The following is a 55522-nucleotide window of genomic DNA, read 5'->3' as shown; positions in this document are numbered from 1 at the left end:
CTTCACGATCGGCGACTCCTCCTCCGCCAGCAGGGGGTCGGCGGTGTCGAGCATCTTTATCCACATCTGCCCGTACAGCGCGGGCGGAAGCGTGAACGGCAGGTCCCCGTCGTGGGCGTTGAACAGCAGCAGGAACGAGTCGTCCTTGACCTGCCGTCCGCGCCGGTCGGGCTCCCCGATCGCGTCGCCGTTCAGGAACACGTCGAGCGCCTTGTTGAACCCGGCCGACCAGTCGCTGTCCGACATCTCCGTCCCGCCGGGGGTGAACCAGACGAGGTCCGGCAGGTCCTCGGGCCGGGAGGCCGCGCGGGCGCGCGTGCTCCTCTGGTCGCCGCGGAAGAAGCGTCTCCGGCGGAACACCGGGTGCTCGGTGCGCAGCGCAGAGAGGCGGCGGACGAAGTCGAGCAGGAAGCCGCGCTCGTCGAAGCCGTGGTGGTCGGCGGGGTCGGTTGGTCGGGGCCGGCGCGTGTCGTCGCGCAGGCCCGTCCAGTCGACCCACGACAGCTCGGTGTCCTGGCAGTAGGCGTTGTTGTTGCCGCCCTGCGTCCGGCCTATCTCGTCGCCGTGCAGCAGCATCGGGACGCCCTGCGACAGGAACAGCGTGGTCAGGAAGTTGCGCTTCTGCCGCTCGCGGAGCGCGATCACGTCGAGGTCGTCCGTCGGGCCCTCGTGGCCGCAGTTCCACGACCGGTCGTCGTTCGTGCCGTCCCGGTTGCCCTCGCCGTTGGCCTCGTTGTGCTTGCCGTCGTAGGAGACGAGGTCGTGCAGCGTGAACCCGTCGTGGCACGTCACGAAGTTGATCGAGGCGATGGGGCGGCGGCCGTCGTCGGCGTACAGGTCGGACGAGCCGGTCAGCCTGGACGCGAAGTCGGGCATGGCGCCCGGCTGCCCGCGCCAGTAGTCCCGCGTCGTGTCGCGGTACTGGCCGTTCCACTCCGTCCACAGCGGCGGGAAGTTGCCGACCTGGTAACCGCCCTCCCCGATGTCCCACGGCTCGGCGATCAGCTTGACCTGGGAGACGACCGGGTCCTGCTGGACGAGGTCGAAGAACGCCGCCAGCCGGTCCACCGCGTGCAGCTCCCGCGCCAGCGTCGCGGCCAGGTCGAAGCGGAACCCGTCCACGTGCATCTCGGTCACCCAGTACCGCAGCGAGTCCATGATCATCTGCAGGACGTGCGGGCTGCGCATCAGCAGGCTGTTGCCGGTGCCCGTCGTGTCCATGTAGTAGCCGGGGTCGTCGTCGGCGAGCCGGTAGTACGAGGCGTTGTCGATGCCCCGGAGCGACAGCGTCGGCCCGAGGTGGTTGCCCTCGGCGGTGTGGTTGTAGACCACGTCCAGGATCACCTCGATCCCGGCCTCGTGCAGCGCCTTCACCATCGCCTTGAACTCCAGCACCTGCTCGCCCCGCTGCCCGGACGAGGAGTACTCGTTGTGCGGCGCGAAGAACCCGATGGTGTTGTAGCCCCAGTAGTTGCGCAGCCCGCGGCTCGTCAGCGCGTCGTCGTGGACGAACTGGTGGACCGGCATCAGCTCCACCGCCGTCACGCCGATCGAGCGGAGGTGATCGGTGATCACCGGATGGCCGAGGCCCGCGTAGGTGCCGCGCAGCGCCGGCGGGATCTCCGGGTGCCGGGCGGTGAGGCCCTTGACGTGCGCCTCGTAGATCACCGTCTCGTGGTAGGGGATGCGGGGCGGGCGGTCGTCGCCCCAGTCGAAGTACGGGCTGACGACCACCGACCGCATCGTGTGGCCCGCCGAGTCGGCGTCGTTGCGCGACCACGGGTCGCCGAAGTCGTAGCCGAAGCACGACTCGTTCCAGTCGATCTCGCCCTCGACGGCCTGCGCGTACGGGTCGAGCAGCAGCTTCGCCGGGTTGCAGCGCAGGCCGCGGCGCGGATCGTACGGCCCGTGCACCCGGAACCCGTAGCGGCGCCCCGGCATGACGCCCGGCAGGTAGCCGTGCCAGACGAAGGCGTCCACCTCCGGCAGCGGGAACCGCGTCTCCTCGCCGTCGCCCGCCGGCCCGTCGAACAGGCACAGCTCGACGCGCTCGGCCACCTCGGAGAACACGGCGAAGTTCGTGCCCGCCCCGTCGAACCGCGCGCCGAGGGGGTAGGCGTCCCCCGGCCAAACCTGCGCCACGTCCCGCCTCCCGTCCCTGCGGCACCGGGACCCGGCGGCATGCGCCGGGGCCGCACGCGGGAAGCCCTTCCCGCTGAGGGGTGGATCACACCGAATCGGACCCCTCTGGCAACAACGGACACGGCTGGGCTATCTTAGGGGAGCCTTACCTTATTGAGGGCGCCCTTACCTGCGCGGGTCGGGGCGCCCGTCCAGGATCAGCCGCACGGAAGGTATCCCTCCCGCATGTACGTCTGCATCTGCAACGCCGTCACCGAGGACGACGTCCTCGGCTGTATGGCGGACGGCTGCACGACCGCCAAGGCCGTCAAGGCGGCCTGCGGGTTCAAGCCGAACTGCGGCTCCTGCACCAAGCGCATCCACCAGATGGTCAGCGAGTACCGGACGGCCGGCGAGCTCGCCGACGCCCTCACGGGCGGGCCGCTCGGCCTCTCCGCCGTCCTCGGGCCCTCCGCAGCCGAGATCGGCGTCCCCGCGGACGCCGTCACCGAGACCGCCGAAGGAGGCGCCGCGCCGCCCACCGCCGCCTGAACCGTCGACCCCGTACGGACGGAACGGACAAGTTCGTGCGGGGGTCAGTGCTGACCAGAAACAGCCCGGCATGCGAGCATGGGCGGCATGGATGGCGACAAGGACATCATCGCGCTGCTGAACGACCAGCTCACCGCGGAGCTGACGGCGATCAACCAGTACTTCCTGCATTCCAAGATGCAGGAGAACTGGGGCTTCACCCGGATCGCCAAGCACACCCGCGACGAGTCGTTCGACGAGATGCGGCACGCGGAGCGGCTCACCGACCGGATCCTGTTCCTGGAAGGGCTCCCGAACTACCAGAAGCTCGGCACCCTGCGCATCGGCCAGACCATCGTCGAGCAGCTGGAGGCCGACCTCGCGATCGAGATGGAGGCCGTCGAGCGGCTGCGTCCCGGCATCGAGCTGATGCGCTCGCGCGGCGACGTCACCTCCGCCCGCATCTTCGAGGACATCCTCGCCGACGAGGAAGAGCACATCGACTACCTGGAGACCGAGCTGAGCCTCGTCCAGGCCCTCGGCGAGCAGAACTACCTGCAGCGGCTCACCGGCTCCCCCGGCGACGACGGCCCGAGCCCGGTCTGACCGCTACGGCGCCTCCGCGGGCGCCGGGCCGCCGCTCCTGCGCAGCACGTACGGCTGGATGATCCCGAGACCGCGGACCGGGCGCCGCACGATCCGCGTCACCTCGTAGCCCGGCACGTCCTCCAGCCGCGCCGCCAGCTCCCCGTCGATCACGACCGCGCCCGGCCGGGCCAGCGACGTCAGCCGGGCCGCGAGGTTGACCGTGGTGCCGAACACGTCGCCCATCAGCGGCAGGACGGGCCCGTACGCGACGCCGACCCGCACGTCCGGGACCTCCGTCTCGTCCTGGATCGCCGCCGCCACCGTCAGCGCGATCTCCGCGCCGACCTCCGGCGTCTCCGCGCTGAACAGCACCTCGTCGCCGAGCGTCTTGACCAGCCGGCCGCCGCAGGAGGCGATGATGTCGGCCGCGGTCTCCTCGAACCACTCCACGACGCGGGCCAGCTCGATCTCCTCCAGCTCCCGGCTGACCTGGGTGAACGAGACCATGTCGGCGAACCCGACCGTGGTCATCGGGCGCCCCGCCGGATCGCCGTTCTCCCGGGTCGCCGCCGCCGCCAGCGCCCGCGTCCCCGCCGCGGCGAGCTGCCGCCGCCACGCGTGCACGACCAGCGGCTCGAACTCGCCGATGTGCTTCTCGGCGATGTCCACCACCGTGTCCACCGCCTCCGCGGACGGCGCCTCGTGCAGATCGTGCGTCAGCATGCTCCGCAGCAGGTTGACCTGCCATTCGGCGAGCCGGGTCATCGTCTGGCCGAAGGCCCGGACCAGCCGGACCACGCCCTCCTCGTCCAGGATCCCGTCGTCGACGAGCCGGCGGAGGCGGTCGAGCGCCGCGACGTCGCCCTCGGTGTAGGCGATCGTGTCGTCCGGCATGGACGGGTAGCCGAACGCCCGCCAGATCCGGCCCGCGAACTCCCGGGTGACCCCCGACAGCCGGACCGCGTCCACGCGGTTGTACCGCAGCTCGCCTCCGAGCAGGAGCTCTTCGATCTCCTTCGGATCCGGCAATCCGGCCGCCATCATCCGCCCCTCAGTCCGCCGCCGCCATGGGCCGCGGCGGCGGCGTCGTGGATCGGTACCCGCCCATATCGTCGCAGATCAGAAACCGGATCACCGCCCGGATCATCGATCCCCGCCCCGCGATCACCGGACGTGCACCACATCTCCGGCGCTGACCGCGCTGTCCCCGGCCGTCCCGGAGACCACGAGACGGCCCGCCCCGTCCACGTCCCGCGCCGTCCCGGCCAGCCGCTCGCCGCCGGGCAGCTCCACCCCGACGCGCCGGCCGAGCGTCGCGCACAGATCCTTGTAGGCGGTACGCAGCCCGCTGGTCTCCGGATCACCGCCGAGCGCCGTCCACTCCCGGTACCAGGTCGCGTACTCCCGCAGGATCGCGCGCAGCAGCGGCGCCCGGTCGCTCAGCGGCGCCCCCTCGATCGCCAGGGACGTCGCCGTCGGGACGGGCAGCTCGTCCGTCCGCAGCCCCACGTTCAGCCCCACGCCGACGACCAGCCCGTCCTCGACCTTCTCCACGAGGATCCCGGCCAGCTTCCGGTCGCCGACGATCACGTCGTTCGGCCACTTCAGCCGCGCGTCCACCGCCATGTCGCCGCCGTCGCCGAGGAACCCCTCCCCCGTCTGCGACCAGGCGGTCATCCGGCGGACGGCGGTCGCGACGGCGACACCGGTCAGCAGCGATGCCCACCCGAGCATCGGCACCGGCACCCGCGGCCGCAGCAGCATCGAGAACGCCAGCCCCGACCGCGCCGGCGCCGACCATACCCGCCCGAGCCGCCCGCGGCCCGCCGTCTGCAGCTCGGTGACCAGCACGGTCCCCTCCGGCGCCCCCTCCCGCGCCCGCACGGCGAGGTCGGCGTTCGTGGACCCCGTCTCCGCCACGACACGGACCTCCCGCCACAGCCCGCCCTCGCGCACGAGCGCACGCTGCAGCGCCGCCTCGTGCAGCGGCGGCCGATCGAGATCCCCATACGGTGAGTCGGTCACGTACCCATCCAACCCCACCGCGGGTTCGATCTTGGGACCGCGTCCGGCGCCGCGGCCCCCGCTCGTTAGGGTGCCGTTCATGGATGGTGTGACGCTGCGGCGCGACGGACACGTCGCGGAGATCGTGCTGGACCGGCCCGAGGCCCTCAACGCCCTGTCGACGGCGATGGCGCGCCGCCTCGCCGCCGTCTGCGCCGAGGTTGCGGCCGACCCGGCGGTGCGCGCGGTGGTGCTCGCCGCTGCCGGGGAGAAGGCGTTCTGCGTCGGCGCCGACCTCAAGGAACGCAACGCCATGACCGACGACGAGATCCTCGCGCAGCGCCCCGTCTTCCGCGCGGCCTTCGGCGGCGTCCTCGGCCTGCCGCAACCCGTCATCGCCGCCGTCCACGGCTACGCGCTCGGCGGCGGCTGCGAGTTCGCCCTGTCCGCCGACCTGATCGTCGCCGACGAGACCGCCGCTTTCGGCCTCCCCGAGGTGAGCGTCGGCCTCGTCCCCGGCGGCGGCGGCACCCAGCTCGCCCTCCGCCGCCTCGGCCCGGGCAAGGCCGCCGACCTCGTCTTCACCGGCCGCCGCCTCGCCGTCGACGAAGCCCTCGACCACGGCCTGGCCGACCGCAAGGTCCCGGCCGGAACCGCCCGCGACGAGGCCCTGGCCATCGCCGCGACCATCGCCCAGAACTCCCCGACCGCCGTCCGCGCCGCCAAGCGCGCCATGCGCCTCGGCGCCGGCGTCGCCCTGGACGCCGCCCTCGACCTCGAAGAGAACGCCTGGCGCACGGTCGCCTTCTCCCCCGACCGCCGCGAAGGCATCGCCGCCTTCAACGAGAAGCGCAAGCCTGTCTGGCCCGGTTGATCCAGGGGGGCGACCCCCTGGAACCCCCGTCACGAGCCGGTCGATCCTCACGCCACGGTGCGGCTCGTCGTGACCGTGCGAGTCGGCGACGTGTCGCTGCGGTCGCCCGGCTCGACGGGCATGCGCCCTCCGCTCGCTGCGCTCGCTCCACGCGCCTGCCCGTGACCCCGGCTGAGGTCGGGTCCGAGAGGGGGCCTTCGGACCCGGCCACGTGCGTTTTAGTCGAGGGGTTTCGCCATGTGGACGACGCAGCGGCCGCCGATGTCCTCGCGGCCTGTCTCGCGGTAGCCGAGGCGTTCGTAGAGGGCGATGTTCTTGGTCATCAGCTCGTTGGTGTAGAGGCGCAGGCTCGGGAGGGACAGCGTGCGGGCTTGGTCCTCCGCGAAGGCGAGCAGGGTGCGGCCGATGCCCCGGCCGTGGTGGGCGGGGGCGACGGCGACGTTCTCCACCAGGAGCATGGCGTCCTCGGGGATGAGGACGATGAGGCCGTCCGGCCCGTCACCGGTCACGAAGACCCGGCCGGCGTCGATGAGGGCCCCGTAGTCGGCGTCCATGGGGAGCGGGCGGGTGCCGATGATCTCGGCCCAGGGGGCGTAGGCCGCCTCGACGATCTCCTCGATGCGGGGGCGGTCGGGTCCTGCGGCTGTTCTGATCATGGTCACCCCGTGTTCTGGAGGCCGGCGGCCACTCCGTTGACCGAGAGGAGGAGCAGGGCTTCGAGGTGGGCGCGTTCGTCCTCGTCGTCCACGCCCGCGCGGAGGGCCTTCAGGGCGCGGAGCTGGAGGTGGGAGAGGGCGTCCACGTAGGGGTTGCGGAGCTCGACGGCGCGGGAGAGGACGCGGCGGTTCTCCAGGAGGCGGTCGTGGCCGGTGACCGCCAGGACGAGGCGGTGCGTGCGGTCGTACTCGGCGAGGACGGCGGCGGAGAGCTCGGGCCGCTCGCCGAGGGCCAGGTAGCGCTCGGCGATCGCGCGGTCGGACTTGGCGAGGCTCATCTCGGCGTTGTCGAGGAGGGTGTTGAACAGCGGCCACGCCTCGTAGGCCTCGCGCAGCCCGTTGAGGTCGCGGCCGTCGTCGGAGACGGCGGCGAGGCCGCTGCCGAGGCCGTACCAGCCGGGCAGGTTGACCCGGGTCTGCGTCCAGGCGAACACCCAGGGGATGGCGCGCAGGTCCTCCAGGCCACGGGCCGCCCTGCGGCGGGCCGGGCGGGAGCCGATGCGCAGCTCGGAGATCTCCTCCAGGGGGCTGACGCGGGCGAACCAGGCGGCGAAGCCGTCGGTCTCGACCAGGCTCCGGAAGGCGCCCTCGGCGGCCTCGCCGATCCTGTCGGCGAGGGGGCGGAAGCGGGCGGCGGCCTCGCGGGCGCGGTCCTGGACGGGGTCGGTCGAGGCCAGCAGGACGGCGCTGGTGACCTGCTCGACGTGCCGCCGGGCGATCTCGGCGTGGCCGTACCGGGCGAAGATGACCTCGCCCTGCTCGGTGACCTTGAAGCGGCCCGCGACCGAGCCGGGCGCCTGCGCGAGGATCGCGCGGTTGGCGGGGCCGCCGCCGCGCCCGAGGGAGCCGCCGCGCCCGTGGAACATGGTCAGCGTGATGTCGTGCCGGGCCGCCCACGCGGCGAGGGCCTCCTGCGTGTCGTACAGGCGCAGGGTCGCGCTCGTCGGGCCGAGCTGCTTGGCGGAGTCGGAGTAGCCGAGCATGACCTCCAGGCGGCGGCCGGTCTCCTCCAGCCGGCGCTGGACGGCCGGGATCTCCAGCATCCCGTCCAGGACGGACGGGGCGCGCTCCAGGTCCTCGCCGGTCTCGAACAGCGGGATCACGTCGAGGACGGGCGCGCCGTCGCCGAGGGACGCGGCGAGCTCGTGCACGTTGGCGATGTCGGCGGCGGACCGGGTGAACGACACGATGTAGCGGTGGCAGGCCCGGACGCCGAAACGGTTCTGGATCCAGGCGACGGTGCGGAGGGTGTCCAGGATCTCGTCGGTTATTTCGGAGTGGTCGTTGTTGAGTTCGGCCAGGGCCTTCTCGTGCAGTTCGGAGTGCTGGCGGATCTCCAGCTCGGCCAGGTGGAACCCGAACGTCTCGACCTGCCAGACGAGCTGCTGGACGCGCCCGTACGCCTGCCGGACCGCGCCCGCGCCCGCGAGGGAGTCCTGGACGGTGCGCAGGTCGGCGAGCAGCTCGTCCGGGGACGCGTAGGCCAGGTCGGCGTCGCGCTCGCGGGTCGCGGCGATGCGGGCCGCCGCGTAGAGGAGGAGCTGGCGGTGCTCCTCGCCGGGCGACCGCTCGGCGATCTCGCGGAGGCGGGACGGGTGCGCGGTGCGGGCGGCGGCCAGCGCGTTCAGCAGGTCCTTCGACGGGGGCGTGGTCGACTCGTGGACGGTCAGCTCCCGGCCGACGCGGGCGCAGGCGTTCTCCAGGGCGCGCAGGACGTGGTCCGCCTGGATCATGACGGCGTCCCGGGTGACCTGGGCGGTGACGTAGGGGTTGCCGTCGCGGTCGCCGCCGATCCAGCTGCCGAACCGCAGGTAGGGGCGGGCCCTCGGCGGGCGGGTCCCGGTGCGCTCGCCGTCCAGGGCGCGGTCCAGGGCCCGGTAGACGGCCGGGACGACACGGAAGATCGTCTCGTCGAACGCGGCCATCGCGGTGCGGACCTCGTCCAGCGGGTCGATCTGGGTGCCGCGGCGCAGCGCCGTCCGCCACAGCAGGTCGATCTCCTCGCGGAGGCTGCGCTCGATCTCCTCGCGCTCGGACGCGCCGGGCCCCGCGTTCAGCCGGGCCAGCAGGTCGCTGATCCGCTGGATGGCGGTGACGACGGCGCGGCGGCGCGCCTCGGTCGGGTGCGCGGTGAAGACGGGGCGGAACTCCAGGCCCTCGACGATCGCGTCGAGCCGCCCGTCGCCGGACGCGCGGATCTCCTCGATCGCGGCGGCGGCCGAGCCGGGCACGGTGCCGCCGGTGTCGCGCTCCCGCAGCGTCCGGATGCGGTGGTGCTCCTCGGCGAGGTTCGTCAGGTGGAAGTAGACGGTGAACGCGCGGGCGACCTGCCCGGCGCGTTCCAGCGACCAGCCGTCGACCAGGGCGGCGACCTCCTCGATGCCCGTCTCGCCGCGGCGGGCCGCGATCACCGCGTGGCGGAGCCGCTCGACGTCGTCCAGCAGTCCGGTGCCGCCGTACTCCACGAGGGAGTCGCCGAGCATGGCGCCGAGCAGCCGCACGTCGCGGCGCAGCGGCTCGGGCATCTCCTGCCGAAAGGTGTCACGCGTCTTCGTAGCCACCCGCCCAAGCGTAACGAGAGGCGGGGAAAGGGCGTCCATCCCGGTCATCGGCACCCGGTCGCGACCGCCCGATCAGCGTGCGGTTACCCTGGCCCGCATGGCGATGGAAGCCCCTGAACCCCCCGTCGGCTACGACGTCCACACCACGGCGGGAAAGATCGCGGACCTGGAGCGCCGCCGCTACGAAGCGGTGCACGCCGGTTCGGCGCGGGCCGTGGAGAAGCAGCACGCCAAGGGCAAGATGACCGCCCGGGAGAGGATCGACGCGCTGCTCGACCCCGGCTCGTTCGTGGAGTTCGACGAGATGGCGCGGCACCGCTCCACCAACTTCGGGATGGAGAAGAACCGGCCCTACGGCGACGGCGTCGTCACCGGGTACGGGACGGTCGACGGACGCCCGGTCGCGATCTTCAGCCAGGACTTCACCGTCTCCGGCGGCTCCCTCGGCGAGGTGTTCGGCGAGAAGATCGTCAAGGTGATGGACCACGCGCTGAAGACCGGCTGCCCGGTCATCGGGATCAACGACTCCGGCGGCGCGCGGATCCAGGAGGGCGTGGTCGCGCTCGGCCTGTACGCGGAGATCTTCAAGCGGAACGTGCACGCCTCCGGCGTCATCCCGCAGATCTCCCTGGTGATGGGGCCGTGCGCGGGCGGCGCCGTGTACTCGCCGGCGATCACCGACTTCATCGTCATGGTCGACCAGACCTCGCACATGTTCATCACCGGCCCGGACGTCATCAAGACGGTCACCGGCGAAGAGGTGACGATGGAGGAGCTGGGCGGGGCGCGCTCGCACAACTCCAGGTCCGGGGTGGCGCACTACCAGGGGTCGGACGAGGACGACGCGATCGAGTACGTCAAGGCGCTGCTGTCGTACCTGCCGTCCAACAACCTCTCCGACGCGCCCGTGTTCGACGTGCCCGTGGACGTGGCCGAGACCGACGAGGAGCTCGACACCCTCATCCCGGACTCGCCGAACCAGCCGTACGACATGCACACCGCCATCGAGCACGTGCTGGACGACGGCGAGTTCCTGGAGGTCCAGGAGCAGTTCGCGCCGAACATCATCGTCGGGTTCGGCCGGGTCGAGGGGCACTCGGTCGGCATCGTCGCCAACCAGCCGATGCAGTTCGCCGGGACGCTCGACATCGACGCCTCCGAGAAGGCCGCCCGGTTCGTACGGACCTGCGACGCGTTCAACGTCCCGGTGATCACGTTCGTGGACGTCCCCGGCTTCCTGCCCGGCACCGACCAGGAGTGGAACGGCATCATCCGGCGGGGCGCCAAGCTGCTGTACGCCTACGCCGAGGCGACCGTCCCGCTCGTCACGATCATCACGCGGAAGGCGTACGGCGGCGCCTACGACGTCATGGGGTCCAAGCACCTCGGCGCCGACATCAACCTGGCGTGGCCGACCGCGCAGATCGCGGTGATGGGCGCGCAGGGCGCGGTCAACATCCTGTACCGGCGCGAGCTGGCCGCCGCGGACGACCCGGACGCCCGCCGCGCCGAGCTGATCACCGAGTACGAGGACACGCTCGCCAACCCCTACATCGCGGCGGAGCGCGGCTACATCGACAACGTGATCAAGCCGTCCGAGACGCGCGGGCAGGTCGTGCGCGCGCTGCGGGCGCTGCGCGACAAGCGCACGACCCTGCCGCCGAAGAAGCACGGGAACATCCCGCTGTGACCGGAACGCCCGATGGGCCGGGAGATGTGGTGACCCCCGAGAGCAAGCCCTTCCTCCGGATCGTCCGCGGCGACCCCTCGCCGGAGGAGATCGCGGCGCTCGTCGCCGTGCTCAGCGCCCGCGCGCGGGCCGCCGCCGCGGCCCGCGACGGCGCCGGGAAGAGCGCCGGGACGTCGCGCTGGGCCGACCGGACGCGGCTCGTCCGCGGCCCGGTCGCGGGCGGTCTCCGGCCGCGCGGGGCGGGTGCCTGGCGGGCGAGCGGCCTGCCCCGCTGATCTTTCCCGTCCGCGGAACCGCAGGCGGGCCGGTCTTCCCGTGGCGACATGTCACCCTGGTTCGCGCCCAGTGGGGGCTCGGCACGAATAGGGTGGAAGGCCATGGCCACCTCGGAGTACGTCCCACAGCCCGCGCGATACGCGATCTTCGTCGACGCGGGGTACCTCTACGCGGCCTCCGGGGCCCTGCTGCTCGGCTGCGGCTCGCGCCGCGAGTACCGGGTCGCCGCCGAGAAGCTGATCAAGGCGCTGACCGACCACGCCGACGAGCAGCGGCGCGGTGAACTCCTCCGGGTGTACTGGTTCGACGCGGCGCCCAAGCGGCAGCCGACCGTCGACCAGCGCGTGATCGCGAACCTGCCGCTGGTGAAGCTGCGCCTCGGCAACCTGAACGCGCAGGGCCAGCAGAAGGGTGTGGACGCCCAGCTCCGCGCCGACCTGGAGGCCCTCGCCCGGCACCGCGCGATCACCGACGCGGTGCTGCTGGCCGGCGACGAGGACATGCTGCCCGCGGTCGAGGCCGCGCAGCGGTACGGCGTCCGCGTGCACCTGTGGGGCGTGGAGCCGACGCACGGCTCCAACCAGGCCGAATGGCTGGTGTGGGAGTCTGACACGGTCGAGGTGCTGGCCGCCGACTTCCTGCGCCCCTACTTCACCAAGGCCAAGGTCCTGCCGGTGCCCGCGCCCGGGACCGCCGCCGCGGTCCGGGACGCCGCGGCCGGAGCGCACCGCACCAGCCCCGTCCCGTCGCCGTCGCAGGTGTTCGCGGGGCGTCCCCCGGTCAAGCCGGCGACCTCGGCCGTCCGCACGACCGTGCCGGTGCCGGGGTCGGCGACGCCCGCCACGGTGGCCGCGTCGATGAACTCCACGGCCAACGCCCCGTCGGACGGCAAGCTCGGCCCCGACCGCGACCACATGCTGGAGATCGGCGAGCACGTCGCGCAGAAGTGGATCTTCGAGCGGGGCCGGGACAACATCCGCGACCTGCTGCCCGGCCCGATCCTGCCGCCCGTGATCGACAAGGAACTGCTGATCGAGGCCGAGAAGACGCTGGGCTCCTCCCTGCGCCCCTACCAGGAGGCCCGCACCTGGCTGCGGGACGGTTTCTGGGAGCGCGTGTACCGGGAGTTCGGCATCGGCATCGGCAAGTCCGACTAGCCGCGGGGCGTCGGCCGCCCCTGTCCCGTTCTCCTCCTGAACGTGAACACGTTTAGCAATTGCTCGGACACCACGCGTCGCATCTCGGTAAGGTCCCGGCCGTATTGGGGGTGAGCCGTGCATGGGGCCTCATCGAGGACGACCACGGGCCGCCGCGCTCCCGCTCGCCGCGGCCCTCGCGCTGACCGGCGGCGCGCTGTCCGGCTGCGAGTCACCCGTCCCGTTCTACCGGCCCGGGGAGGGCGGCGCGGACGACCCGGCGGTCGGGCTCGGCGGGCCCGCGCCCTACACGCGGGCGCTGCCGGACCGGCCCGCGGCGGACGGGGCGGCGCCGTCCGCCCCGCCCGGCGGCGAGGTGCCGGTCGCGCCGGCCGGCGGGCGCGTCTACGCCGCCACCGGCGCCGGGATGATCGCGCCGAACGCGCGCGGGATGCCCGCCCGCCTGTACGTCGCGGGCGGCCGGGTGATCAGCGTCGTCGACCCCGCCACACTCCGCGCCGCCTTCCGCACCGGGCCGGGAACGGCCGTGGCGCAGATCGTTCCGTCGTGGGATCTGCGGCGCCTGTGGGCCATCGACCGGGCCCGCGGCGCGCTCGTCCCCGTCGGGCCGCGCAGCGGGCGGCGCGGCCGCCCCGTCCCGGTCACCGCGCCGGCCGGGCTGTACTTCACCCCCGACGGGCAGGACGCGCTGGTGCTGGCGCGCCGCCCGCCCCGGATCGACGTGCGCGACCCCCGCACCATGGCGCCGCGCGGGGCGATCCCGCTGCCGTGCGACGCCGGGCATGCCGACTTCACCCCGGACGAGACGTCCCTGGTGGCGACGTGCCCGGACGCCGGGACGCTCGTCCGCGTCGACCTCGCCGCCCGCCGCGTGTCCGGGACGCTCCGGCTGCCGGGCGGGGCCCGGCCCGGCGACCTGCGGCTGTCCCCCGACGGCGGCGCCTTCTTCGTGGCGGGCCCGCGCGCGGGCGGGGTGTGGCTGGTGGACGCCCGGCGGTTCGCGCCGCTGGGGTTCGTGCCGACCGCGCCGGGCGCCCGCGGCCTGGCGATCAGCCGGGACGCGGACCGGCTGTTCGTCGTGGGCGGCGGCACCGTCAGCGCCGTCGAGTTCCGGTCGCGGCGGGTCGCGTCCCGCTGGCGGCTGCCGGGCGGCGGCTCCCCCGTGCCGGGCGGGGTGTCGTCGGACGGGACGAGGCTGTGGCTCGCCGACCCCGCCGGCCTCGTCTACGCCGTCTCCACCCGGACCGGACGCGTCGTACGGAAGGTGCGCGTCGCGGGGCGTCCGTCCGGGCTGTGCGTGCATCCGCAGCCCGGACGCTACTCGCTGGGCGGCACCGGCCTGTACCGCTAGCGCCGCCGGCGCCTAGTGCGAGCCGACGTGGTGCCACTCGGGCAGCAGTTCCTCCACGAGCGCCTCGGTCTCGGGCTGGAGCCGGTCCAGCAGCGGGTCGCGGGCGACGCGGCCGCGCAGCTCGTCCACGACCACCTGCACCTGGGCGACGTCGCCGGTCGCGTGGGTCGCGCGGAGCAGGTCGCGCCACAGGCCCTCGTCCTCGGGGGCGAGCCGCAGCCCGGCGCGCGCCGCGCTCACCGCGCCGCGCGCGTCGCCCTCGTCCAGCCGGAGCACGACGAGCCGGTGCGCCACGTCGATGACGCGGGCGGGCGCCTCGTACTCCAGGTCGTGGTCGGCGAGCCAGGAGTACCGGCCGCGCGGCCGGCCCGCGAGGAGCGGACCGCGGACGAGGTCCAGCGCGTACGCCATGTAGGCGGTCTCGGACGCGGGCTCGGCCGCCGACCGCCACACGAGCCAGCGGAACACGTTCAGGTCGACCCGCACCTCGGAGCCGAGCCGGATCCGGCCGCGCTCGTCGTGGTACAGGTTGGGGCGGCCCCGCGCGTCCCGGCCGAGCCAGTCCGACACGCGCGCCACCGTCGCGTCGCGGACGCCGGCGCTCACGCCGCGCGGCCAGATCGCGCCGGACAGCACGGTCGGGTGGACGCCCTCCGGGTGCGCCGCGAGGAACACCAGCACCTCGGTGCACAGCTCGCGGCGGCTCTCGTCCATCGGTCCCGGCGCGTCGACCTCGATCGGGCCGAGCAGCCGGACCTCGGCCGACGACTGCTGCGCGGTCGGCGGTTCCTCCCCGCCGGCCAGGCCCGCAAGCTCGACGGACTCGTGCCGGCCCGCCGTGCGGAACAGCTCGAACACGCCGCGGTAGTCGTCGTCGCGGACGAGCTGCGCGTCGACGTCGAAGCCGAGCACCCCGGCCTGGAGCCGCCCGGCGGCGTCGACGTCCCACGTCCAGGTGGCGCCCTGCACGTCTCCGGGGACGAGGTAGCCCGCGGCCATCCGGGTACCGGTGCGGGCCAGCGCGACGAGCCGGTCCGCCTCGGCCTCCGCCGGCTGGTCCGCCATGATCAGGTAGTGCGGCATCCAGGCCTCGCCGAACACGCCGCGGCAGCGTCCGGTGAGCACCGAGTCGACGCCGGACGCGGCGAGCGCCTGCCGCACCTCCTCGCTGCGGCCCTCCAGCTCGGGCAGCGCGTCGGCGAGCGTCGGCACGGACCGGATCCGGTCCGGGGCGATCTCCGCGAGGCCCTCGCCGAGCTCGCCGTCGAACCCGACGAGCGTGATCCGCATGTGGTCGGACCAGCGGTTGGTGGCCAGTTCGAGCGCGACCGCGGACAGCACCGCGCGGCGGACGTCCTCGGGCCCGCGCAGCGCGATCAGGCCGTGCGCGGCCTCCAGGTCGACGAGGATGCGGCCGTTGTCGTTCGTGCCGATCGAGACGAGGCCCGGGTAGGGGGCGAGGACGTCGCCGAGGTCGGACGCCTCCAGCGCGGGCAGCGCGTCGCCGTTCAGCCGCCACACCTGGCCGTCGTCGAAGGCCTGCCACGGCGCGGGCGGGTTCCGGTCGGCGGGCGCGATCCACAGGTCGAGGCTGCCGTGCCCGTCCCGCAGCCGCCCGAGGTGCACGCCGTAGACGGTCGGCATGGCCCGGCCGCCCGCCGCCATGGACTTCGACATGTGCCGCAGGCCGAGGTCGAGCAGCCTCGCCGCGTCGTCGTCGGCGCCGATCCGCAGCGCCCGCTCGGCCTCGGCCGCCTCGCCCTCCGGCCGGACGGTCCGGTGCCCGAACGCGCGGTGCCACATCTGGGTGCGGCGGCGCCGGCCGAGCACGGCGAGCAGCCCGGCGGCCAGCAGCGACGCCGCGGCGAGGCCCCGCGGCCAGCCGATGTCGATCGCGCCGCCGGTCTCCTCGTACTGCGGCGAGCCCTTCCCGGGCACCTCGGCGCCGCCGCTGCCGGCCTCGCCACCCATCTCGCCGGCCGGGCCGTCCGTCCCGCCGTGCACGGGCGGGTGCGGCGCCTCCTGGTTCCGCGGCTCGCTCGGCTGCGGCGCCGGGGTCGGCGACGCCGGCGGCTGGGACGTGGCGGGCGGCGCCTGGGACGCAGGGGGCTGCGACGCAGGGGGCTCCGACGCAGGGGGCTGCGACGCGGGAGGCTGCGACTCCGGGGGCTTCGGCGTGGCCGGCGGGGCCTGCGAGGCGGGCGGCTGGGTCGGCTGCGCCGTCGGCGGCGCGGGCTGCGCCGGCTTCTCGGGCTTCTCGGGCGGCTTCGGCTTCGCCGGCCGGTCGGGGACGGCGTGCCCGTACCGGAAGTAGTCGTCGAGGTCCTTCTTCGGGATGACCTTCGCGCCCTTGGCGTCGGCGGGCATCTCCAGGATCCAGCCGGGGCGGATCAGGCTCGCGATCGTCAGGCGCGTCCCGTCCGGCTGGATGTGGCCCTTGTTGAGGGCGTAGATCTCCTTGTAGCGGCGCCCCTCGCCGAGGCACTTCTCGGCGATCTCCCAGAGGCTCTCGTGGTGCCGGCCCTCCGGCGGCTGCACCCGGTAGATCTTGGTGGTCGCGGACTTCTCCGCGGGGTCCGCGGTGAGCTCCTCGGCGATCCGCTGCTCGGCGGCGGCGGGTTGCGCCGGGGCGTCCGTCGGGACGCGGTGGAAGGTCTGCGCCTGCGGCTGCATCTGCACGGCCGGCTGCCGCTGCGAGAGCCCGCCGCCGGAGAACGCCGGCACGATCGCGGTGGTGGCGGTGAACAGCAGCAGGGCGGCGACGACGAGCCGGTGCACGAGCGACTGCGTCCCGCCGGCGAGCGGCACCCGGGCGGGCACCCCGACGCCGCGGACGCCCGCGTACACCTCGACGGCCACGCACGCCGCGAGCTGGAGCCAGGCCAGCCACACCAGCGCGACGAGGATCGAGATCAGCGAGCCCGGCCCGACCCGGTGCGTGAGGTCGGACGCCGACGGCACATGGTCGGGCAGCGGCGAACCGAAGAGCGTGATGAGCGCGAACGGGACGCCGGCCATCAGCGCGGTGAGCGCGACGAGCGCTCCGATGCCGGCCACGACGTCGCCGGCGCTGCGGCGCCCTCTCACCCGGACTGGCGTCCTCTGCCCCTGCCGCGTCACCATCGCGCCCCTGCCGTTCTCCGGTCGTCGGACGTCGCCCTCATCGTAGATCTGATCTCGCCGAGTCTCACGGGCCGATCCCTCCCGGTCCGCCCGTGACGGGACGGGCGGACGCGCTGGAGGTCATCTGGAAGTCGCCGAAGCCCGGGATGATCCCGAGAAGCTGCGGCTGCACGCTGATCCGCACGGTGACGGCGACCTCCTGCTCGTCGGCGTCGCACTCGGACGCGGTGACCCGCTCGCCGGAGGACGCGAGCAGGTCGCACGCCGCCGCGCGTGCCCGCCCCGGGTCGAGGACGGGCCGGCCCGTCTCGCGCAGGGCGGCGGTGTCGATCTGGTTCGCTCCGGCCCGCGCCGCCTGCTCGGCCACGTCGGCGGCCCGCTGCCGTGCGTGGATGGCGAGGCCGCCGTCCACGAGCAGCCCCGCGAGCAGGAGGACGATCGGGGTGAACAGCACCGTGTACATCGCGATCGTGCCGCGATCCCGGCTGTGCCGGCCGTCCCGGCTGTACCAACTGTGCCGGCTCCGCCGGCGGTGCCCGGTCATGGCGCGCCCTCCGGGCCGTCCGTCCCGCGGTAGCTGAAGGTGTCGACGGGGGCGACCGCGTGGCCCTGGAGCCGCTTGCTGCCGGGCAGCCCGATGAACGCGAGGTCCCCGAGGTCGACGTCGCAGGTGATGGTCACCCCGACGCGCCCGCCGGGCCCCCAGGCCGACACGTCGGTCTGGACGCTCGGCCCGCCCGTGCACCATTCGGTGCCGCGCATCCCGGCGGCGGCGGTGTCGGCGGCGAGGCTCTGCGCGGACGGGGCGCTGCGCGCGATGGACGCGGCGCGGGCGGCGTCCCGGGCGGCGCCGTCCACCTGGCTCTTGGCGTCCACCATCCGGCCCGCCCCGGCGAGGAACAGCAGGAACGCGACGAAGATGGGCGTGACCAGCACCATCTCCAGCGACATCGACCCACGATCCAGGTTGGTCACGGCTCTGCCCCACGCTGGCAGGCGGTGCCCGCGCCGACGTCGGGGCGGAAGCACTCGATCGGCCCCTGGGAGCGCTGCGACACGTGGAACGTCAGGAACGGCACGACCTGCACCGCCTCGCCGCTGACCTCGACCCAGCGTTCGTCGTTCTCCTCGCCCGCCCTGACCTGGAGACCGCTCAGCAGGTCGGGGCCGATCTCCTGGACGCTGCCGGACGCCTTCGCCCGCGCGGCGCCCTCCCAGCCGCCGCCGACCGGGGAGGTGCGCGCGACGCGGGCGCCCGACTGCGCTGCCGCGAGCGCGACGTGCCGGGCGTGGAACACCATGGCGAACTGCACCACGACGAGCATCAGGAGGATGAGGATCGGGGTGAGCAGGGCCCACTCCATGGACGACGCGCCCGCATCCCTGCCCTCATGTTCTTCCGGGGGGTGTGGGGGGTCGTCCCCCCGCAGGAGACACGCCGGGATGGCGGGCCTTCCGGGCCGCATTTCGCTCACCCCGTGTTGATGCTGTTGGCCTTGTCCTGGATCTTCTTCTGGATGACCGCGCCGATCGTGATGGCGATCAGGGCGAGGATCGCGGTGATGATCGCCCACTCGATCGCGGACGCGCCCCGGCTGCGCTCGTCCTCGGCCCGCAGCCGGGCCAGCCGGTCGCCGACGAGGGCGCGCAGGTAGACGACCGCCGGGTCGTGCAGGGGATTGAGCGGATTCATCGTGACTCCTCCAGGGGGACGGACGGGGCGGGCCGAGTAGGGGACGTCATGAGGCGAGCACCCGCATCAGAGCCGGATAGGCGAGGAAGATCAGGAATCCGGCGCACAGGAACAGCTGCGCGATGAGCATCGACTGGGAGCGCTCGCCGGCCTTGCCCTCCAGCTCCGACAGCTCGCGGCTGCGCATGGACGCGGCCCGCGCGGCGAGCGACTTGCGGACCTGCGCGCCGTCGTCGGAGACGAGCGCGAGCGCCCCGGCGAGGTCGCGCAGCTCGGCGATGTCGAGCTCCTCGCCGAGCCGGCCGAGCGACTGCCAGGGCGTCTGGCCGGTGATGCGGGCGTTGGACAGCGCGTCCCGGATGCGGTGCATCGCCCAGCCCTCGCCGACGTTGGACGCGGTCATCAGCGCCTCGGGGACGCCGCGCCCGCCGGCGAGGTTCATCGAGACGAGGTCGAGGAAGGCGCCGACGACGTGCCGGAAGTCCTGCCGGCGGGCCTGCGCCTCCTGCCGGAGCTGCATGTCGGGGAAGAAGAAGAACAGCGCGGCGAACAGCACGCAGATCCAGGCGGGGACGGCGACGGACGAGCCCAGCCCGAGCAGCGTGAAGTAGGCGACGATCAGCGGGATGAACAGCAGTGCGGCGGCGGGCAGCAGGAACTTCGTCGCGAGGAACGCCTCCAGCGACCGCCCGGTGATCGCCAGGTCGGCGCGGACGGAGCGCAGCTTCCAGCCGCGCGCCTCGCAGAACCGCGCCAGCTCCCGCCCGAGCCGGGCGCGCGTCCCGCCGACCCGGTCCAGGGTCGGGGAGAGCCGGCTCGCCTGCTGCTCCTCCAGGTCGCGGCGGCGGGCGGCGTCGAGCGCGGCCATCCGGGCGGCGAGGCCGGGACGGGACGGGAACAGCGCCCGGACCAGCACGTACAGGCCGAGCCCGACGACGGCGCCGGCGATCATCGCACCGTTCACGAGCCGCCGCCCCCGCCCGCGTCCATGGTGGGCCGGCCGCGCAGCGGGAGCTCCTGCGGGCCCTGCCGCCGGGCGTCCCCGCCCTGCCAGCCCGCGACCGTGCTCGGCACCTCGCCCGGCACGCCGGGCTGGACGGTCCGGCGCGGCTCGCTGAGGAAGCGTCCCGGCAGCTCGTACCGCGACAGCCGCCGCAGCCACAGGAACGCGGCCCCGTACAGGGCGACGACGACGCACAGGACGAGCTGCCCGAGGAAGTCGTCGTACGGCTCGACGTAGGAGTGGTTGAACACCGCGAGGGCCAGGGCCGTCCCGACGGAGACGGCGACGACGATCCGGACGCTGCGGCGGGTCGCGCGCCGGTCGGCCTCCACCCGGCGCCGCATGTCCAGCTCGGCGCGGGCCGAGGTCGCGAGCGCGCTCAGCATGTCGCGCAGGCCGGGGCCGCGGAGCTTGGAGTTCAGGATCAGCGCCGCGATGACCAGGTCGGCGGACGGGTCGTCGAGGTCGTCGGCGAAGCGGCGCAGCGCCTCCGGCATCGGGACGCGGGTGTGCAGCCGGTCGACGAGGTTGCGCAGCGGCTGCTGCAGGGCGGGCGCGGCGGCGCGCTGCGAGGCGGGGATGGCCTGTTCGAGGCCGACGGCGCCCGCGATGGTGTCGCGCAGCGACTCGGTCCAGCCGGCGAGGGCCTCCAGCCGCGCCATGCCCCGGCGCTCCTCGGCGGCGCCGCCCGCGAGGCCGTTCCAGGCGAGCACGAGCGCGCCGGTGCCGGCGGCGGCGATCGGCCAGCGCGTCACGATCAGCACGAGCACGCCGGCGATGACGGCGACGGCGGTACGGGTGGTCAGGGTGCGGACGAGGTCCTCGCGGCTGCGTCCCCGGGCGGGCCCGGTCCGCGGCGGCAGCCCGCGCAGCGCGACGGCCAGCAGCAGGAGCCCGCCGCCGGCGACGGCGCCCGCGACGATGGCGAGGAGCACGTCCGGCGCGTACATCACGCACCTCCCCGGCCGGTCACCAGGCACCCCCGGCGGACGGGTCGTAGCCGTGCTCGGCGAGGTCGTCGGCGCACGCGATCGGCGCGGACGGGACGGCGTACCCGTTCGGCCCGAGCGCGAACACCTCCGACGACAGGACCCGCCCGTCGACGCCGGTGACCTCCCGGACGCTGGACACGTAGCGGCGCAGCCGGCCGCCGGAGGCGTAGTCGTTGCGCTTCTCGATGAACACGACGAAGTCGATCGCGCCCGCGATGAGCATGTGGGTCGCCTCGACCGGCAGCCGCTCCTCCGACTGGATCGCGTAGGTCGCGACCCGGTTGAAGACCTCCACCGAGGAGTTCGCGTGGATCGTCGACAGCGACCCGTCGTTGCCCTGCGTCATCGCGTTCAGCATCGTGACGATCTCGTCGCCGAGCACCTCGCCGACGATCACGCGGGAGGGGTTCATGCGCAGCGACCGGCGGACCAGCTCGGCCATCGAGATCGCGCCCTGCCCCTCGGAGTTCGGCAGCCGCTGCTCGAACGCGACACAGTTCGGGTGCAGCTCCGGGAACGCGTCGAGGCCGAGTTCGAGGGCGCGCTCGACGGTGATGAGCCGCTCGTGCGGCGGGATCTCGTTGGCGACCGCGCGCAGCAGCGTCGTCTTCCCGGCGTTCGTGGCCCCGGCGATCATGATGTTCTTGCGGGCGTGCACGGCGGCGCGGAAGAACTGCCCGAGCTCCTGGCTGAACGTCCCGTTGCCGACGAGGTCGGCGAGGAACACCTTGCCGAGGCGGGCGCGCCGGATCGACAGCGCGGGGCGGACGGTCACGTCCATCACGGCCGAGAGCCGCGAGCCGTCCGGCAACCGGAGGTCGAGCTGCGGGTTCGCGGTGTCGAACGGACGCGACGACAGCCCGCTGTAGGCGGCGAGGATCTGGATCAGCTCGACCAGCTCCTCGTCGCTCTCGGCGACCGGCTCGCCCATCACCTCGCGGCCGTCGGCGTACCCGATGAACACCCGGTCGCAGCCGTTGACGTCGATGTTCTCGATCTCGGGGTCCTCCAGCAGCGGCTGGAGCCGGCCGACGCCGAACAGCGCCGCGTGCACCCCGGCGGCGAGCGCCTCCTCCTCTTCGGCGTTCGGCGGGCGCCGCCCCGAGGTGATCTCGCCGCGGGCGAACTCCTCCAGCACCTGGCCGATCAGCGCGCGGGCGAACTGCCGCTCGTCCTCCCCGGTCATCGGCGGCAGCCCGTTCGCGGCGTCCAGCCGGCGCTGCTGCGCGAGCCGGTCGCCGACCTCCTGGCGGAGGCGTTTGACGAGCGCGTGGTCCATCTAGCGCCTCCCCTCCTCGTGGCCGCCGCCCGCCGGGACGTGCGGGGGCGCCGGGACGCCGGGCACCGCGGGCGGTGCCTGCGGTTGTGGTTGTGGCTGCGGTTGCGGCGGTGCGGCCGCCACGGGCGGCGGCGGGACGTCCCGCCCGTCCTGCGGCACCCCGGCGTACGGCACGGGGAGGCGCCCCGCCAGCTCGCCCGCGACCTCCCGCGCCGACCGGATGAGCAGCGAGCGGTCCAGCCGCCCGCCCCAGCTCCCGGACAGCAGGCCGGCGCCCTTCGGGTCGAGCGCGAGGCCGCCGAGAACGGTCACGTCCGGCGGCGGCGGGCCCTGCGCGGAGTCCTGGACGCGGCCGCGCACGCCCGCGAGGATCCGGTCCACCTCGGCGATCGAGCCGCGGAAGTCGCGCGGGTCGGCGAGCACCAGCACGCCGACCGGCGGGCCGCCGCGCAGCTCCGCGGTCAGCGCGGCGACGCGCTCGCGCAGGTGGGCGACCTGCTCCAGGGTGGCCCGGGTGAGCAGGACGACGAGGTCGGCCTCGCGCAGCAGGTCGGCCAGCGGGCTGCCGGCGCCGAGCCGGCCGCAGTCGGCGATCACGTCGACCGGCGCGAGGCCGGCGAACGCCCGGCCGAGCGGCCCCCACAGCCAGGTCATCGCCTGTGCCTGCTCGGCGTTGGTGAGCCCGACGAGCACGTCGAGGCCGCCGGCGAGCCGCTGGCAGTGCTCGGCGATCTGGTCGGGGCGCAGGCCGCGGCGCGCGGTCGCGGCGAGGCTGAGCAGGCCGCGGGACGGGTTGAGCATGCCGCCGTCACCGTCGCCGTCCGCAGCGGGTGCGGCGGGCAGCCGGTACACCAGGTCGCCGCCCGCCTGGTCGCACTCCGCGACGAGCACGGGACGCGGCCACACGGCGCCGAGCGCGACCGCCGCGGTCGTGACGCCCGGCGCCCCCTTGTCGGCCGCGAGCGCGATGAGTGCCACCGTCAGTTACCGCCCGTGTTCGGAACCTGCGGGCCGCCGGTCTGGCCGCCGCCCGTTCCCTGGCCACCGCCCGTTCCCTGGCCACCGCCCGTTCCCTGGCCACCGCCCGCTCCCGGGCCGCCGCTCGGGACCGGGTCGACGCCCTCGTCGTTCCGCCCCGACGGCTGCTGGGGCGCGGGCGGCGCGGACACCGCGGTCCCGTCCGGGATGAGCGCGAGCGCGACCGCCCCGGCGGAGGCCGCCTGCGTCACCTTCGCCGCGTCGGCCGGGAGGACGGCGACGTCCACGCTGGTCTGCTCGGAGCGCAGCCGGGTCGGGCCACCGGAGTCGCCGGTGCCGACGCCGAGCACGATCGCGTCCTGGGCGAGGACGGTCCCGGCGCGCGGCCCGCCGTTCGTCGCGCCGCCGACGGCGAACAGGGTGACGTGCTTGCCGCTGGTCAGGCCGCCCGAGGGCAGCTGGCCCGGCTTGAGCGCGAGGCCGACGACGAGCCGGCCCTTGGCGGGGGCGTCCGAGGGGCTGACCATGGAGTTGGTCAGCAGCGCGCCGCGCACCAGCGGGACGGCCGCGAAGTAGCGGGTCACCTTCGCCCGCTCGGACCACTTGATGTACTGGATGCCGGTGTCGCCGACCTGCACCTCTTCGAGGGCGCTCGCGGGGATCCGCTGCCCGGCCGCGACCGGCTGCGCGATCCGGATCGCCGACACCCGCTCCCCGCTCGCCATCACGAGGTAGGCGCTGGCGAGGGCGCCGCCGAGGATCAGCAGCACCGCCAGGGCCGCGAGCGCGGGCTTGCGCTCGCGCGGGGACGCCGGGAGCCGCTGGCCCCCGGAGGTGCCGAGCCCGGACCGGCCGAGCCCCGCCGTCCCGCCGGACGGGCCCGCCGCGCCCCCGCCGGAGATGGTCGACTGGTTGGACTTCATCGCGCTGCCCACGCGCTCCTTCCCGCCCCGCGCGGATCCCGCCCCGCGAGATCTCCACGTCACCGAGCGATCCATGCTTGCGGGGGCGGTGAGGTCACGTCAATGGATTCGGTGATGCCAAGCCGTCCGAAATCCGGGTACACGGCGATGACCTGCGAATTCACCGGTCACATGGCTACTTACCACCAGTCACATGTGTCACTGACCACATCGCGGCCGTCCCGGGACCCCGTCAGGGGCGGGGCTGGAGGCCGACGAGGCGGCCCAGCAGGGTCATGGTGTGGTCGAAGTAGACGGCCCGTTCCTCGATCACGTTGTTGAATTGCCCGAACAATTCAAAGCTCACCGTTCCGTACAAAGCGGCCCACGCGGTGAAGCAACGCGCTATGACGTCGTCCGGGACGTCCATGAGCACCGCCGCGCGTGCGCAGGCCATGTCGTTCGCGAGCGTGGGCGGTACGGGCGGGAGGGGGCCGGCCGGGTCGAGCGCGCCGGCCGCGTGGGCCTCGGTGACGATCCGCGCGAGCACGAGCGTGTCGCGCAGGGCGGCGGGAACGGTCCTGTCCGGTGCCTGGTAGCCGGGGACGGGTGACCCGTAGAGCAGGGCGTACTCGTGCGGGTGCGCGAGCGCCCATTCCCGGACAGCCCTGCACACGGCGAGCCACCGACCGGCGAAGTCGCCGGCGTCGGCACCGGCGTCGGCGCGCTCGACCGCCTCGCCGACCGCGTTGTACCCGTCGATGATCAGCTCGGTGAGCAGATCGTCGCGGCTCGGGAAGTACCGGTAGATCGCCGACGAGACCATGCCCATCTCGCGGGCGACCGCGCGCAGCGACAGCCCCGCCGCGCCCTCGGTGGCCAGCTGCCGTCTCGCGATCCCGGTGATCTCCCGGATCAGTTCCGCCCGCACCCGTTCCCGTGCCGTCCGGCCTGCGCTCATGAGCGGATGCTAGCAGAGCGTCGCACCATATCGAGAGCACTGCTCTTGACATCGGCGCTCTCTAGAGAGAGCATTGCTCTCGAAAGGAAGCACTGTTCAAGGAGGAGTTCGATGGGCAAGCACGTGATCGTCGGAGCCGGGCAGGTCGGGACGCACCTCGCCGACCGGCTGATCGAGCGGGGCCACCACGTCGTCGTGGTGACGCGGTCCGGCTCGGGGCCGGAGTCGGTCGAGCGGGTCGCGGCGAACGTCGCCGACCGGGACCGGATGACGCAGATCGCCAAGGGGGCCGACGTCCTCTACAACTGCGTGAACCCGCAGTACCACCGGTGGGCGCAGGACTGGCCGCCGATGGCGGCGTCCTTCCTGGGCACCGCCGAGGACACCGGCGCCGTCCTGGTGACGCTCAGCTGCCTGTACGGGTACGGGCCGGTGGACGGCCCGATGACCGAGGACCTGCCGCTCGCCGCGACCGGCACCAAGGGGCGCGTCCGGGCGAAGATGTGGCGGGACGCGCTCGCGGCGCACGAGGCCGGGCGCATCCGCGCCACCGAGCTGCGCGGGTCCGACTACTACGGCCCCCGGAGCACCGACCAGGCGTACATCGGCGAGACGCGGTTCGTGAAGCCGCTGCTCGCGGGCAAGCGCGTACCGTACTTCAGCGACCCGTCCGTCCCGCACGCCTGGACGTACCTGCCGGACGTCGCCGAGGCCCTCGCGATCGCCGGGACGGACGAGCGCGCGTGGGGACGGCCGTGGCACATCCCGACCGGCCCCGCGGTGTCCACCCGGGAGGTCGGCGAGCGGCTGTGCCGGATCGCCGGTGCGCCGGCGCCGCGCATCCACGAGGTCCCGCGCCCGGTCTTCACCGCGGCCGGGGCGTTCGTGCCGATGCTGAAGGAGCTGCGGGAGACCCGCTACCAGTTCGACGCGCCGTACATCCTGGACTCGTCGGCGTTCGAGTCGACGTTCGGGGTGGCGCCGACACCGCTGGACGCCGCGCTCAAGGCGATCGTCGCCGCGGCGCGAACGGCGGAGGACACGGGCAACCGGGCCGCGGGTAATTAAGCTGTGCGGATGCGGATCTCGTTCACTGCGCTCACCGGCTCGGGGCCCCGCGATGTCGTGGTGAACGTCGACTCCGAGGTCACCGTCGAGGGGGTCGCCCGGTCGCTCGCGGCGCTGGACGGCCGCCCCCAGATCCCCGCCCCGCGCTTCTCCAAGGACGCCTTACTCTCCGGGGGCGCGCACCGGGCCCTCTGGATGGACGGCCGGATGCTCGACCCGCAGGCCCTCGCCGTGAAGGAGCTGCGGGACGGCGCCGTCGTCGCCGTCGAGCGGCGCGGCGCCGCCGCCACCGTCCTCGCCGAGCCGACCGGGCTGGTCGAGGTGCGCGTCGCCGGCGGTCCGGCGGCCGGGTCGGTGCACCGGCTCGGCCTCGGCGTCAGCACGATCGGCTCCGGACGGGACGTGGACGTGACGCTGGACGACCCGTCCGTCCCCGCCCGCTCGCTGCGGGTCACGGTCGGCCGCGACGCCGTCCAGATCGAGGCGTCCGCGATGACGATGCAGGGGGCCGCGACCCTGGACGGGACGCCGCTGGGCGCCAAGACGATCTGGCCGCCGGGCGCGATGCTCTCGGTGGGCTCCAGCGTCCTGGCCCTCGCCCCGAGCACCGCGCCCGACGCCCACCTGGAACCGCTGCCGGAGGGCGGCCTGGCGTTCAACCGGCCGCCCCGTCTCACCCCGCCGCAGCGCCCGCGGAGGCTGGAGGTCCCGAAGCGCCCGGAACGGAACCCGCGGGAGCGGCTCCGGCTGTTCGGCGCGCTGCTGTTCTCGGCGTTCGGGCTCGCGATGGCGTTCGGCCTCGGCCAGTGGTGGTGGGCGCTGTTCGCCCTGGCCTGGCCGGTGATGACGCTCGGCGAGTGGATCGGCGACCGGATGCACGGCCGCAAGTCCTACAAGAGGTCGCTGAAGGAGTACCACCGCCGGGCCGGCGAGTTCGACGGCGAGGTCGACCGGCTGCGGCGCGAGGACGAGGCGGAGCGCCGCGCGCTGCACCCCGACCCCGCCGAGGTGCTGCTGACCGCGACCGGCCCGCGCCGGCGGCTGTGGGAGCGCCGCCGCGGCGACCCGGACGTCCTGCACCTGCGGGTGGGGCTCGCCGACCTGCCCGCCCGCATCGAGCTGACCGGCGACCTCGACAGGCACCTGCGCGGTTCGGGGGCGTCCCCGCACGCGGGCGGCTCCCCGGTCCCGACGGCCCGGCAGGTCCCGGTGGCGCTGCCGCTCACCGACCTCGGCGTCGTCGGGCTGACCGGGCCGCGGCACGCCTCCCGGGCCCTGGCCCGCTGGATGGTCGCGCAGGCCGCCGCCCTGCACAGCCCCCGCGACCTGGCCATCGTCGTCCTGTCCGCGGACCGGGACGCCGGGACCGAGTGGAACTGGGTGCGGTGGCTGCCGCACTGCGCGCCCCGCGAGGGCGAGGACTGCGTGGCGCTCGTCGGCACCGACCCCGAATCGGCGGCCCACCGCGTCACCGAACTGGCCATGCGCGTCACCGAGCGGCGGCGGGCGGCGCAGGCGGAGTCGTCCTTCTTCGGCCAGGGCGCCCGGCCGGCCGATTCCGCCCCGTACAACATCCTCGTCGTCCTGGACGGTGCACGCGCGCTGCGCCGCATCCCGGGGATGCCGATGCTCCTCGCCCGCGGCGCCGAGTACGGGCTCTACGCCATCTGCGTGGACGACGAGGAGCGCCTCCTTCCCGAGGAGTGCGGCGCCGTCGCCGCCTGGGACCCGCAGAAGCCCTCGATGCTGCGCCTCCAAGGGCAGGGTCTGGACGTCCTGGGCCCGGTGCTGGCCGACCAGGTGTCCGCCACGTGGACCGACCGGGTGGCACGCGCGCTGGCCCCCGTCCGCGACGTCTCCCGCGAGGACGCCGAGGACTCGCTCCCCGCCGACGTGCGCCTCCTGGACCTCCTCGGCATGCCGGAACCGACCGCGGACCACGTCCTGCAGTCGTGGCACCGGAACGGTGGGCGGACGACCCGCGTCCCCGTCGGCCTCGACTCCGGCGGACGGCACGAGGTGGACCTGCGCGTGGACGGCCCCCACGGCCTCATCGCCGGAACCACCGGCGCGGGCAAGTCGGAGCTGCTCCAGACGCTCATCGCGTCGCTCGCCGTGGCGAACCGCCCGGACGAGATGACGTTCGTCCTCATCGACTACAAGGGCGGCGCCGCGTTCAAGGACTGCGCCCGCCTCCCCCACACCGTCGGCATGGTCACCGACCTCGACGGCCACGCGACCGAGCGCGCGCTGGAATCGCTCGCCGCCGAGCTGCGCCGCCGCGAGGAGATCCTGCTCGACGCGGGCGCCAAGGACGTCGACGACTACAACGACCTGCGCCCCGCCGACCCCGGGCTGCCGGCCATGCCGCGGCTCGTGCTCGTCATCGACGAGTTCGCCGCCATGGTCACCGAGCTGCCCGACTTCGTCACCGGGCTGGTCGACATCGGGCGCCGCGGCCGGTCCCTCGGCGTCCACCTGATCCTCGCCACGCAGCGCCCGGCCGGGGTCGTGACCGCCGACATCCGCGCGAACACCAACCTGCGCATCGCGCTGCGCGTCACCGACCCGGACGAGTCCAGCGACGTCCTCGACTCCCCCGAGGCCGCGCAGATCTCCAAGGCCACGCCGGGACGCTGCTACATCCGCTCCGGCGCGGCGGCCCCGCAGCCCGTCCAGTCGGCGCGGATCGGGGGCCGCCGCCCCGGCGCCGGGACCGGCTCCGGCGGCCCGACCGTCCTGCCGCTGCCCTGGCAGGGCCTCGGCCACCCGCTGCCCGCACCCGGCGGCGCGGCGGCCGGCACCGCCGCCGAGACACCGGTCACCGACCTCGGCGTCCTCGTCCAGGCCGTCGACGAGGCCGCCCGCCGCGCCGGGATCGCCCGGCAGCCGTCGCCGTGGCTGAACCCGCTGCCCGAGCGGATCGCGCTGGCGCCCCGGACCGCCGCCGGGGGCTCGGTCGTGGACGTCCCGCCCGTCCGGTTCGGCGTCACCGACCTGCCGGCCGTCCAGTCCCGCGAGGACCTCACCCTCGACCTCACCTCCGGCGGCCACCTGTACATCGCCGGGTCCGCCCAGTCGGGCCGGTCCACCGCGCTGCGCACCATCGCCGGGTCGCTCGCCGGCGCCTGCTCCCCCTACGACGCGCACCTGTACACCATCGACTGCGGGGCGAACGCGCTGATGCCGCTCGTGTCGCTGCCGCACTGCGGCGCCGTCGTCACCCGCGACCAGCTCGACCGCTGCGAGCGGCTCCTCACCGCGCTGACCGCCGAGGTCGCCCGCCGCCAGCAGCTGCTCGCCGAGGCGGGCTTCGCGTCGCTGGCCGAGCAGCGCGCCGCCGTCGCCGCCACCGACCGCCTCCCCTGGATGGTGCTGCTGCTCGACCGCTGGGAGGGGTTCCTCGGCGCGTTCGAGCACTACGACTACGGCCGCCTCGTCGACCAGGTCATCCGGCTCCTGCGCGAGGGCGCCGCGGCCGGCCTGCGCGCGGTGTTCACCGGCGACCGCTCCGGGCTGGGCGGCCAGGTGTCCACGGTCTTCGACCGGCGGCTCATCCTCCGCATGGCCGACCCGAACGACTACGGCTACGGCGGCCTCCAGGACCGGCAGGTCCCCGCCGCGATGCCCCCGGGCCGCGCCCTCGAACCCGGCGCGCCGGGCACGCCCCCGCGCGAGTCGCAGATCGCCCTCCTCGGGGACGACCCGTCCGGGACGGCGCAGGTGGCCGTCCTGCAGGAGATCGCCCGCGGCTGCGTGGCGCGCTACGGCCGGCTCCCGCGCCGCCGGCGTCCCCTGCACGTGGACGAGCTGCCCGTCCGCGTCACCTACCGGGAGGCGATGTCGCTCGACACCGAGTTCCTCGCCCCGTCCCCGCTGTGGGCGCTGGTCGGCGTCGGCGGCGACACCCTCGCCCCGGTCGGCGTCGACCTGCTCGACGAGGGCCCCGGGTTCGCGGTCGCCGGCCCGCCCCGCTCCGGCCGCTCCACCACGCTCCGCACGATCGTCCACTCCCTGCTCGACCCGGCGGTCGGCGGCGGCCTCGTCCCGGTCGTCCTCGTCACGCCGCGCCGGTCGCCGCTGCGCCTGCTGTCCGGCCGGCCGGGGGTGCTCGGCCTGCTGACGTCCGACTCCGGCGCCGACGACCTCGCCGAGGCCATCGGGGACGAGCACCGCTTCGCGGTCGTGGTGGACGACGCCGAACTCCTCGACGAGACCGAGCTGGACGACGCGCTCCGGGACGTCCTGCGCACCGCCCGGGACGGCGAGCACGCCGTCGTCATCGGTGGCACCACCGACGACCTGGGCCGCGGCTACCGGGGGTTCCTGGCGGACACGCGCCGGTCCCGCTCCGGCGTCCTGCTGTCGGTGGAGTCGCCGGACGACGGGGACCTGTTCGGGCTCCGGCTGCCGCGCAACGCCCCGCTGGGCGGCCCCACCGGCCGCGGCCTGTTCGTGGCGGCGGGGGTCACGACCCAGATCCAGGTGGCCCTGCCGCCGCCGGTCTCCGCCGACTGACGGCGGGCCGGGCCGCGGCCGTCCGGCCGGACATGGGTGCGGGTCCCGGCCTCGGGGGGATGGGCCGGGACCCGCGGTCCGTGGGAGGCGTCAGCGCGTGGCGGCCTCGATGTTCTGCTGGGACTTGCGGATGTCCTGGCCGCCCTGCTCCAGGGCGATGGCCATCTTGTCGAACGCGGTCTTCGCCTCGGCCCAGGCGGCGCGGAAACGGTCGGCGCTCGGGCCCCACCAGACGGCGTTGCTGCTCACGGTGCGGCCGTTCAGGTCCTTGATCAGGGCGTCCAGGTTGCGGGAGTGCTTGCTGAAGATGCGGGACAGTTCTTCGAGTTCACCCAGGTTGGCACCGCGCTTGTCGCCCATCGCCCCGGCCCTTTCGTCGCTGATCGGTGGAACGTTTTCAGCTCGCGGACAATGGCGCCAGCCTACGCCTCACCGATCACGTTTATCCAGCGAAACGACCATAATGACAGCCCGTCAAGCCGATTTCAGAGTCCCGGCGAACGCGGGAAAGCGGCTCAGCGCCCGTCGTCGACGGGGTCGTTCACCGGGTGCGCGCCCGGGTCCAGCACGTGCTCGCCGACCAGGGTGATCTGCTCGCCCCGGGTGCGGAACACGAACCGGCGCCGCACCGACTGGGTGACCTTGCCGCTGCCGTAGCGCATCTCGGTGTGCTCCACCGCCTCCAGGGTGATGCGGTCTCCGTTCCGGACGGCGTGGCCCCCGTCCAGGCTGGTGCGGGCGCCGGTGTAGGCGGGACCGCCCTCGACGGGGGCGCGGCTGCGGGACTCCAGCTCCCGGACGGCCTTCTCCTGCGACCGGACGAGCCGCGGGGAGATCCGCACCCCCTGGATCTCGGTGGGGGTGTCGCCGCGGTCGCGGTCGCCCTTCTGCACGAGGGCCTGGGAGCGGCGCTGGAGGTAGGTGCGCGCGGCGACGGTGAGCTGCTCGGTGACGTAGTCCTCCACGGGAGGGTTCTCCCGCCGCACCGTGGACGAGGGCGCCAGCAGGCAGGCGGCCAGGACGACCGCCAGCCCGGCGCACGGCCACGGGCGAACCATCGGCTTCTCCCGGTGATCATCGGCGAGCAGATTCGAGCCGAGAGTACACCTGCCGAACGGGTCCGCAGACCCGGCTCGCGCGCGACGGCCCGCGCCCGGGAGCACCGGGCGCGGGCCATTCGGTAAAGGGCAGGTCAGTCCGCTTCGCTCTCCAGCGCGGCGACGCGGGAACGGGCCGCGGCCATCGCCTCGTGATAGCGCTCCTCCCATTCCGGATCGCCGTCCGGAATGGACGCGACCGTTTGCCGGCCGAGCTCGGCGAGCAGGCCTCCGGCCGCGCCACGGGTCACCTGCCGACGGCGACCACGACCAGCGCCACCAAAACGATCAGAAACCGCACGACCGCCTCCCCGTCACCTGCCCCGCAGGAGCGAGCCGTTCGGGTTGCCGGGCGCGTAGATCATCGGCCGGACGATCTGGTCGAGGAACGCCGACCAGCCCTCGTCGCCGTCGTAGACGTTCTTTCACACCCGCACCACTCGGCTTACGGGTTCCTGGATGAGACGGAGCAGAGTCTGGCCGGGATCTTGGCCGAGCGGGGCGCTTTGCCGGTCACCTCCCGGTATGTGGGACGAGGAGCCCGATAAGGAGGGGCTTACGAAACCCTGGAACGGCCGTTATCTAGACTGCCTGCGAGGTTGAAGGAGGAGACCCACGTGCGCAAAGTCCTGATCGCCAACCGCGGTGAGATCGCGGTCCGTATCGCCCGTGCCTGCCGCGACGCGGGGCTGGCCAGCGTGGCGGTGTACGCCGAGCCCGATCTGGAGGCGCTGCACGTTCGGGTCGCCGACGAGGCGTTCGCCCTCGGCGGGCGGACGGCGGCCGAGAGCTACCTGGACATCGGGAAGCTGCTGAAGGTCGCCGCCGAGTCCGGCGCGGACGCCGTCCACCCCGGCTACGGGTTCCTGGCCGAGAACGCCGACTTCGCCACCGCGGTGGAGAACGCCGGCCTGACCTGGATCGGCCCGCCGCCCGCGGCGATCACCGCGCTCGGCGACAAGGTCCAGGCCCGGCACATCGCGCAGAAGGTCGGCGCGCCGCTGGTCGCCGGCACCAAGGACCCGGTGTCCGGCGCGGACGAGGTGGTCGCGTTCGCCGAGGAGCACGGCCTGCCCATCGCGATCAAGGCGGCGTTCGGCGGCGGCGGGCGCGGCCTGAAGGTCGCCCGCACGCTGGACGAGGTCGCCGAGCTGTACGAGTCGGCCGTCCGGGAGGCCGTGGGCGCGTTCGGGCGCGGCGAGTGCTTCGTCGAGCGATACCTCGACAAGCCCCGGCACGTCGAGACCCAGTGCCTCGCCGACAAGCACGGCAACGTGGTCGTCGTCTCCACCCGCGACTGCTCGCTCCAGCGGCGGCACCAGAAGCTCGTCGAGGAGGCCCCGGCGCCCTTCCTGTCGGACGAGCAGGTCGACCTGCTGTACAGCTCGTCCAAGGCCATCCTGAAGGAGGCCGGCTACGTCGGCGCCGGGACGTGCGAGTTCCTCGTCGGGCAGGACGGCACGATCTCCTTCCTGGAGGTCAACACCCGCCTCCAGGTCGAGCACCCGGTCACCGAGGAGGTCGCCGGGGTGGACCTCGTCCGCGAGATGTTCCGCATCGCCGACGGCGAGGAACTCGGCTACGGCGACCCGGAGCTGCGCGGCCACTCGATCGAGTTCCGGCTGAACGCCGAGGACGCCGGGCGCGGCTTCCTGCCCGCCGTCGGCACCCTGACCGGGTGGCGGCCCCCGACCGGGCCCGGGGTCCGGCTGGACGCCGGCTACGAGGCCGGGCAGACCGTCCCGCAGGAGTTCGACTCGCTGGTCGCCAAGCTGATCGTGACGGGCGCGACGCGCCGGCAGGCGGTCGAGCGGTCCCGCCGGGCGCTCGCCGAGTTCGTCATCGAGGGGATGCCGACCGTCCTGCCGTTCCACCGGGCGGTGCTGGACGACCCGGCGTTCGTCCCGGCCGACGACGCGGCGCCGTTCGCCGTCCACACCCGGTGGATCGAGACGGAGTTCGAGAACACGATCCCGCCGCACGAGGCGCCCGTGCCGGGCGAGGAGGAGCCGGGCGAGCGGGAGCGTGTCACCGTCGAGGTGGGCGGCCGGCGCATCGAGGTCGTCCTGCCCGCCGGACTCGGCGCGTCCGCGGCGCCCGCCGGCCGGGACCGGCCCGCCCGGCGGCGCGGCGGGCGCAAGGGCGGCGGCGCGCAGGCGTCCGGCGACTCCCTGGTCAGCCCGATGCAGGGCACCATCGTCAAGATCGTCGTCGAGGACGGCGCGACCGTGGAGGCCGGCGACACCATCGTCGTGCTGGAGGCCATGAAGATGGAGCAGCCGCTCACCGCCCACAAGGCGGGGACGCTCACCGGGCTGTCCGCCGAGGTCGGCCAGACCGTCTCCGCCGGCGCCGTGATCTGCGACATCAAGGACTCCTGACCGGCCCGGCCCGGTCTCTGGGGGGCGGCACCCACGCACCGCGTGAGCAAATCCCTCCCGCGGACGACGCATCGGTGGCTCCACGTGGGCAGACTGGAGACATGAACACCGAGAACCGGGCCATCCGGGCGGCTCGCCGGGGCGCCGTCTCGGCGATCATCGCCGCCGTCGCCGCGCCGGCGTTCGTCCTTGCCGCCCCGGCGCAGGCCGCCCCAGCAGAGAGCACGCAGGCCGCGCGGACCGTCGCGGCCCAGGCCGCCGCGCCCCGCGCCGCCGCCGACGACACGGTCGGGCAGATCGCGAAGGGCCTCATGGACTCGCGGCTGTACGTGACCAGCGGCGCCGGGACCGTCCTGTCCCCGGCCGACCAGAACGAGATCAAGACGACCCTCGGCGGCGACAGCGACGCAGACATCCGGGCGGTCGTGGTGCGCAACGGCATCACCGGCGAGCAGGCCGGGCGGATGCTGAGGGCGGTCGCCGACCGCGTCGGCGAGGGCCAGACCTACGTCGCGGTCACCGCCGACGGCAGCCGCATGGCCGCGATCTCCAAGAAGCTCGACAGCCGGGAGATCAACCAGATCGTCACCCGGACCAACGGCGTGCCGCTCAAGCAGCGGCTGATCGACTTCTCGAACCTCACCGAGAAGAAGGTCGACGAGCAGGCCCGGTCCAGCACCATCGGCATGTACGCGACGCTCGGCGTGCTCATCGTGCTGGCCGCGGTCGCCACCGGCGGCTTCCTCGTCGTCCGCAAGCGGCGGCAGGAGCGGGATGCGCGGCGCATGGAGGACCTCAAGGCGGGGGTGGAGGAGGACGTCACCCTCCTCGGCGAGGACATCGCCGGCCTCGACCTGAACGTCATGGACAAGGACCTCGACCCCGACACCCGCGCCGACTACGAGCGCGCGATGGACGCCTACGACCGGGCAAAGTCGTCCACCGAGCGCGCGGCCAGGCCCGAGGACATGCAGGACGTCACGACCGCGCTGGAAGAGGGCCGCTACTACATGACGGCGACCCGTGCCCGGCTGGCGGGCGAACCCGTCCCCGAGCGGCGCGCGCCCTGCTTCTTCAACCCGCAGCACGGCCCGTCCGTCAAGGACGTCACGTGGGCGCCGCCCGGCGGCGTGGCCCGGTCCGTCCCGGCGTGCGCGGCGGACGCGGAGGCCGTCCTGCACGGCCGCGACCCGGACGTCCGGATGGTCCCCTACGACGGCGACCGGCGGCCGTACTGGAACGCCGGGCCCGCCTACGCGCCCTACGCCGGCGGCTACTACTACGGCTACGGCGGGCTCGACCTGCTCAGCGGCATGATGATCGGCACCATGCTCGGCTCGGCGATGGGCGGCGGCTGGGGCGGCGGCTACGGCGACCCGTCCGGCGGCTTCGGCGGGGACGGCGGCGACATCGGCGGCGGCTGGGACTTCGGCGGGGGCGACTTCGGCGGCGGCGGAGACTTCGGCGGCTTCTGAGGGATCGGCGTGGCCCGGCTTCCAGGCGATCCGGGCCCGCTCCGGCGGGTCCGGTACGCGCTGGGGTTCCGGCTCCCGCCCGGCAACCTCGACTGGGTCCGGCACGACCTGACCGACGCCGGGTGGCGGGGGCGGCTCCTGCTGCGCCACATCTGCGTGATGGTGCCCGTCTGCCTGCTGCTGGCCCTCCTGCCCGGCCCGGTCTGGATGCGCGCGGCGGTCCCCCTGCTCGCGTTCGCCGCCAGCACGCTCACCGTCGCGATCAGCTCGGACGACCTGCGCCGGTCCCGCCTGCGCCGCCACGGCCTGCCGCCGCCCGGCCGGCCGGGCCCGGGGACCGCCGCGGGGCGGGAGCGGCCCTCGGCGGGCCGGCGCGGACCGGGACCGTCGCGTCGGTGACGGAGACGAGCGTCGCGGCCACTCCCCAGGGCCGGACCGCCTCGCCGACGCGCCGGACCGGCTCCGGGTCGTCCCCGTCCGCCAGCAGGGACGGCAGGTCCGCCAGGTCCCGGTCCGCGATCATCCCGCGCAGCGCCGCCTCGGCGGCGGCCTGCACGGCGAAGGACGGCAGGGTGGACGGCGTCTCGGCGGACGCGGCGTAGGCCGCCGGGTCGTCGACCCGCAACTCGGCCCGCGCCTTGACCAGCACCGGAACGCCGTCCCTGGTCATCGCCCTGACCCAGAGGCCGTACGAGCGGGCCCCGGCGGGGACGCGCACGCCGGAGTCGGCGAGCGGCACCAGGTACCGCAGCCCGGGTCCGCGGACGCCGCGCGTCCGCCCGGATCGCCGTACGACCAGCCGCTCGTCCGGCTCGACCCGCCGCAGCCCGGAGGCCGCGGCCGTGGCCGCCAGCAGTCCGAGGACGATGAAGAAGGCGGCGGGGAAGGCCAGCGGGCTCGCCTCCGCGGCGAGTGCGCCCATGGTCCCCACCTCCTCCCTGTGCTCGTCTTCCACCATCGGCGAAGGAACGCGGCGGCGCCATCGGGCCCACCCCCCATAACGGCGGACGGCCGCCATGCAGGCGCCCCGCCGGGCGCCACGCATGGACAACACCGCCCCCGATGCGGTGACGTGGTCTTATGAGCAGGACACCCGCGTCAGCCCTGTACTGGCGCATCCTCGGCATCAACGGCCTGATCTTCGCGGTCGGCACCGCCGCGCTCGCCGTCGGGCCGGTGACCGTGTCGTCGCCGATCCTGCTGCGCGAGCTGCCCGTCCTCGCGATCGGGCTGGCGGTGATGATGGCGGCGAACGCGCTGCTGCTGCGCGCCAGCCTGGCACCCCTGGGGGCTCTCACCGCGCTGATGGCGCGGATGAGCTCGCTGCGCTCCGGCGACCGGCTCGCCAAGGGCGGCAACGGCGACCTGTTCCACCTGGTCGACCAGTTCAACGCGATGCTCGACCGGCTGGAGGCCGAGCGCAGCACCAGCACCGCCCTCGTGCTCGACGCGCAGGAGGCGGAGCGGAGCCGCATCGCCCAGGAGCTGCACGACGAGATCGGCCAGGCGCTCACGGTGGTGCTGCTGGAGCTGAAGTCGGTGGTGAACCGGGCGCCGGAGGAGGTCGCCGAGGAGCTCCGGGGCGTCCAGGAGTCCGTCCGGTCGAGCCTGGACGAGGTGCGCCGCGTGGCCCGGCGGCTGCGCCCCGGCGTTCTGGACGACCTGGGCCTGAGCAGCGCGCTCACCGCCCTCGCCGCGGAGTTCTCCGGGACGGGCGGCCCGCGGATCACCCGCCGCGTCCAGGCCGGGCTGGAGGGGCTCGGCCCGGACGCCGAGCTGGTGATCTACCGGATCGCGCAGGAGGGCCTGACGAACGTGTGGCGGCACTCGGGCGCGCGGAACGCCGAGCTGTCGCTGACCCGGGACGCGGACGGCCGCGTCGTCCTGCGGGTGGTGGACGACGGTTCCGGCCCGCCCACCGAGGTGGGGTCGGGGATCCACGGGATGCAGGAGCGCGCGATGCTCATCGGCGCGCAGCTCACGATCGGCCCGGCGGACGGCGGCGGCACCGAGGTGACGCTGGTCGTCCCGCCGCCCGGCGACCGCCGCGGCTGAGGGTCAGGGCTCGACGAGCCCGACGCGGATCGCGTACTTCGCCAGCTCCAGCCGGTCGCGCATGCCGAGCTTGCCGAGGATGTTCGCGCGGTGCCGGTCGACGGTCTTGACGCTGATCGTCAGCAGCTCGGCGATCTGCTTGGAGGAGTACCCCTCCGCGATCAGCTTGATGATCTCCTCCTCGCGGGGGGTGAGGATGCCGTCCGGGCCGTCGCCGTCCCGGTCGCGGGCGAGGAACTCGCGGATCAGCATCGTGACGGCGGCCGGGTACAGGAACGGCTCGCCGCGCATCGCGGCCCGGACGGCGTGCAGCAGGTCGCGGTCGGCGACGGACTTCAGCACGTAGCCGGACGCGCCCGCCTTCAGCGCCTCGAACAGGTACTGCTCGTTGTCGTACATCGACAGGATCAGCGTCCGGACCGTGGGGAACCGGCGGGAGATCTCCCGCGCCGCCTGCAATCCCGTCATGCGCGGCATCGCGATGTCGAGGATCGCCAGGTCGACGCCGCCCTCGCCGAGCGCGCCGATCGCCTCCGCCCCGTCGGCGGCCTCCGCGACCACGGTCAGGTCGGGCTCGGCGTCCAGGATCAGGCGCAGCCCCCGCCGCACCAGCGCGTGATCGTCGGCCAGCAGTATCCGCGTGGCCGACTCCCGAGCATGCACCCGATCACCTCCGGTCCCGCCTCCATGGTAGGCGGGCGCTCCCGGAAGGGGCCTCCGCCACCTGCGGATACATGATCCACACCGCCGATATGGGGGTCGCACCCGATATAGCCGAGCGGCCCGTCCGCAAAGACTGGACAGCGTAGGCGAAAGGGGCGGACGCATGGCACAGCGAATGAGCGGCGGGCACCGTCACCCTCCCGTGACGCCGCGGAGGCCGGCTTGCGACGGGGCCGCCCCCGGCGTTAGAAGGAGGCATCTATCAGTCACGAGAGCCAGGCTTTCCGGAAGCCGAAGGGACGACATGCAAGCGCGGGACATCGCCATACAGGTGCCGACCGTGACCCGGGACGACTCGATCGCCCACGCGATCCAGGTCATGGCGCTCGGCCGCCTGCCCGGCCTCATCGTCGTGGACGATGCGCAGCGCCCCGAGGTCGTGCTGCCCGGCACCCAGGTCATGCGGCTGGCGGTGCCGGTCGCCTACCAGGAGGATCCTGCGCTGACCCGCACCGTGGACGAAGCCCACGCGGACGTCTTCTGGCACGAGATCCGCGACAGGAGAGTGGGCGACTGCCTCGACACGCACACTCCCCGCCCCGTCATCGTCAGATCGTCCGCGACGCTGCTGGAACTCGCCACGGTGATGGCGCGGCAGCGCAGCCCGCTGGTCGCGGTGGTGGACGACGCCGGGCTCCTCACCGGCGCCGTCATCCTCGACCGGCTGCTGTCGGCACTGGCCCTGACCGGCCCCGGGGCCTGACGGCCGCGCCGCGAGGCGGCGCACGACCGGGGGACCCGCCCTACGCACAACCGGGGGACCCGCCCTACGCACAACCGGGGAACCCGCCCTACGCACAACCGGGGAACCCGCCCTACGCACAACCGGGGAACCCGCCCTTCACACAACCGGGGGACCCGCGATGACGGCGGTGGCGGCGCTCGCCATCTTCGTCGTCGCGTTCTTCTTCATCGCCACCGAGAAGGCCGACAAGGTCAAGGTCGTCCTGATCGCGGCCGGCGCGATGACGGTGCTCGGGCTCGCCCCCGGCTCCGAGGTGTTCTTCTCCGAGCACGACGGGATCGACTGGAACGTCATCTTCCTGCTGCTCGGCATGATGGTCATCGTCGGGATCATCAAGGGCACCGGGCTGTTCGACTACCTGGCGATCTGGGCGGCCAAGCGCTCGAAGGGCCGGCCGTACCGGCTGCTGGTGATGCTCATGGCCATCACCGCGGTCGCCTCCCCGTTCCTGGACAACGTCACCACGATCATGCTGGTGGCGCCGGTGACGGTGGTGGTCTGCAACCGGCTGCGCATCCCTGCCCACCCGTACCTGATCGCCGAGGTGCTGGCGTCCAACATCGGCGGCGCGTCGACGCTGATCGGCGACCCGCCGAACATCATCATCGCCAGCCGGGCGGGGCTGACGTTCAACGACTTCCTCGTCCACATGGCGCCGATCGTGGTGGCCGTCTTCATCGCCTTCGTGCTGCTGGCGCGCGTGCTGTTCCGCAAGTCGTTCACCTACGACGAACGGTACGTCGCCGAGGTGATGTCGCTGGACGAGCGCAAGGCGATCACGGACCCGGCGCTGCTCGTCCGGTGCCTGGTCGTGCTCGGCCTGGTCATCGTCGCGTTCATGCTGCACTCGGTGCTGCACCTGGAGCCGTCGATCGTGGCGCTGGTCGGCGCGGGCGTGATGCTGCTGGTGTCGCGGGTCGAGGTCGCGGACGTCCTGCATGAGGTCGAGTGGCCCGTGCTGGTGTTCTTCACGGGCCTGTTCGTGATGGTGGCGGGCCTCGGCCACACGGGCGTCATCGAGGCGATCGGCACCTGGGCGGCGGACGCGATCGGCGACAACTACTTCGTCGCCGCGACCAGCCTGCTGTTCGGCTCCGCGGTCCTCGGGGCGTTCTTCGACAACATCCCCTACGCGGCGACGATGGCGCCGATCGTGGAGGGGATGGCCGCGGGAGCACCGGACGCGCAGACCGCCGAGGCGCTGTGGTGGTCGTTCGCGCTGGGCGCCGACTTCGGCGGCAACGGGACGGCCGTCGCGGCGAGCGCCAACGTCGTCGCGATCGGCATCGCCGCGAGGACCGGCCACCCGATCAGCTTCTGGCAGTTCACCCGCTACGGGATCATCGTCACGCTGTTGAGCACGCTGATGGCGTGGGTGTACGTGGCCCTGCGCTACTTCTAGCGCGGGCCCAAGCCCGGCAGGGCCGGGCGCGCCTCTAGTAGGCGTGCTCGGCCATCAGCCGCCGCGACGCCTCGGTGATGCTGCCCGACAGCGACGGGTACACCGCGAACGTGTGCGCCAGCTGGTCGACGGTGAGGTGCTGCTGGACGGCGATCGACACGCCCAGGATCAGCTCGCTCGCCCGCGGCGCGACGATGACGCCGCCGAGGACGATCCCCGTGGACGGGCGGCAGAACAGCTTCACGAAACCGTCCTCGAAGCCCTGCATCTTGGCCCGCGCGTTGGTGAACAGCGGCAGCATGACCGTCCGGGCGTTGACGTCCCCGGAGTCGACCATGTGCTGCGTGACGCCGACCGAGGCGACCTCGGGGTCGGTGAAGATGTTGGACGCGACCCAGCCCAGCTTGAGCGGCTGGACGGCCTCGCCGAGCGCGTGCCACATCGCGATGCGCCCCTGCATGCCGGCGACCGACGCCAGCATCAGCACGCCCGTGCAGTCGCCCGAGGCGTAGATGTTCGGGACGGACGTCCGCGACACCTTGTCGACCTCGACGAAGCCGCGGGAGTCGCAGCGTACGCCGACCTCCTCCAGGCCGATCCCGCTGGTGTTCGGGACCATCCCGACGGTCATGAGGCAGTGCGTGCCCTCGACCTTCGTCCCGTCCTCCAGGGTGACGATCACGCCGTTGCCGGACCGCTCCACGCCCGCGGCCCGGGACCGCGACATGACGTTCATCCCGCGCCGCAGGAACACCTCCTGCAGGACGGCGGCGGCGTCGGCGTCCTCGGTCGGCAGGATCCGGTCGCGCGAGGACACCAGCGTGACCCGCGAGCCGAGGGACAGGTAGGCCCCGGCGAACTCGGCGCCCGTCACGCCCGAGCCGACCACGATCAGCTCCTCGGGCAGCTCCGGCAGGTCGTACAGCTGCCGCCAGTTGAGGATGCGCTCGCCGTCCGGCTCGGCGCCGGGCAGCACGCGCGGCGTCGCGCCGGTCGCGAGCAGCACGGTGTCGGCGCGCAGGCGCCGGTCGCCGACCGCGACGACGTGCGGCTCCACCAGCCGCGCCTCGCCCCGGACGATCTTGACCTCCTCGTAGGCGAGCCGTTCGGCGACGTCGAACGACTGGGCCCGCGCGAGGTCCTTCACGCGCTTGTTGACCTCGGCCATGTCGGCCTCCAGGGCGCCGACGATGCCGTCCGGGCCGCCGTTGAAGCGCAGCCCGAGCCCCGCCGACTCCGACATGACCGCCATCCGGGTCGAGGTGGCGATGAGCGTCTTGGAGGGCACGCAGTCGGTGAGCACGCAGGCGCCGCCCGGACCGTCCCGTTCCACGACGGTCACGTCGGCGCCGAGCTGTGCCGCGACGAGCGCGGCCTCGTACCCGCCCGGGCCTCCGCCAATGATCACGATTCGGGTCACATCTTCCATTCTTTCCTACTCACGGCAGTGAAAAGTCCGGTACCGGACCGGTTCGCCCGCCCGCCCTCGTCCGGGTCGGGGCAACCCCGCCCCCCGCGCACCCCGGTGGGTTAGCCTTGGCCAACGTGGCACTGTACGCGGCGTACGCCTCCAACATGGACCCCGAGCAGATGGCGAGCCGGGCTCCGCACTCCCCCATGCGCGGCACCGGCTGGCTGGCCGGCTGGCGGCTGACCTTCGGCGGCCAGGACAAGGGCTGGGACGGCGCCCTCGCGACGGTCGTCGAGGACGACTCCGAGCAGGTGTTCGTCGTCCTGTACGACGTGCCCGCCTGGGATGAGAAGGAGCTCGACGCCTGGGAGGGCGCCGCGCTCGACGTCTACCGCAAGATCCGGGTCCGGGTGCAGACGCTCGACGGCGACGTGCTGTGCTGGCTGTACGTCCTGGACGACTACGAGGGCGGGCTGCCGTCCGCGCGGTATCTCGGCATCCTCGCCGATGCCGCGGAGAAGGCCGGCGCGCCCGACGACTACGTCAAGGACCTGCGCACCCGCCCCTGCAAGTCGCTCGGCGACTGAGCGCGGCGGCCACCCGGGGGGCACGGCTGTAGTGTCGGCGATGTGAGCAACGACGCTTTTGCACTGGCGCGGGACGCGGCCGATGAGCTGCGCGCCCGCACGTCCTTCGACTCCTTCGACGTGGCCCTCGTGATGGGGTCCGGGTGGGTTCCGGCGGCCGACCGGCTGGGCGAGCCGGTCGCCGAGCTGGCCGTGACCGAGCTGCCCGGGTTCGCGCCTCCCGCCGTGGAGGGTCACGCCGGGCGGATCCGGGTCGTCGAGACCGGCGGGCGCCGCGCGCTGGTGTTCCTCGGCCGGACGCACCTGTACGAGGGCCGCGGCGTCGACGCGGTCGTGCATCCCGTCCGGACGGCGCTGGCCGCGGGCGTGACGACGATGGTGCTCACCAACGCGGCGGGCGGGCTGCGGCCCGAGCACCAGCGGGTGGGCGACCCGGTGCTGATCTCCGACCACCTGAACCTGTCCGGGGCGAACCCGCTGACCGGCCCGACGTTCCTCGACCTGACCGAGGCGTACTCCGCGCGGCTGCGCGCGCTCGCCCGGGAGGTCGACCCGACCCTGTCCGAGGGCGTGTACGCGGCGTTCCGCGGCCCGACCTACGAGACGCCCGCCGAGATCCGGATGCTGCGCACGCTGGGCGCCGACATGATCGGCATGTCGACGGTGCTGGAGACGATCGCGGCCCGGCAGGGCGGCGCCGACGTGCTCGGCGTCTCGCTGGTCACCAACATCGCGGCCGGGCTGGCAGGCGAGCCGCTCGACCACGAGGAGGTCCTCGCGGCCGGGCGCGCGTCCGCCGGCCGCATGGGCACCCTGCTCGCCACCGTCCTGGCGAAGCTGTGAGCGACCTGCGGGCGCGGGCCGAGGAGTGGCTCGCGCAGGATCCCGACCCGCAGACCCGGGCGGAGCTCCGGGCGATCCTCGACGAGGGCGACGAGCAGGCGCTCGCCGCCCGGTTCGGGACCCGGCTGGAGTTCGGGACGGCCGGCCTGCGCGGCGAGCTGGGCGCCGGGCCGAACCGGATGAACCGGGTGACGGTGATGCGCGCCGCCGCCGGGCTCGCCGCGTGCCTGCCGCCCGGCGGCCGCGTGATCATCGGATTCGACGCGCGGCACGGGTCGCGGCGGTTCGCCGACGACACGGCGGCGGTGCTCAGCGGGGCCGGGCTGCGCCCGGAGGTGTTCGCCGAACCGGTGCCGACGCCCGTCCTCGCCCACTTCACCCGGTCGTTCGACGACATCGTGGCGGGCGTGATGGTCACGGCCAGCCACAACCCGCCGCGTGACAACGGCTACAAGGTCTACTGGGCGGACGGGGCGCAGATCGTCCCGCCGGTGGACGCGGAGATCTCCGCCGCGATCGACGCGGTCGGCCGCGCGGACGAGCTGCCGCTCGGCAAGGGCTGGCCCGTCCACGAGGACACGGAGCCGTACCTGGACGCGGTGTCGTCGCTGAAGCTCGGCGGCGACCGCGGCATCTCGATCGTGTACACGCCGATGCACGGCGTCGGGCGGGACGTGCTGCTCGCGGCGTTCGAGCGGGCCGGCTTCCCCGCGCCGATCGTCGTCCCCGAGCAGGCCGACCCCGATCCCGACTTCCCGACCGTGGCGTTCCCGAACCCGGAGGAGCCGGGCGCGCTGGACCTGGCGCTGCGCCTCGCCGAGGCCCGCGGCGCCGACCTGGTGATCGCCAACGACCCGGACGCGGACCGCTGCGCGGTCGCCGTCCCCGGCCCGGACGGCTGGCGGGCGCTGACCGGTGACGAGGTCGGCGGGCTGCTGGCCGAGCACGTCCTGCGGCACACCACCGGCGGCGACCGGCTGGTCGTCACGACGATCGTGTCGTCGTCGCTGCTGCGCTCGATCGCCGCCGCTCACCGGGTGCGGTTCGCCGAGTCGCTGACCGGGTTCAAGTGGATCATGCGGGCAGGGAGCCAAGGTAGTTCCGGGGGGTGTGGGAGGTCGTCCCCCCACAGGGAACCGGACCACCGGCTGGTGTTCGGCTACGAAGAGGCGCTCGGCTACAGCGTCGGCGACGACCGGGGCGTGCTGGTCAACGACAAGGACGGCATCGGCGCGGCGCTCGCCGTCGCCGCGCTCGCCGCGGACGCCAAGCGGGACGGGCGCACGCTGCTCGACCTGCTGGACGCGCAGGCCCGCCGGTACGGGCTGCACGCGACGTCGCAGCTGTCGGTCCGGGTGGACGACCTGTCGCTGATCACGGAGGCGATGGCCCGGCTGCGCGCCGCTCCCCCGCGCGAGCTGGGCGGGCGTCCCGTCGAGTCGTTCGACGACCTCGCGAAGCCGTCGGGCGGGCTGCCGCCGACCGACGGGCTGCGGTTCCGCCTGGAGGGCGGGTCGCGGGTGGTGATCCGGCCGTCGGGGACGGAGCCGAAGCTGAAGTGCTACCTGGAGGTCGTCCTGCCCGTCGAGGAGGACGTCGCCGCGGTCCGCGCGCGCGCCGCCGCCGACCTGGACGCCCTGCGCGCGGACCTCTCCGCGATGCTCAGCTGACGACCCCCACGATCACCAGCACGATCAGCACGGCCAGCGGGACGGCCAGCGCCGCCACCGCCGGAACCGACCAGCGGACGGTCCCCCGGGCGGGCTTCTCGGCGGCCGCCTCGGCCTTCGCCTTGGCCGCCTTGTCGGGGGCGCCGGACCGGGCCTTCGGACGCCGCCGGTCCTTCAGCTCGTTCAGCTGCTGCGCCGCGTAGGTCGTCGGCGTCCGTCCTCGCAGGTCGAGGTTCTGGCCCTGGTTCTTGCGGGCCTCCTTCTCGGCCCGCGCCTCCGCCTTGGCCTGGGCGCGCGGCGACGTCTGGAGCACCCAGGCGCGCGCCTCCAGCTCCTCCCCGTCCGGGCCGGTGAACGTCACGGTCACCGCGTTGCGGCCCTCGATCCTGCGCACCGCCCCCCAGGGCGCCCGGACGTCGCGCAGCGGGTTGCGGACCGTGATCCCGTCGTCGTCGCCGGCGATCAGCGGGCGCAGCCCGACGGTGTAGGCGATGCCGCAGCCGAACAGCAGCAGGAAGGTGATCACGGCCGTCGTCAGCGAGTAGTCGGGGTCACCGGTGAAGCCGACGAAGATGTCCGCGAAGTTCAGCGCGGCGAACACGAACCACGCGTACGCGGCGACGCGTCCTCCGGTGGAGCGAATGGTCATGGCCCGATCATGCCAGGGGCCGGGCGCCGCTCCACTTGAGCTGCGCGAAACCGGGCTTGATGACCCCGTTGATCAGTTCGAGCCGTTCGTTGAACGGCGCGAACGCCGACTTCATCGCGTTCACCGTGAACCACTGCAGGTCGTCCCATCCGTAGCCGAACGCGTCGGCGAGCTTCGCGAACTCCTCCGACAGCGTCGTGCCGCTCATCAGCCGGTTGTCGGTGTTGACCGTGACGCGGAAGCTCAGCCGCCGCAGCAGCCCGATCGGGTGCTCGGCGATCGACTTCGCCGCGCCCGTCTGGATGTTGGACGTCGGGCACATCTCCAGCGGGATCCGCTTGTCGCGCACGTAGTCGGCGAGCCGGCCGAGCCGCGGCTCCTCCCCGTCCACCTCGATGTCGTCGATGATGCGGACGCCGTGCCCGAGCCGGTCGGCGCCGCACCACTGGATCGCCTGCCAGATCGACGGCAGCCCGAACCCCTCGCCCGCGTGGATGGTGAAGTGCGCGTTCTCCCGCTGCAGGTACTCGAACGCGTCCAGGTGGCGGGTGGGCGGGTACCCGGCCTCCGCGCCCGCGATGTCGAACCCGACGACGCCCGCGTCCCGGTACCGGACGGCCAGCTCCGCGATCTCCATGCTGCGCGCCTGGTGGCGCATCGCGGTGACGAGCGTCCCGACGCGGATGCCGAAGTCCCTGCGGCCCCGCGCGAACCCGTCCAGGACGGCCTCGACGACCTGCTCCAGCGACAGCCCGGCCCGCAGGTGCTGCTCGGGCGCGTACCGGACCTCCGCGTAGACGATGCCGTCCTTCGCGAGGTCCTCGGCGCACTCGTACGCCACCCGCGTGAGCGCCTCGACGGTCTGCATCACGCCGACGGTGTGGGAGAACGTCTCCAGGTACCGCTCCAGCGACCCCGAGTTGGACGCCTCCTCGAACCACGCCCGCAGCGCGCCGGCATCGGTGGTGGGCAGGTCCGCGTACCCGGACTCACGCGCCAGGTCGATGACGGTGGCGGGCCGCACCCCGCCGTCGAGGTGGTCGTGCAGCAGCACCTTCGGCGCGCGCCGGATGTCCTCAAGAGTCGGCCGACTGTTCATTGTTGAAACCTACCCGCCCGCATCCCCGTCCGGCCTCGTCAACTCTCGCCAGGCCGGGGCTACGTCCAGGTGCGGTCGAGGAAGGCGGCGACCAGCGGGGCGATCTCGGGGAGGTGCGTTTCGAGGGCGAAGTGGCCGGTGCGGAAGAGGTGGAGTTCGGCGTCGGGAACGTCCCGCAGGTAGGCGCGGGCGCCGGGCTCCGGGAAGAACGGGTCGTCGGCACCCCACGTGATGAGGGTCGGCGGGGTGTGCTCGCGCAGCCACGCCTGCCAGCGCCCGTAGCGCTCGACGTTGGTGTGGTAGTCGAACGCGAGCGCCACCTGCGCCTCCTTGCGGCCGGGCAGGTCGAGGAAGTGCTGGTCGAGCGTCCAGCCGTCGGGGGCGAGCGACGCGGGGTCGGTGACACCGGTCTCGTACTGGCTCCGGGTGCCCTCGGGCGACAGCAGGTCGCGGACGGTCTTCTCCGCTCCGGGCGTCTCGGGGCGCAGGGCGATGAACTCGCGGGCGCCGTCGGACAGCCCCTCGGTGTAGGCGTTGCCGTTCTGCACGACCAGCCCCGCGATCCGTCCGGGATGCCGCTCGGCCAGCCGGAAGCCGACCGGGGCGCCGAAGTCGAACATGTACAGGGCGAAGCGCGTGAGGCCGAGCCGCTCGACGAAACCCTCGATGACGTCGGCGAGGCGGTCGAAGGAGTAGGTGAACCCGTCCGGCACCCGGGTGTGCCCGAAGCCCGGGTAGTCGGGGGCGATCAGCCGGTACCGGGCGCCGAGGGCGTCGATGAGCCGGCGGAACTGGTGCGAGGCCGACGGGAAGCCGTGCAGCAGGAGCAGCACGGGCGCGTCCTCCCGCTCCGGCAGGGACTCGCGGTAGAAGACGCTGACGCCGCCGACGTCGGCGTACCGGTGGGCGGTGCGGGCGATCGAGAGCATCGCTAATGCCTTTCAATAAAGAAGATGCATTAGATATAGGCACAGAAGACCTAATGCGTCAACTGGAGGATGTACCGTTAGCGACATGAGCGATGCCGCCCCGCTGATCGGGGAGCCGCCGGCCCTCGACCTGGTCAACACCCGCCCGGCCGGCGGTGACCTGCTCGCGACCCCCGACGACCTGGGCGCCTGGCTGCGCCTGGAGGCCGCCCGGTTCGGCGAGGCGCGGGAGCTCGCCGCCGCCGACCTGACGGCCCGCGACCTCGCCGCCGTGCGGGACGTCCGGGAGCACACCGCCCGCGCCCTCGACCGAGCCCGCCACGGCGAACCGCCCGCACCGCAGGACCTGGAGGCTCTGAACCGGGCTCAGCGCACCGCGCCCGCCATCGCCGAGCTGGCCTGGGACGGCGGGACGGTCACCGCGACCCGCCGCCGTACCGGGCGGGCCGGGGAGCGGGCGGCCGGCTGGCTCGCCGAGGCCGCCGCCGCTCTGCTGGCCGATCCGGCGGTCACCCGGATCCGGCAGTGCGCGGCCGAAGACTGCGTGATGCTGTTCCTGCCCGCCCACCCTCGCCGCCGGTGGTGCTCGGCGGCCCGCTGCGGCAACCGCGTCCGCGTCGCCCGCCACTACCGGCGCCGCAATCCCGCATGACGGACCGGGGCCGGGCGCACCTGCCGGGTGCCCCCGGCCCCGCGGCGCGGCCGACGTCTCCTAGGAGCCGGACGCCCTCGCGTACTCGCCGATGTGGCCGGCGAAGTCGAGCGCGACGCAGGGTTCGTCGCCGACGACCCAGGCGTCGTGGCCGGGCGGGATGACGAACACGTCACCGGGGCCGAGCTCGCCCTCGGCGCCGTCGCGCATGAGGATGCGCAGCCGGCCCGAGACGATGTACCCGTTGTGGTGCACCTCGCAGAGGTCGGTCCCCGCGATGTCCCTGACGGACTCCGTCCACCGCCATCCGGGCTCGAAGGTGGCCTTCCCGAAGGTCAGCCCGGTGAGGTTGACGACTTCGAGGTGCCCCCGCGGGAAGTCGCGCCGATCGTCCGGCTTCTCGATGCTCTTGATTTCCGGCATGATGGGTCCCCCTTTCACCATCACTTCTCACGCTCGCACCGGGTCTGACCTGCGTCAAGGCGTCGGACTGAGGGCCTGTTCCGGCTCCGGCGGCACCCGCGCGGCACGGAGGAGCAGCAGCGGCGTCGCGAGGAGGAGGACGCCCGCCGCCGCGATCGCGAGGCGGGGGCCGGTGACGCCGGCCAGCACGCCCCACAGAGCGGTCAGGCCCGCCATCGTGAGCTTGCCGGTGACCGACCACGCGGAGAGCACGCGCGCGACCCGGTCCGGCGGCGTCCGCTCCAGGCGGTACGTGGCGAACAGCGGGTTGAACACGCCCACGCAGGTGATCAGGCCGAACTCGACGGCGATGACCAGGGCGATCCCGGCGGCGCCGGGCTGGACGAACGGAAGCCCGAGCAGCCAGCACGCGCGCAGGGTTCCGGAGGCGAGCATGACCCGGCGCCGCCCGAACCGGGCGACGAGCGGGCCCGCCAGGCGCGACCCGAGGAGGCCGCCGGCGCAGGGGACGGCGAACGCCAGGGCGTACTGCCACGGCGCGAATCCGAGGCGGCCGAGCATCAGCACGGCCAGCACCGGCGCGGTCGCCATGATCAGCCCGTTGACGAGGATCACGTTGAGGAAGAGCGGTCGCAGCGCCGGGTCGGTCAGGATGTGCCGCCACCCTTCGAGCAGGTCCCCGGCCCGCAGGCGGGTCCCGCGGGCCCGCGCCGGGCGCGGTTCCGTCCCGCCGATCGCGCGGATGCCCGCCGCCGACAGCAGGAAACTGACCGCGTTGGCCGCCACGGTCGTCACCGGCCCGAACGCCCCGATCGCGACCCCGCCGAGCGGCGGGCCGAGCATCGTCGCGGTCCACAGCGTCGACTCGAACCGCCCGTTGGCGGCGAGCAGGTCGTCCGGCCGGACGAGCGCCTTCAGGCAGGCGCCGCTCGCCGCCGTGAAGGCGATGTCGGCCGCGCCGACGAGGATCGACACAACCACGAGTTGGCCGAAGGTGAGCGCGCCGAGCACGTACGCGGCCGGGACGGTCAGCAGCGCGGCGCACCGGACGAGGTCCATGGCGACCATCACCGGCCGCTTGCGGCGCACCTCGATCCAGGGGCCGAGCGGGACCGCGAGGGCCGCCCCCACCAGCAGCCCCGCGGCGGCCAGCAGCGACACCCGGGCCGGTCCCGCGTCCAGAACCACGATGGCGATCAGGGGAAACGCGTCGAAGGCGAGATACGTCCCGAACGTGCTCGTCGCGTAGGCCGCCCAGAGCCACCCGAACGGCCGTCCCAGCGACCGGCTTTCCCCCATGGCCCGCGCACCCCTCCCCGCATCGATGCCGGCTCCAGGGATCCAACCGGGCGGCGGGCGGATGATCAAACAACCGCCGCGCACCCGCCACAACCACGGGTTGTCATCGCTAGCGTGGCGGGGTCAAGGGGGCGTTGCTGGAGGATCCGCGGCGCGTCCTCACCGGCTCGGGGCGCTACGTCCGGGAGGTGTCGGCGGAAGCGGCACTGCGGCAGGCCGAGGTCACGGTCGCCCTGGTGCGCAGCGCCATCACGCACCAGACCGACATGCTCGAATGACGCACTGGCACTAGAAAGCAAAAAAGCTAAGTGCCATACTGGGCCGCATGCTGGACGTGGAGCTGGTGAAGGCGCTGGCCAACGACAAGCGGCTGCTGATCCTGGAGTGGCTGCGCGATCCGGAGCGGCACTTCCCTCCGCAGCGGGACGGCGACCTCGTCCGGGACGGGGTCTGCTCGCTGTTCATCGCCCAGAAGCTGGGCGTGAGCCAGCCGACCTGCGGCGAGCACCTGCGCGTGCTCTCGCGGGCGGGGCTCGTCCACGGCACGAAGATCAAGCAGTGGGTGTTCTACCGGCGGGACGAGGACCGGATCGCCGAGGCCAAGGGGGCGCTGAGCGGTGAGTGGTGAGGGCGGAGCGGGCGGCGTCGCGGCCGCCGAGCGCGCGGACCTGTACGAGCGGCTGGTCGCGGATCTGGACGCGGCGGGCGCGCGCTACCGGCTGATCGACCACCCGCCCGAGGGGCGGACCGAGGTGGTCAGCGAGATGCGCGGCCACGACGTCGCCCACGCCGCCAAATGCCTGGTCGTCATGGTCAAGGTCGGCAAGAAGAAGAGCCGGTACGTGCTGGCCGTGGTGCCCGGTGACGCACGCCTGGACCTGCAGGCCGTCAAGGCCCTGCTGGACGGCACCTATGTCGCGTTCGCCGGCCGGGACAGAGCCGAGGAACTGGCCGGAAGCGTCAGCGGCACCGTGCTGCCGTTCAGCTACCACCCCCGGCTGGAGGTCATCGCCGACCCGGCGCTGCTCCAGGCGCCCGAGCTGTACTTCAAACGCCGCGCGGCTGGACCGCTCGATCGCCCTGGCCACGGACGACTACCGGCGCCTGGCCTCGCCGCGCATCGCCCCCATCACGGCTGTTTGAGGTGTCCTCCGGGCGAGACGAGCCCGGACTCGTAGGCGTGGACGACGAGCTGCGCGCGGTCGCGCGCGCCGAGCTTGGTCATCGCACGGCTCACGTGCGTCTTGGCGGTGAGGTGGCTGATCGTCAGATGCGCCGCGATCTCCTCGTTGGACATCCCGGCGGCGACCAGCGCCATCACCTCCCGCTCGCGCTGCGTGAGCGTCCCGAGCGCGGGCGGCGCGGGCGGGCGCGGGGGCGTCGCGACGAACTCCTCGATGAGGCGGCGCGTCACGGCGGGGGCGAGCAGCGCGTCCCCGCGGGCCGCGACGCGCACCGAGCCGATGAGCTCGCCGGGTTCGATGTCCTTGACGAGGAACCCGGCGGCGCCCGCGCGCAGCGCCGCGAACACGTACTCGTCGATCGCGTAGTTGGTGAGGATGACGATGCTCACCCCGGCCAGGTCCGGGTCGGCGGCGATCTCACGGGTGGCGGCGATGCCGTCCAGCAGCGGCATCCGGACGTCGAGCAGGACCACGTCGGGACGGTGCCGGCGGACGAGGTCCACCGCCTCGGCGCCGTCCCCGGCCTCGCCCACGACGGTGATGTCCCCCTCGGAGTCGAGCAGCGCCCGGAAGCCGCCCCGGATCAGCGGCTGGTCGTCGGCGAGGACCGTCCGGATCACAGGGGGAGCTCCGCCCACACGCGGAACCCGCCGTCCGGCGCCGGTCCGGCCGCCAGCGAGCCGCCCACCGCCATCGCGCGCTCCCGCATGCCGATCAGTCCCATCCCGCTCTCGGTGGCACGCGGCGGCACGTCCGCGCCCGGGTCGTTGTCCACCTCCAGAACGATCCTGCCTGGTTCGTGGGCGACGACCACCGAGACCGGCACGTGCCCGGCATGGCGGAGCACGTTGGTCAGCGCCTCCTGGACGATGCGGTAGGCGGCGCGTCCGGCCTCGTCCGGTACCGGGCGCGGTTCGCCGCGCACCCGGTACGTCGTGACCAGCCCGGCGGCCCGGGACCGCTCGACCAGCCGCGGAAGCCGGTCGAATCCGGGGACGGCGCCGTCCCCGTCGACCTGGCGCAGGGCGCCCAGCGTGTCGCGCAGCTCGCGCATCGCCTCCCGCCCGGCCTCCTTCACCGCACCCAGCGCCGCACGGCTGCGCGCGGGGTCGCGGTCGATCAGGTGCACGGCGACGCCGGCCTGCACGTTGATGACCGAGATGCTGTGCGTGAGAGCGTCGTGCAGTTCCTGCGCGATCCAGAGCCGCTCCTCGCCCGCCCTGCGCAGCGCCGCCTCCTCCCGTGTGCGCTCGGCCTCGGCGGCCCGCTGCTCCACCAGCCGCAGGTAGTCCCGGCGGTTCCTGGTCAGCTCCCCGAGGACGAGCATCGCCGCGGCCCACCCCGCGATCCAGAAGAACCCGGCGTGGTCGTCGGCCCGCCGCGCCGCCTCGATCGCGAAGATCGAGCCCGCCAGGAACGCGGCGGTCACCGCGGCGGCCACCCGCGCGCCCGTGCCCATCAGCGTGTAGATCCCGATGGCGGCGGGGGCCGCGGCGAAGATCCCCTGGTTGTCCAGGGCGTAGTAGGCGACGGCCGCGAGGCTCGTCCCGGCGGCCACCGCCGCCGGGGCGCGCCGCCGCGCGGCCACCGCCAGCGCCGGCAGGACCAGCAGGACGAACCCGAGCGGCCCGAAGGGCTCGTCCCGGCCGTCCTGGCTCGGCACCGCCAGCGTCCCCGCGACGAGCGCGACCGCCAGCGCGCACGCCCCCACCAGGTCGGTGTGCTTTCTCAACTGCTCCACGTGGCCGACGGTAATGCCCGGCGGCGCCGCCGTCGTCCGGCGCTCGGACCATGCCGCGGCTACTTCCCCCGTAGTACGCGGCGCTTCCGGGGCGCCCGCCTACTTCGCGCGCGGTAGCGGCGGAAGCCGTCCGCCGTACGACGACCTTTCCGGCGCCGGTCCCGAGGATGAGGCGGATTCCGACATCTCAAAGGAGCCGCCCATGACCGCGACCGTATGGACGCGCCGGCTGCAGATCCTCGTCTTCGCCTGTTCGCTGGTGTTCACCGCCGGCACCCTGCTGCACGGCTTCGTCGTCATGAACCCCGACACGATGGAGGCGACGATGCGGTTGGCGGGCAAGCCGCCCGCCGAGGCCGCCGATGCCGCGCCCGGCTTCCTCACCGGCTTTCGCATCGTCGGCGCGATCTACGCCGTGGGGAACGCCCTCGGGATGCTCGCCCTGCGCGGCCGTGCCTGGGTCTTCTGGGTCGCCCTCCTGGTGAACGCGACCCAGGCGGCCGGACCGTTCGGCATGATCCCGGCGGAGATGTTCCAGGCCGTGTCGGACGCCTACGGGCCGGCCGGGCTGCTCCCGTCCCTCATCACCGACGGCGGCGCGCTCATGCTGACCCTCGTCCTGCTCGCGACCCTGGTCAGGTACCGCCGCCCGTGGGCGCTCCGGCGACACTGACGGGCGCCGGTCACGGACCTTGGCGGACGGCCGTCTGGGACGCGTAGACGATGATGTTGTCGCGGTAGCCGCGCTTCTCCCGGTCGAACGAGCCGCCGCAGGTGACGAGGCGGAGGCCGGCGTGGTCGAGCGGGCCGTAGACGCGCCGGGTGGGGAACCGGTCCTTGGCGACCCGCTCCACGGACTCGACGGTGAACACGGCCACCTGACCGTCCGCGCGTTCCACCTCGACGCGGTGCCCGGGCCTGACCCGGCCCAGGTCGTAGAAGACCGCGCCGAAGTCCGTGGAGTCGACATGGCCCAGGATCACGGCGGCGCCGCGCTCTCCGGGGGCCGCGCCGCCGGTGTACCAGCCGGCCTCGTCCGGCCGGTCGGCCGGCGGGACCTGCACCGAGCCGTCGGGGGCCAGGCCGAGCCGCGTCAGCGGCGCCCGGACGCCGATCGACGGGACGGTCACCTGGACGGGCACCGAGCGGGGCAGCACCGGCCCGTGGTGATCGACCGGACGGGGGGTCGCCGCCCACGCGGGCGGCTGCGGCGGACCCCCCGGACCGCGCAGCCCCAAACCCACCACGAGTGCGCCGCCGGTCAGCAGAACCAGCGCCGCCGCCCGCAGCCCGACCTTTCTCCTCATGCCTCTCTCACCCGCTTGCCGGTACCTACCTGGAAGACCGCCACCGGACGCCGGTCATGACGCCGCCGCGCCGCTCCGGCGTCGGACGGCCATCGCCCCGAGGCCGGCACCCGCCACCATTACGACACGGCGGCTTACCCGACCCTCAGCCTGGAACCGCGCCCCCCTTATACCTCAGTACGATGAGACCGGCCCCTGATTGGTTCGGACCCTTTTCCCGCACGGAGATCGAAACGCATGATCAGAAATGCGCGCCGAAAAAGTTGGCGTGATCGCCATCACTTTCCCCCTTCTCCACGGCGGCCCGGCCTGGAGCGGCGCATCGGACGCATGAACACCGTGCGCGGTGGCACGAACAGTGCTGGAGATGATCGACCACTCCTACGACCTGGTGGTGGCACGCCTCACCAGGGCGCAGCGCGAAGCGCTCACCTGAACCGGGCCGGCGCTGCTCAGCGGTGCCGTTCGGCGATCTCCATGGTCCACTCGTAGAACGCCACGGGGTCGCCGAGCGCCCTTTGCAGGCCTGGTTCGACGACCGGGGCGTTGGCGGCGGTGAGCAGGTCGAACAGGCCGAGGCAGGTCCATTCCCAGACCATCGCGTCGAAGTTGTAGGCGAGCATGAGGGGCGTGAGCCGCTGCCGTATGCCGGCGACCTCGTCCGGAGAGAACCCGGCTTCGCGCAGCCGTTCGAGGGTGGCGCGCTCGTCTTCGGGGTCGTGCCAGGTATCGAGGAACGGTTCGAGCAGATCATCCCAAGTGTCGGGACGGGATCTCCGGGCGATGCCGTGCCGATGGCAGAACGCCTCCAGATCGGCCGCCTGGTCATGGGGAATGAACAGGGTCTCGCCATGCGGCGTCCGGATTTCGGGCCGGACGGCCTTCCAGTCGGCGTCACGGACCCGCCCGGGAGTGACCATTCCACTGGGGTACACGGTGGCGCCGCGGAAGTCGTAGCGCAGAAAGCAGATGTGGTCCTCTTGGAAGCTGACCTCCACCCGTCCAGGGTGATCGATCGCAACCGCGTCCGAAAGGTGGCCGCACTGTGAGATGCGCCGCCCGGCACGTCTACCGAATGGGACTTTCCCCGCCTTTACCTTGTCACATAGGGTCACCTCTGACCGACACGCGGGAGGCCGACCGGATGGACGCGGCGCAGGCGATCGCCTTGGTGGTGGACAGGATCAGGTCGCGCGACCTGGATTACCCCACCGAGGGACTGGTGGCGGATCGCTATGAGGGCGGCTGGTGCGTGTACGCGTCGCTGGACGCCGACGAGAACAACCCCGTGGCGTTCCGGGACTCGCCGATGGCTCGGCTGGTATTCCTCGTGGGCGAGTCCGGCCTCGTCGAAGAGGTGTCGTCCTCGGACCCTCCGCCGGATGCCCGCGACCAGTCCACCGCGCGGGAACGCGTTCCCCGTCCTCCCCGGGCCGGATTGAACGCCGACGAGTACATGGAGGA

At 73.6% G+C, this 55522-nt stretch carries 54 protein-coding genes (2 of these 54 running past the window's edge); 23 read left to right on the top strand and 31 right to left on the bottom strand.

Annotated elements, in window-relative coordinates; translation table 11 throughout:
- Positions 1-2142, bottom strand: partial view of a glycogen debranching protein GlgX gene (glgX, locus tag ABGB11_RS32675; protein ID WP_347639226.1) — the 5' portion only. It extends 57 nt beyond the left edge of the window; 2142 of the gene's 2199 nt are visible here — the first part of the coding sequence; its start codon is at positions 2140-2142; the stop codon falls past the left edge of the window.
- Positions 2143-2367: 225 nt separating this feature from the next.
- Here glgX and ABGB11_RS32670 point away from each other — a divergent pair, with 225 nt between their 5' ends.
- A complete protein-coding gene (locus tag ABGB11_RS32670; protein WP_347639224.1) occupies positions 2368-2673 on the top strand; it encodes a (2Fe-2S)-binding protein in 306 nt (101 codons plus the stop codon).
- Positions 2674-2760: 87 nt separating this feature from the next.
- Positions 2761-3258, top strand: coding sequence for a bacterioferritin (bfr, locus tag ABGB11_RS32665; protein ID WP_024934295.1), 498 nt, complete (start codon positions 2761-2763; stop codon positions 3256-3258).
- Between the two features lie 3 nt (positions 3259-3261).
- Here the strand turns inward: bfr and ABGB11_RS32660 are convergent, their stop codons facing one another.
- Together ABGB11_RS32660 and ABGB11_RS32655 are read right to left on the bottom strand one after the other, a co-directional pair.
- A complete protein-coding gene (locus ABGB11_RS32660; RefSeq protein WP_347639222.1) occupies positions 3262-4281 on the bottom strand; it encodes an adenylate/guanylate cyclase domain-containing protein in 1020 nt (339 codons plus the stop codon).
- 123 nt (positions 4282-4404) lie between these two features.
- On the bottom strand, positions 4405-5265 hold the full coding sequence (locus ABGB11_RS32655; RefSeq protein ID WP_347639220.1) for a biotin--[acetyl-CoA-carboxylase] ligase: 861 nt from the start codon (positions 5263-5265) through the stop codon (positions 4405-4407).
- Between the two features lie 79 nt (positions 5266-5344).
- Here ABGB11_RS32655 and ABGB11_RS32650 point away from each other — a divergent pair, with 79 nt between their 5' ends.
- Complete coding sequence (locus ABGB11_RS32650; RefSeq protein ID WP_347639219.1) at positions 5345-6118, top strand: enoyl-CoA hydratase-related protein; 774 nt, start codon at positions 5345-5347, stop codon at positions 6116-6118.
- A gap of 218 nt (positions 6119-6336) precedes the next feature.
- Here the strand turns inward: ABGB11_RS32650 and ABGB11_RS32645 are convergent, their stop codons facing one another.
- Both ABGB11_RS32645 and ABGB11_RS32640 read right to left on the bottom strand, forming a co-directional pair.
- Positions 6337-6774, bottom strand: a complete 438-nt coding sequence (locus ABGB11_RS32645) for a GNAT family N-acetyltransferase (RefSeq protein WP_347639217.1) — start codon at positions 6772-6774, stop codon at positions 6337-6339.
- A gap of 2 nt (positions 6775-6776) precedes the next feature.
- On the bottom strand, positions 6777-9434 hold the full coding sequence (locus ABGB11_RS32640; protein WP_347639215.1) for a phosphoenolpyruvate carboxylase: 2658 nt from the start codon (positions 9432-9434) through the stop codon (positions 6777-6779).
- Positions 9435-9492: 58 nt separating this feature from the next.
- Here ABGB11_RS32640 and ABGB11_RS32635 point away from each other — a divergent pair, with 58 nt between their 5' ends.
- The 4 genes from ABGB11_RS32635 (at position 9493) to ABGB11_RS32620 (ending at position 13869) form a co-directional block, all read left to right on the top strand.
- Positions 9493-11085: an acyl-CoA carboxylase subunit beta gene (locus ABGB11_RS32635; protein ID WP_347639213.1), complete on the top strand. Its 1593-nt coding sequence runs from the start codon at positions 9493-9495 to the stop codon at positions 11083-11085.
- Positions 11086-11111: 26 nt separating this feature from the next.
- Positions 11112-11360, top strand: a complete 249-nt coding sequence (locus tag ABGB11_RS32630; protein ID WP_347639263.1) for an acyl-CoA carboxylase subunit epsilon — start codon at positions 11112-11114, stop codon at positions 11358-11360.
- A gap of 102 nt (positions 11361-11462) precedes the next feature.
- Positions 11463-12518 (top strand): NYN domain-containing protein, encoded by a 1056-nt coding sequence (locus ABGB11_RS32625; RefSeq protein ID WP_347639211.1) that lies wholly within the window; start codon positions 11463-11465, stop codon positions 12516-12518.
- A 121-nt stretch (positions 12519-12639) separates the two neighbouring features.
- Complete coding sequence (locus ABGB11_RS32620; RefSeq protein ID WP_347639209.1) at positions 12640-13869, top strand: YncE family protein; 1230 nt, start codon at positions 12640-12642, stop codon at positions 13867-13869.
- Between the two features lie 12 nt (positions 13870-13881).
- Here ABGB11_RS32620 and ABGB11_RS32615 read toward each other — a convergent pair whose 3' ends face one another.
- The 11 genes from ABGB11_RS32615 to ABGB11_RS32565 form a co-directional block, all read right to left on the bottom strand.
- Complete coding sequence (locus ABGB11_RS32615; protein WP_347639207.1) at positions 13882-16956, bottom strand: BTAD domain-containing putative transcriptional regulator; 3075 nt, start codon at positions 16954-16956, stop codon at positions 13882-13884.
- A 100-nt stretch (positions 16957-17056) separates the two neighbouring features.
- On the bottom strand, positions 17057-17536 hold the full coding sequence (locus ABGB11_RS32610; RefSeq protein ID WP_347639205.1) for a TadE family protein: 480 nt from the start codon (positions 17534-17536) through the stop codon (positions 17057-17059).
- On the bottom strand, positions 17533-17943 hold the full coding sequence (locus tag ABGB11_RS32605; RefSeq protein ID WP_021599818.1) for a TadE/TadG family type IV pilus assembly protein: 411 nt from the start codon (positions 17941-17943) through the stop codon (positions 17533-17535). The genes ABGB11_RS32610 and ABGB11_RS32605 overlap by 4 nt, the downstream gene beginning before the upstream one ends.
- A gap of 20 nt (positions 17944-17963) precedes the next feature.
- Positions 17964-18356: a TadE family protein gene (locus ABGB11_RS32600; RefSeq protein ID WP_347639203.1), complete on the bottom strand. Its 393-nt coding sequence runs from the start codon at positions 18354-18356 to the stop codon at positions 17964-17966.
- A gap of 107 nt (positions 18357-18463) precedes the next feature.
- On the bottom strand, positions 18464-18685 hold the full coding sequence (locus ABGB11_RS32595) for a hypothetical protein (protein WP_021599820.1): 222 nt from the start codon (positions 18683-18685) through the stop codon (positions 18464-18466).
- 46 nt (positions 18686-18731) lie between these two features.
- Positions 18732-19649: a type II secretion system F family protein gene (locus tag ABGB11_RS32590; protein WP_024936771.1), complete on the bottom strand. Its 918-nt coding sequence runs from the start codon at positions 19647-19649 to the stop codon at positions 18732-18734.
- The gene (locus ABGB11_RS32585; RefSeq protein WP_347639201.1) at positions 19646-20638 is read right to left on the bottom strand and encodes a type II secretion system F family protein; all 993 of its coding nucleotides are present in this window, start codon (positions 20636-20638) and stop codon (positions 19646-19648) included. Before ABGB11_RS32585 ends, ABGB11_RS32590 begins: the two co-directional genes overlap by 4 nt.
- A 19-nt stretch (positions 20639-20657) precedes the next feature.
- On the bottom strand, positions 20658-21959 hold the full coding sequence (locus tag ABGB11_RS32580; RefSeq protein WP_347639199.1) for an ATPase, T2SS/T4P/T4SS family: 1302 nt from the start codon (positions 21957-21959) through the stop codon (positions 20658-20660).
- The gene (locus tag ABGB11_RS32575; protein ID WP_347639197.1) at positions 21960-22937 is read right to left on the bottom strand and encodes a hypothetical protein; all 978 of its coding nucleotides are present in this window, start codon (positions 22935-22937) and stop codon (positions 21960-21962) included.
- 2 nt (positions 22938-22939) lie between these two features.
- The gene (locus ABGB11_RS32570; RefSeq protein WP_347639195.1) at positions 22940-23872 is read right to left on the bottom strand and encodes a hypothetical protein; all 933 of its coding nucleotides are present in this window, start codon (positions 23870-23872) and stop codon (positions 22940-22942) included.
- A 220-nt stretch (positions 23873-24092) separates the two neighbouring features.
- On the bottom strand, positions 24093-24800 hold the full coding sequence (locus ABGB11_RS32565; RefSeq protein ID WP_347639193.1) for a TetR/AcrR family transcriptional regulator: 708 nt from the start codon (positions 24798-24800) through the stop codon (positions 24093-24095).
- Between the two features lie 111 nt (positions 24801-24911).
- On the opposite strand from ABGB11_RS32565, the gene ABGB11_RS32560 reads away from it, so the two are divergent.
- Positions 24912-25868, top strand: coding sequence for an NAD-dependent epimerase/dehydratase family protein (locus ABGB11_RS32560; RefSeq protein ID WP_347639191.1), 957 nt, complete (start codon positions 24912-24914; stop codon positions 25866-25868).
- Positions 25869-25877: 9 nt separating this feature from the next.
- Positions 25878-30386, top strand: coding sequence for an FtsK/SpoIIIE domain-containing protein (locus ABGB11_RS32555; RefSeq protein WP_347639189.1), 4509 nt, complete (start codon positions 25878-25880; stop codon positions 30384-30386).
- A gap of 90 nt (positions 30387-30476) precedes the next feature.
- On the opposite strand, the gene ABGB11_RS32550 is transcribed toward ABGB11_RS32555, so the two are convergent.
- From ABGB11_RS32550 to ABGB11_RS32540, 3 genes are all read right to left on the bottom strand, one after another.
- A complete protein-coding gene (locus ABGB11_RS32550; protein WP_021599788.1) occupies positions 30477-30746 on the bottom strand; it encodes a WXG100 family type VII secretion target in 270 nt (89 codons plus the stop codon).
- 155 nt (positions 30747-30901) lie between these two features.
- Complete coding sequence (locus tag ABGB11_RS32545) at positions 30902-31444, bottom strand: hypothetical protein (protein WP_347639187.1); 543 nt, start codon at positions 31442-31444, stop codon at positions 30902-30904.
- A gap of 134 nt (positions 31445-31578) precedes the next feature.
- Positions 31579-31734 carry a hypothetical protein gene (locus tag ABGB11_RS32540; RefSeq protein WP_347639185.1) on the bottom strand — a complete coding sequence of 52 codons (156 nt, stop codon included), beginning with the start codon at positions 31732-31734 and terminating at the stop codon, positions 31579-31581.
- A gap of 366 nt (positions 31735-32100) precedes the next feature.
- Here ABGB11_RS32540 and ABGB11_RS32535 point away from each other — a divergent pair, with 366 nt between their 5' ends.
- Complete coding sequence (locus ABGB11_RS32535; RefSeq protein WP_347639183.1) at positions 32101-33864, top strand: biotin carboxylase N-terminal domain-containing protein; 1764 nt, start codon at positions 32101-32103, stop codon at positions 33862-33864.
- Between the two features lie 101 nt (positions 33865-33965).
- Entirely contained in the window at positions 33966-35339 is a 1374-nt protein-coding gene (locus tag ABGB11_RS32530; RefSeq protein WP_347639181.1) for a hypothetical protein, read from the top strand.
- Between the two features lie 262 nt (positions 35340-35601).
- On the opposite strand, the gene ABGB11_RS32525 is transcribed toward ABGB11_RS32530, so the two are convergent.
- On the bottom strand, positions 35602-36261 hold the full coding sequence (locus tag ABGB11_RS32525; RefSeq protein WP_347639179.1) for an SPFH domain-containing protein: 660 nt from the start codon (positions 36259-36261) through the stop codon (positions 35602-35604).
- A 158-nt stretch (positions 36262-36419) separates the two neighbouring features.
- On the opposite strand from ABGB11_RS32525, the gene ABGB11_RS32520 reads away from it, so the two are divergent.
- Positions 36420-37394, top strand: a complete 975-nt coding sequence (locus ABGB11_RS32520) for a histidine kinase (RefSeq protein ID WP_347639177.1) — start codon at positions 36420-36422, stop codon at positions 37392-37394.
- A 3-nt stretch (positions 37395-37397) separates the two neighbouring features.
- On the opposite strand, the gene ABGB11_RS32515 is transcribed toward ABGB11_RS32520, so the two are convergent.
- Entirely contained in the window at positions 37398-38057 is a 660-nt protein-coding gene (locus ABGB11_RS32515) for a response regulator transcription factor (protein WP_347639175.1), read from the bottom strand.
- Positions 38058-38361: 304 nt separating this feature from the next.
- Here ABGB11_RS32515 and ABGB11_RS32510 point away from each other — a divergent pair, with 304 nt between their 5' ends.
- Positions 38362-38820 carry a CBS domain-containing protein gene (locus tag ABGB11_RS32510; protein WP_347639173.1) on the top strand — a complete coding sequence of 153 codons (459 nt, stop codon included), beginning with the start codon at positions 38362-38364 and terminating at the stop codon, positions 38818-38820.
- 160 nt (positions 38821-38980) lie between these two features.
- Positions 38981-40264 (top strand): ArsB/NhaD family transporter, encoded by a 1284-nt coding sequence (locus tag ABGB11_RS32505; RefSeq protein ID WP_347639171.1) that lies wholly within the window; start codon positions 38981-38983, stop codon positions 40262-40264.
- Between the two features lie 34 nt (positions 40265-40298).
- Here the strand turns inward: ABGB11_RS32505 and ABGB11_RS32500 are convergent, their stop codons facing one another.
- Complete coding sequence (locus ABGB11_RS32500) at positions 40299-41684, bottom strand: NAD(P)H-quinone dehydrogenase (protein ID WP_347639169.1); 1386 nt, start codon at positions 41682-41684, stop codon at positions 40299-40301.
- A gap of 125 nt (positions 41685-41809) precedes the next feature.
- Between ABGB11_RS32500 and ABGB11_RS32495 the strand changes: the two genes are divergently transcribed.
- From ABGB11_RS32495 to ABGB11_RS32485, 3 genes are read left to right on the top strand one after another with little or no spacing between them, the layout of a single operon-like run.
- Positions 41810-42262: a gamma-glutamylcyclotransferase gene (locus tag ABGB11_RS32495; protein WP_347639167.1), complete on the top strand. Its 453-nt coding sequence runs from the start codon at positions 41810-41812 to the stop codon at positions 42260-42262.
- Between the two features lie 42 nt (positions 42263-42304).
- Positions 42305-43105, top strand: coding sequence for a purine-nucleoside phosphorylase (locus tag ABGB11_RS32490; RefSeq protein WP_347639165.1), 801 nt, complete (start codon positions 42305-42307; stop codon positions 43103-43105).
- Positions 43102-44775, top strand: coding sequence for a phospho-sugar mutase (locus ABGB11_RS32485; protein ID WP_347639163.1), 1674 nt, complete (start codon positions 43102-43104; stop codon positions 44773-44775). The genes ABGB11_RS32490 and ABGB11_RS32485 overlap by 4 nt, the downstream gene beginning before the upstream one ends.
- On the opposite strand, the gene ABGB11_RS32480 is transcribed toward ABGB11_RS32485, so the two are convergent.
- Genes ABGB11_RS32480 through ABGB11_RS32470 form a run of 3 tightly spaced genes read right to left on the bottom strand, consistent with a single transcriptional unit; the run spans position 44768 to position 47452 of the window.
- On the bottom strand, positions 44768-45424 hold the full coding sequence (locus tag ABGB11_RS32480; protein ID WP_347639162.1) for a PH domain-containing protein: 657 nt from the start codon (positions 45422-45424) through the stop codon (positions 44768-44770). The two genes, ABGB11_RS32485 and ABGB11_RS32480, sit on opposite strands and share 8 nt — an antisense overlap.
- Positions 45425-45431: 7 nt before the next feature.
- A complete protein-coding gene (locus ABGB11_RS32475) occupies positions 45432-46523 on the bottom strand; it encodes an adenosine deaminase (RefSeq protein ID WP_347639160.1) in 1092 nt (363 codons plus the stop codon).
- A 59-nt stretch (positions 46524-46582) separates the two neighbouring features.
- Complete coding sequence (locus ABGB11_RS32470; RefSeq protein ID WP_347639158.1) at positions 46583-47452, bottom strand: alpha/beta hydrolase; 870 nt, start codon at positions 47450-47452, stop codon at positions 46583-46585.
- Positions 47453-47537: 85 nt separating this feature from the next.
- On the opposite strand from ABGB11_RS32470, the gene ABGB11_RS32465 reads away from it, so the two are divergent.
- Positions 47538-48104: an ABATE domain-containing protein gene (locus ABGB11_RS32465; protein ID WP_347639156.1), complete on the top strand. Its 567-nt coding sequence runs from the start codon at positions 47538-47540 to the stop codon at positions 48102-48104.
- 60 nt (positions 48105-48164) lie between these two features.
- On the opposite strand, the gene ABGB11_RS32460 is transcribed toward ABGB11_RS32465, so the two are convergent.
- Entirely contained in the window at positions 48165-48527 is a 363-nt protein-coding gene (locus ABGB11_RS32460) for a cupin domain-containing protein (protein ID WP_347639154.1), read from the bottom strand.
- A 54-nt stretch (positions 48528-48581) separates the two neighbouring features.
- Complete coding sequence (locus ABGB11_RS32455; protein ID WP_347639152.1) at positions 48582-49826, bottom strand: MFS transporter; 1245 nt, start codon at positions 49824-49826, stop codon at positions 48582-48584.
- A 134-nt stretch (positions 49827-49960) separates the two neighbouring features.
- Between ABGB11_RS32455 and ABGB11_RS32450 the strand changes: the two genes are divergently transcribed.
- Genes ABGB11_RS32450 through ABGB11_RS32440 form a run of 3 tightly spaced genes read left to right on the top strand, consistent with a single transcriptional unit; the run spans position 49961 to position 51004 of the window.
- Positions 49961-50104: a hypothetical protein gene (locus ABGB11_RS32450; protein WP_347639150.1), complete on the top strand. Its 144-nt coding sequence runs from the start codon at positions 49961-49963 to the stop codon at positions 50102-50104.
- A 47-nt stretch (positions 50105-50151) separates the two neighbouring features.
- A complete protein-coding gene (locus ABGB11_RS32445; RefSeq protein WP_347639148.1) occupies positions 50152-50454 on the top strand; it encodes a helix-turn-helix domain-containing protein in 303 nt (100 codons plus the stop codon).
- Positions 50444-51004, top strand: coding sequence for a YbaK/EbsC family protein (locus ABGB11_RS32440; protein ID WP_347639146.1), 561 nt, complete (start codon positions 50444-50446; stop codon positions 51002-51004). Before ABGB11_RS32445 ends, ABGB11_RS32440 begins: the two co-directional genes overlap by 11 nt.
- Here the strand turns inward: ABGB11_RS32440 and ABGB11_RS32435 are convergent.
- Positions 50956-51630, bottom strand: coding sequence for a response regulator transcription factor (locus ABGB11_RS32435; protein ID WP_347639144.1), 675 nt, complete (start codon positions 51628-51630; stop codon positions 50956-50958). The two genes, ABGB11_RS32440 and ABGB11_RS32435, sit on opposite strands and share 49 nt — an antisense overlap.
- Complete coding sequence (locus ABGB11_RS32430; RefSeq protein ID WP_347639142.1) at positions 51627-52751, bottom strand: histidine kinase; 1125 nt, start codon at positions 52749-52751, stop codon at positions 51627-51629. The genes ABGB11_RS32435 and ABGB11_RS32430 overlap by 4 nt, the downstream gene beginning before the upstream one ends.
- A 202-nt stretch (positions 52752-52953) precedes the next feature.
- On the opposite strand from ABGB11_RS32430, the gene ABGB11_RS32425 reads away from it, so the two are divergent.
- Positions 52954-53424: a hypothetical protein gene (locus ABGB11_RS32425; protein ID WP_347639140.1), complete on the top strand. Its 471-nt coding sequence runs from the start codon at positions 52954-52956 to the stop codon at positions 53422-53424.
- Between the two features lie 10 nt (positions 53425-53434).
- Here the strand turns inward: ABGB11_RS32425 and ABGB11_RS32420 are convergent, their stop codons facing one another.
- Entirely contained in the window at positions 53435-54058 is a 624-nt protein-coding gene (locus ABGB11_RS32420) for a class F sortase (protein ID WP_347639138.1), read from the bottom strand.
- Positions 54059-54510: 452 nt separating this feature from the next.
- On the bottom strand, positions 54511-55056 hold the full coding sequence (locus ABGB11_RS32415; protein ID WP_347639136.1) for a hypothetical protein: 546 nt from the start codon (positions 55054-55056) through the stop codon (positions 54511-54513).
- 146 nt (positions 55057-55202) lie between these two features.
- Here ABGB11_RS32415 and ABGB11_RS32410 point away from each other — a divergent pair, with 146 nt between their 5' ends.
- Positions 55203-55522, top strand: partial view of a hypothetical protein gene (locus ABGB11_RS32410; protein WP_347639134.1) — the start only. Its footprint extends 517 nt past the window's final position; 320 of the gene's 837 nt are visible here — the first part of the coding sequence; it begins with the start codon at positions 55203-55205; its stop codon lies beyond the right edge, outside the window.

The organism is Actinomadura sp. B10D3, from assembly GCF_039871695.1.
Taxonomy (GTDB): Bacteria; Actinomycetota; Actinomycetes; order Streptosporangiales; family Streptosporangiaceae; genus Spirillospora; species Spirillospora madurae.
The sequence above is the reverse complement of the archived record's forward strand: the minus strand, read 5'-3'. Positions and strand labels throughout refer to the sequence as shown.

Coding starts and splice junctions, on each gene's coding strand:
- ABGB11_RS32600 (WP_347639203.1), bottom strand. CDS start 18,356: ATGGAGTGGGCCCTGCTCACCCCGATCCTCATCCTCCTGATGCTCGTC.
- ABGB11_RS32585 (WP_347639201.1), bottom strand. CDS start 20,638: ATGTACGCGCCGGACGTGCTCCTCGCCATCGTCGCGGGCGCCGTCGCC.
- ABGB11_RS32525 (WP_347639179.1), bottom strand. CDS start 36,261: ATGGGCGCACTCGCCGCGGAGGCGAGCCCGCTGGCCTTCCCCGCCGCC.
- ABGB11_RS32480 (WP_347639162.1), bottom strand. CDS start 45,424: ATGACCATTCGCTCCACCGGAGGACGCGTCGCCGCGTACGCGTGGTTC.
- ABGB11_RS32635 (WP_347639213.1), top strand. CDS start 9,493: ATGGCGATGGAAGCCCCTGAACCCCCCGTCGGCTACGACGTCCACACC.
- ABGB11_RS32470 (WP_347639158.1), bottom strand. CDS start 47,452: ATGCTCTCGATCGCCCGCACCGCCCACCGGTACGCCGACGTCGGCGGC.
- ABGB11_RS32505 (WP_347639171.1), top strand. CDS start 38,981: ATGACGGCGGTGGCGGCGCTCGCCATCTTCGTCGTCGCGTTCTTCTTC.
- ABGB11_RS32650 (WP_347639219.1), top strand. CDS start 5,345: ATGGATGGTGTGACGCTGCGGCGCGACGGACACGTCGCGGAGATCGTG.
- ABGB11_RS32560 (WP_347639191.1), top strand. CDS start 24,912: ATGGGCAAGCACGTGATCGTCGGAGCCGGGCAGGTCGGGACGCACCTC.
- ABGB11_RS32460 (WP_347639154.1), bottom strand. CDS start 48,527: ATGCCGGAAATCAAGAGCATCGAGAAGCCGGACGATCGGCGCGACTTC.
- ABGB11_RS32555 (WP_347639189.1), top strand. CDS start 25,878: ATGCGGATCTCGTTCACTGCGCTCACCGGCTCGGGGCCCCGCGATGTC.
- ABGB11_RS32645 (WP_347639217.1), bottom strand. CDS start 6,774: ATGATCAGAACAGCCGCAGGACCCGACCGCCCCCGCATCGAGGAGATC.
- ABGB11_RS32465 (WP_347639156.1), top strand. CDS start 47,538: ATGAGCGATGCCGCCCCGCTGATCGGGGAGCCGCCGGCCCTCGACCTG.
- ABGB11_RS32620 (WP_347639209.1), top strand. CDS start 12,640: ATGGGGCCTCATCGAGGACGACCACGGGCCGCCGCGCTCCCGCTCGCC.
- ABGB11_RS32510 (WP_347639173.1), top strand. CDS start 38,362: ATGCAAGCGCGGGACATCGCCATACAGGTGCCGACCGTGACCCGGGAC.
- ABGB11_RS32605 (WP_021599818.1), bottom strand. CDS start 17,943: ATGTCGCTGGAGATGGTGCTGGTCACGCCCATCTTCGTCGCGTTCCTG.
- ABGB11_RS32670 (WP_347639224.1), top strand. CDS start 2,368: ATGTACGTCTGCATCTGCAACGCCGTCACCGAGGACGACGTCCTCGGC.
- ABGB11_RS32660 (WP_347639222.1), bottom strand. CDS start 4,281: ATGGCGGCCGGATTGCCGGATCCGAAGGAGATCGAAGAGCTCCTGCTC.
- ABGB11_RS32625 (WP_347639211.1), top strand. CDS start 11,463: ATGGCCACCTCGGAGTACGTCCCACAGCCCGCGCGATACGCGATCTTC.
- ABGB11_RS32455 (WP_347639152.1), bottom strand. CDS start 49,826: ATGGGGGAAAGCCGGTCGCTGGGACGGCCGTTCGGGTGGCTCTGGGCG.
- ABGB11_RS32475 (WP_347639160.1), bottom strand. CDS start 46,523: ATGAACAGTCGGCCGACTCTTGAGGACATCCGGCGCGCGCCGAAGGTG.
- ABGB11_RS32530 (WP_347639181.1), top strand. CDS start 33,966: ATGAACACCGAGAACCGGGCCATCCGGGCGGCTCGCCGGGGCGCCGTC.
- ABGB11_RS32520 (WP_347639177.1), top strand. CDS start 36,420: ATGAGCAGGACACCCGCGTCAGCCCTGTACTGGCGCATCCTCGGCATC.
- bfr (WP_024934295.1), top strand. CDS start 2,761: ATGGATGGCGACAAGGACATCATCGCGCTGCTGAACGACCAGCTCACC.
- ABGB11_RS32545 (WP_347639187.1), bottom strand. CDS start 31,444: ATGGTTCGCCCGTGGCCGTGCGCCGGGCTGGCGGTCGTCCTGGCCGCC.
- ABGB11_RS32595 (WP_021599820.1), bottom strand. CDS start 18,685: ATGAATCCGCTCAATCCCCTGCACGACCCGGCGGTCGTCTACCTGCGC.
- ABGB11_RS32425 (WP_347639140.1), top strand. CDS start 52,954: ATGACCGCGACCGTATGGACGCGCCGGCTGCAGATCCTCGTCTTCGCC.
- ABGB11_RS32550 (WP_021599788.1), bottom strand. CDS start 30,746: ATGGGCGACAAGCGCGGTGCCAACCTGGGTGAACTCGAAGAACTGTCC.
- ABGB11_RS32565 (WP_347639193.1), bottom strand. CDS start 24,800: ATGAGCGCAGGCCGGACGGCACGGGAACGGGTGCGGGCGGAACTGATC.
- ABGB11_RS32640 (WP_347639215.1), bottom strand. CDS start 9,434: ATGGACGCCCTTTCCCCGCCTCTCGTTACGCTTGGGCGGGTGGCTACG.
- ABGB11_RS32580 (WP_347639199.1), bottom strand. CDS start 21,959: ATGGACCACGCGCTCGTCAAACGCCTCCGCCAGGAGGTCGGCGACCGG.
- ABGB11_RS32610 (WP_347639205.1), bottom strand. CDS start 17,536: ATGACCGGGCACCGCCGGCGGAGCCGGCACAGTTGGTACAGCCGGGAC.
- ABGB11_RS32420 (WP_347639138.1), bottom strand. CDS start 54,058: ATGAGGAGAAAGGTCGGGCTGCGGGCGGCGGCGCTGGTTCTGCTGACC.
- ABGB11_RS32445 (WP_347639148.1), top strand. CDS start 50,152: ATGCTGGACGTGGAGCTGGTGAAGGCGCTGGCCAACGACAAGCGGCTG.